This is a genomic window from Rhodanobacter thiooxydans, from assembly GCF_030291135.1.
Classification (GTDB): domain Bacteria; phylum Pseudomonadota; class Gammaproteobacteria; order Xanthomonadales; family Rhodanobacteraceae; genus Rhodanobacter; species Rhodanobacter thiooxydans_A.
On record NZ_CP127409.1, the window covers coordinates 456,806 to 513,245 of the forward strand.

Consider the following 56,440-nt stretch of genomic DNA (forward strand, 5'->3'; position numbering starts at 1 on the left):
ACGCGAAGGACGGCGGGCATGGGCTACCTCGTGGCGGCCCAGTGTAACTGCGGCGTCCGCGAGGCCTCAGGTTTCGATAGCTGCGATATCAGGTGAATCGGGCCAGAGGAGTTGCGCGAACTTGCTGCCCGGTTATCGAGGAGTTGCAGGTAAGTCGCTATCCCCGGGAGGTTTTTGCGCTTATCCACAACGGCTGTGGATAAGTCTGTGGATGCAGCGGGGAGGGGCGGGCTCAAAGCGCGTCGTGGCGCCTTTCACGACAGTCTGACGAGGTTTTGTTCACGAAAAAAAATCCTTTTTCTTCAATAGCCTGCAAATGGCACCCGGGCGCAGTTCACATAATTCACAAGCTGGCAGCGGTTGCCTTGACAGGTTCATGACGCTGTGCAAAACCCGTCCTGCCGCCGGCCGGAAAGCGGCCTCAGTGGGCCACCCCAAGCACCAAGGCGACCATCAAGGCGAACATCAGCAGCCAGAAGTAGCACCAGCCGACGAACCAGAATTTCAGCAGGGTCATCGGCCAGCCCTGGTGATAGACACGTTTCTGCATGATCAGGAGGTAGGTCGGGATCCACAGGATCAGCGCGGCCTGCAGCCAGCCCAGCGCATAGCCGGTCCATGCCGCGTGCGGTCGCAGCCAGGTCGACAGCATGCCGGCAAGGGTAATCAGCAGCAGGCTGAGGAACATGAACGCATGGCTGTGCAGGGCCACGATCAGATGCTCCATGTACAGCCGCCGGCGGAATACGTAGAACAGCTTCAGCAGGATCGCGAAGACCGGAATCATCACGAACATGGTCGGCGGCAGTGCGCTGAACACGCCGTTGATCATCCGCTGCTTCGCCTCGGCGCTGGCCGCGGGATCGCCATGCTTGAAGGTGTCCCAGTTCTTCTGGAACTGGCGGCCAAGGGCGGTCAGGCGCGCGTTGGCCACGTCCGGCAGCCAGGCGATCCGGACCGATCCCGATGTGTCCCCGGACACCTTGCGTTGGGTGTCGCGCGGCCTGGTGTCGCTGGCGGGTTTCACCGTCGCGGCTGCCGGCGGTGCGGCGAGTGAGGCGGCCGACATCGGTGCCGCGCCAAGTGCGGCAAGGCGCTGATTGGCTGCCTGACGCAGTTCCTGTTCGCCGACACGGGCCTGCTCCAGTACGTTCGGCGGCAACACGCCGGTGTTCCGGGCGCTCTGCAGGCCATCCAGCTCGTCCTGCAGCGCCTTGCGCACTTCGGCCGGGCTGGTGGCGGCCTCGATCGCACTGCTGTCCACACTTACCAGTGGATGGCCGTTCGCGGGGAGCTTGTCGGCGAACTGGTCGATGGCCAGGTGAAAGACGAAGAATGACAGCAGGCACAGCACGAACATCAGCCGGAACGGCGCGATGTAGCGCACCCGTCGGCCGGCGAAATATTCCAGGGTGAGGAAGCCGGGCTTCAGCAGCAGCGGCGGCAGCGTGTGCACGATGCGGCTGTCGATGTGCAGCACCGTCTCGACGGTTTCCTCGACCATGTGGTGCATCGGTTTCAGCACGCTGTGGATCGACTGCCCGCACTCATGGCAGAACTCGCCCTGCATCGCGGCGCCGCAGTTGGCGCAGTGCAATCCTTCGTGGCTGGTCAGCTGCTTCATCGCGGTTTCCGTCCGGTGCAGCGGGGGATCTTCGCACAAGGCAGCGGCCGGCCGGGCGTGACCTATGGCTCAGGTAGAATGGCCTGCCCTGGAGTCTGCTTGACCGATGAAACCTTTCCGTCCCGAGCGCGCCCATCTGCGGCACGAGGTGCGCGCCACCGTGCGCCTCGCGTTGCCGTTGATCGCCGCCCAGCTGGCGGCGGTCGGCAGCAACGTGATCGACGCGGTGCTGGCCGGCCACGTCAGTGCGCACGTGCTGGGCGCGGTGGCGGTGGGCGCCAGCATCTGGTCGCTGGCGATCGTCTGCGGCATCGGCATGATGATGGCGGTGCCGCCGTCGGTGGCGCAGCTCGACGGCGCCGGTCGCCGCGGTGAAGTGGGCGCGGTGTTCCACCAGGCGCTGTGGCTGGCGCTGGGCATGGGCGTGCTGCTGTGGTTCGCGGTGCGCCATGCCGGGCCGCTGATCGAGCTGATCGGGGTGACGGCGAGCCTGCGTCACGACGTGCAGCGTTTCCTGCTGGCGATCAGCTGGGGTGCGCCGGCGCTGACCTGCTACTTCGCGCTGCGCGGCCTGTCCGAGGGGCTGTCGCTGACCCGGCCATCGATGTATTTCAGCCTCGGCGGGCTGGTGCTGCTGGTGCCGCTGGGCTACGTGCTGATGTTCGGCAAGCTGGGCATCCCGCCGCAGGGCGCGCATGGCTGCGGCGTGGCCACCGCGATCGTGCTGTGGCTGGAGATGCTGGCATTCGGCGTCTACGTGATCTTCCGGCGCAACTACCGCGGGCTGGGCCTGTTCGAGCGCTTCGAGTGGCCGCATCTGCGCCGGATCGGCCAGCTGGTGCACATCGGCCTGCCGATGGCGGTGACCCTGCTGGCCGAGGCCGGGCTGTTCGTGGCCACCGCGCTGATCATCGCCACGCTGGGCGAGGACGTGATCGCCAGCCACCAGGTGGCGATCAACATCGCCTCGCTGTTCTTCATGATCCCGCTCGGCCTGGCGATGGCGATCACCGTGCGGGTGGGCAACGCGGTGGGCCGCGGCGACGAGCGCGGCGTGCGCTACGCCGGCTTCTGCGGGATCGGCCTGACCCTGCTTACCCAGCTGTTCTCGGCCGCCCTGATGCTGGGCCTGCCGCACTTCATCGCCTCGCTGTACACGCACGAGCCGAAGGTGATCGCGCTGGCCGCGCAGCTGATCATGCTGGCCGGGCTGTTCCAGTTTTCCGACGGCGTCCAGGTCGCGGCCAACGGCGCGTTGCGCGGCTTGAAGGACACCCGCGTGCCGATGGCGATCACCTTGTTCTCGTACTGGGTGGTGGGCATGCCGGTGGGCTGGTGGCTGGCCTTCCACCACGGCATGGGCGCACGCGGGATGTGGATCGGCCTGATCGCGGGCCTGTCCGTGGCGGCGGTCATGCTGTTTACCCGCTTCTGGCGCAGCGCGTGGAAACAGCGCTGGCGCCGCCACCTGCCGATGACCGCACCGGCCTGACCGGCTACGCTGGCCCCGACGCTTCCGGATACCTGCCTACATGACGCTGCCACCACTGCTACTACCCCGCCGCCACGGTTTCTGGGCCTTCCTGCGTACGCTCGGGCGCGGCATCAACCTGCTGCGGCTGGTGATCCTCAACCTGGTGTTCTTCGGCGTGCTGGCCGTGCTGCTGTTGCTGCTGACCGCCGGTATCGTCGGCAGCCGGATGGAGCGTGCGGTGCAGGACGACAGCGTGCTGGTGATCAAGCCGCAGGGCCAGCTGGTCGAGCAGTACAGCGTCGAACCGTTGCAGCGCGCGCTGGCCGGCCTGTCCGGCGAGCAGCCGAAGCAGGTGCAGTTGCGCGACCTGGTCGATGCGATCGACGCCGCGGCCAAGGACAAGCGGATCAGCCGCATCCTGCTGCTGCCGGACGAGCTGCAGGGCGGCGGCTTTGCCGCGCTGCGCGAGGTCGGCGCGGCGCTGGACCGCTTCCGCGCGGCGGGCAAGCCGGTGGTCGCGTGGGCGGTGAACCTGGACCAGGGCCAGTACTACCTGGCCGCGCATGCCGACCGTCTGCTGGTCGACCCGCAGGGCGGCGTGATGCTCACCGGGCTGGCCAACTACCGGCTGTTCTACAAGGACCTGCTGGACAAGCTCGGCGTCGACGTGCACCTGTTCCGCGTCGGCGAGTTCAAGAGCGCGGCCGAGCCGTACATCCTCGACCACGCCTCGGCCGAGGCAAAGCAGGCCGACAGCTACTGGATGGGCGGCCTGTGGGACGGCTACCTCAACGAGGTGGCGGCCATGCGCAAGCTGGATCCGGCCACGCTGCGCGACGACATCGACAACCTGCCGCAGCATATCGCCAGCACCCAGGGCAACCTAGCGCAGCTGGCGCTGGGCCAGCACCTGGTCGACGGCCTGGCCACCCGCGCCGAGCTGATCGCGATGATGCGCAGGGAAGGCGTGCCGGCCGACAAGAAAGGCCACAGTTTCCGCCAGGTCGACTTCGCCCGTTACGCGGCCGGCGTGCAGCATGCCGACAATGCGTTCGCGCCGGGCGTGGCGATCGTGGTGGCCGAGGGCGAGATTGCCGGCGGCAAGCGCGCGGCCGGTTCGGTCGGCGGCGAATCCACCGCGGCGCTGATCCGCGAGGCGCGCGAGGACCGCAAGACGAAGGCGCTGGTGCTGCGGGTGAACTCGCCCGGCGGCGAGGTGTACGCGGCCGAGCAGATCCGCCGCGAGATCGAACTGACCCGCAGCGCGGGCATCCCGGTGGTGGTGTCGATGGGCGACGTGGCGGCCAGCGGCGGCTACTGGATCGCGATGAACGCGAACCGGATCTATGCCGAGCCGAACACCATCACCGGCTCGATCGGCATCTTCGGCATGTACTACACGGTGCCGAACACGCTGGCCAAGCTCGGCATCCAGAGCGACGGCGTCGGCACCGGGCCGATGGCCGGCGCGTTCGACATCAGCCGCCCGCTCGATCCGAAGGTCGGCACGGTGATCCAGGCGATCATCGACAAGGGCTACCGCGACTTCGTCGGCAACGTGGCCAAGGCGCGCGGCAAGAGCTACGAGGCGATCGACGCGATCGCGCAGGGCCGGGTGTGGACCGGCCAGCAGGCGCTCGAGCGCGGCCTGGTCGACCAGCTCGGCGGGCTGCAGGCCGCCGTCGCCGATGCGGCCGCCCTGGCCAAGCTGGGCCAGGGCTACCCGGTGCGCTACGTGGAGGCGCCGCTGGGCGGCTTCGAGCGCTTCCTGATTGGCCTCAACCAGGGCGCCGGCGTGCACCTGCTGCAGTCGTGGGGCGTGCGCCTGCCGAGCTGGTTCGCCCAACTGCCGGCGCTGGCGCCGGAACTGCAGCTGTTGCGCAACGCGAAGGCCGGCACGCCGAACATCTACGCGGACTGCCTGTGCAGCCCGCGCTGAGCCGGTAGCGCCTACTGCGATTGCGCCTCGATCTGCTTGCGCTGTTCCTCGGCCTGCTTGTCGACCGTCTTCTGCACGTCCCGGGCGCGCTGCTCGTCGGCCTTAAGCGCGTCGAACGGCGTGGCGGTGTCGGCTGCCGCCGGCTTGGCCTGGGGCTCCGGCGGCTTGCTGGAGCAGGCGCCGAGGGCAAGGACGCAGAGCAGGAGCGGTAGCGGCTTCATGGTGGTTCTCGCACGGGATCGATCCGCCGAGTGTCCTGCCATGCCCCGCCGCAGGCAAGGCGCCGCCTAGGCGTGGCGTGATCGACGCTTTAAGCTGCGCCCATGAACAGCCGCCTCGATGCCTGGCAACTGCACGGCCACACCGCCCTGGTCACCGGCGCCAGCAAGGGCATCGGCTACGCCACCGCGCGCGAGCTGGCTGGCCTCGGCGCCAACCTGTTGCTGGTGGCGCGCGACGAGGATCATCTCGAACAGGTACGGGTGGAGCTGGCCGATGAATTCGCCGACGTCGAGGTGCTGGCGTTCGGCGCGGACCTGGTCGAGGCGGAGGATCGCCTGGCGGTGTTCGACTGGATCGCCGACCTCGGCGCACCGGTGTCGCTGCTGGTCAACAACGCCGGCGGCAACCAGCCGGGCGCCACGCTGGACTATCGCGAGGACGATTACCGCGCGATCTTCGAGCAGAACCTGTTCTCCGCCTTCGAGATGTGCCGGCTGGCGCATCCGCAGCTGGTACAGCACGCCAACGCGGCGATCGTCAACGTGGGTTCGGTTTCCGGCATCACCCACGTGCGCACCGGCGCGCCGTACGGCATGAGCAAGGCGGCGCTGCACCAGCTCAGCCGCAACCTGGCGGCCGAATGGGCGGTGGACGGCATCCGCGTCAACGCGGTGGCGCCGTGGTACATCCGCACCCAGCGTACCGACCCGGCGCTGGCCGACGCCGACTACCTGGACGAGGTGCTCGAGCGCACCCCGCTCAAGCGCATCGGCGAGCCGGAGGAGGTGGCTGCCGCGATCGCCTTCCTGTGCCTGCCGGCGGCCAGCTACATCACCGGCCAGGTGCTGGCGGTGGACGGCGGCTTCCTCAATTACGGATTCTGAACAGGCGTCAGAACTCGGCGACGTGTTCCTCGGCGGCAAGACCCAGCGTCACGGCACCTTCGCCCACGTTGACCATGCCGGTGATGCTCATAGGTGCTTCCATCAATTCGACGCCGCATTCCTCGCAGGCCTGGCGCAGCTCGATATAGCCGGGCAGGTGCGACAGCACGGCGAGGTCGCCGCCGTAGCTGACGCAGACCACCGGCACCAGCAGGCCGGCGCGTACCCGCTGCGCGGCGTAGTTGAACAGCACCTCGGCACCATGCTCGAAGCCGCGCACCTTGCCGACCGGGCCGGTTTCGCCGCGGAAGCAGCGCAGCAGCGGCTTGATGTCCAGCGCCGTGCCGACCATCGCACTGAGCAGGCTGACACTGCGATCACCCCGCTTCTTGATGCGGTTGCGCAGGTGGATCAGGTCGCGCGGCAGCATGTAGCCGTAACTGTTGTTGGCGATATGGGTGAGGCGTTCGCGGATCGTGGCGGGCGGCACATCGGCGGCGATCAGCCGTGCCGCTTCGTAAATGGCCGGCGCGGTTCCCGCGAAGACATTGCGGGTGTCGACGACACGCATCATGAACGGGCCGGGGATGGCCGCCTGTTCGCGCACCTGGCGATAGCTCTTGAGGATCGCGAAGCTGGCGCGGTTCACATGTTCGTTGATCGGGCTGCGGGTGGCGGTGATGGTCAGGCAGAACACGCAGTCCTGCTCCAGCACGAGTTTTTCGAGGAACAGCTTCTGCACCTCCTCCACCGGGCACGGTTCGGTTTCCGCCGAGTGGCTGCGGCTGCCGAGCCGGCGGTCGATGAAGCGCTGGAGCTCTTCCGGCCGGCGGTCATCCATGAAGGTTTCACTATCCACCTTCACGGTGATCGGCATGATCGAGACGTTGTTCTTCCGCAGGAACTCCTGCGACAAGTCGCAGGATGCATCAATGGCCAGGCCCATTCGCATCACGTTTCCCCCCCGTCATGAATGGCAAATCGAACATAACATGCAAACAGGGACTGTGGCGTCAACCGAAAGTTGCCTGGATCGAAGCGCCCGGGCAGCCAGTGGGCCGTCCCGCCCGCGACGAACAGCCACTAACATGCAGTGACTACAGACATGGCATCCAGCTGGCGTGGCGTCGCCGGTAACGCGCACGAGTACCATCCCCCATGAAAAGCAAACAGGAAATCGTCTCCAACTGGCTGCCGCGCTATACCGGCACGCCGCTCGAACAATTCGGCGAGCACATCCTGCTGACCAACTTCGGCCACTACGTGGAACTGTTCGCGCAGTGGCACGGCGTGGAAGTGCAGGGCCGCGACCGGCCGATGCCGAACGCCACCGCCGACGGCATCACCCTGATCAACTTCGGCATGGGCAGCCCCAATGCGGCCACCATGATGGACCTGCTCGGTGCGATCGAGCCGAAGGCGGCGCTGTTCCTGGGCAAGTGCGGCGGCGTGAAGAAGAAGAACCAGCTGGGTGACCTGGTGCTGCCGATCGCGGCGATCCGCGGCGAAGGCACCAGCAACGATTACCTGCCGCCGGAAGTGCCGGCGTTGCCGGCGTTCCAGCTGCAGCGCGCCGTCTCCACCATGATCCGCGACCTCGGCCACGATTACTGGACCGGCACGGTGTACACCACCAACCGGCGCGTGTGGGAACACGACGAGACCTTCAAGGCCTACCTGCGGCGCACCCGCTGCATGGCGGTGGACATGGAAACCGCCACGATCTTCGCCGCCGGCTTCGCCAACCGGATCCCCTGCGGCGCGCTGCTGCTGGTATCGGACCAGCCGATGATCCCGGAAGGCGTGAAGACCGAAGCCAGCGACCGCGCCATCACCTCGCGCTTCGTCGAGGCCCACATCAAGATCGGCATCGAGGCGCTCAAATTGGTGCGCCGCAACGGGCGCAGCGTGAAGCACCTGCGCTTCGAGGCGGACGGGGAGACAGAATAGCCGCGCTCCAGCGGCAAGATCGGCTGGCGGAGGCCGGTCTGCCCCTCCGGTAAGCCAGGCAGCGGCTTGCCAAAACAGCCTGAATCAACCCCGGGCGCAAGTTCATGCAGTATAAAATTTGTTGACAGTATGTAAATGAGGCGTGATAAATAGGCATCAGACCGGACCGGCTGCATCAAGTTCCATGACAGGATTGGCTCTGCCTCGCGCTACCGGGGCAGGGCACTGGCAGTCATGAAAAGGCAGAGATGTGCTGCGTGTCACACGACGTTGTTGCCTGTCGCGGTATCGACCCGGATCGGGAGTTCCGTGAGTCTGAGGTTCATGGGTTTGGGAAGGTTAAGGCCGAGGTTGAGGTTTTGGGCAGGGATTTTCCGGTCCGGGGCAGCAGCCCATCGGAATGTTTTTAATTATTCGGAGGGTGTTTTCATGAAACTTGGGGTCAAGAAACTTTCTTCGGCAGTCCGCCTGGGTCTTTCGCTGGGTGCTGTCATTGCCATGGGTGCGTCGACCACGGCCTTCGCGCAGGATACGGCTACGCAGGACACGGCCAGTCAGGCCAACCAGGACAAGGCAAAAACGCTGCAGACCGTCGTGGTCACCGGCTCGCACATCCGCCGCGTGGACCTGGAAACGTCCAACCCGGTCGTGACCATTGACGCCGCGCAGATCAAGGCCACCGGCAAGCTGACGCTGGGCGACATCGTGCAGCAGCTGCCGGCGGTGACCGGCGGCAACATCAACCCGCAGGTCAACAACAGCGGCGGCACCGGCGGCAGCAGCATCGGCTTGCGCGGCTTGGGCAGCCAGCGCACCCTGATCCTGATCGACGGCAAGCGCATCATCAACGGCGATCCGAACTCGATCCCGGCCGACATGATCGAGCGCATCGAAGTGCTGACCGATGGCGCCTCCTCGGTGTATGGCTCCGACGCCATCGGCGGCGTGGTCAACTTCATCCTGAAGAAGGACTACCAGGGCGCGCAGTTCACGGTGAACTACGGTCAGTCCGGCCATGCTGACGGTCGCACGAAGGGTTACACCTTCACGTTCGGCCAGACGTCCGACAAGGGCAGCATCATGGGCGGCGTCGACTACAACAAGACGGAAGCCGTGGAGGCCAAGAACCGCGACTTCTCCAAGAACGCGGTGTCGATCTACGGCAGCAGCCAGACCCCGATCTACAGCTATATCGGTGGCTCCAGCTTCCCGGCCTACGGGCGCATCCAGTTGCCGACCCAGTATCGGGGCACCGGCCCGGGACAGTACAACTGCAAGAACGTGGCGCTGAATCCGGGTGCCAGCGGCCAGAACATCGCCACTGACTACCACTGCTTCACCAATGCCGACAAGTACAACTACGCGACGGTCAACCTGATCCAGACCCCGCAGGAGCGCACCAGCCTGTGGCTGAAGGGCACCTACAACCTGGGCGACCACGTCCAGGCCTACATGGACGCGTACCACAACAAGACCAGCTCGGGCTTCCAGCTCGCCCCGGCGCTGCTGGGCTCGATCTACGGCGCGGTGATCTCGGCCAACAGCTACTACAACCCGTTCGGCCAGGAGTATTCGGGGTCCGGTCTGGACTACCGTGCGCGCCTGGTGTCCGCCGGCAATCGCGCGGCCAACTACGGCACCACCACCGACCAGATCCACACCGGTTTCAAGGGTGACTTCAACCTGCTGAACCACGACTGGAACTGGGACGTGGGCATGAGTTACGGCCACTTCTCGCAGCAGACCATCACCCGCGGTCTGCCCAACCAGGACAAGATCAACGCGGACCTGGGTCCGTCGCATCTGGATGCCACCACCGGCAAGGTGGTTTGCGATTCGGGCGCGGCCGGCTGCACGCCGTTCAACCCGTTCAACCTGTTCGACCCCAACTCGGTCGCCGCCCTGCAGGCGGCAGCCGTGCCGGCGATCAGCAACAACTTCGCGATCGAGCGGGTCTACTCGGCCGATGTCAACGGCGGCCTGTTCGACCTGCCGGCCGGCACCGTGCAGCTGGCCGCGGGCGCTTCCTACCGCAAGGAATACACCCGCTCGGAAATCGATCCGCTGCTGCTGATCGATCCGGCCACCGGCAACTGCACCCTGGGCAGCCAGTGCAGCTCGCCGCTGCGTGGCGGCTACAACGTGAAGGAGGCCTACGCCGAGGTGTTCGTGCCGATCCTGACCGATCTGCCCTTCGCACAGTCGCTGAACGTCACCATCGGTGACCGCTACTCGAAGTACAGCACCTTCGGCAGCACCAACAACACCAAGTTCGCTGTGGAATACCGCCCGATCACCGACCTGCTGCTGCGTGGCACGGTGTCCGAGGTGTTCCGTGCGCCGACCATCGGCAACGTCTTCGGCGCGCCGATCAGCGACGCACCGAAGCTCAGCAGCGACCCCTGCGACGGCATCACCACCGCCAATCCGGCCTGCGTGGGCGTGCCGACCGATGGCAGCTTCGTGAACCAGGACGTGGCGCTCGGCCAGCAGATCAAGGGCATTTCCTCCGGCTCGAAGTACGCCGGGTTCCCGCTGGGGCCGGAGAAGGGCAAGTCGTTTGACGTCGGCTTCGTCTACTCGCCGAGCTACGTGCCGGGTCTGTCGTTCAGTGCCGACGTATGGCACATGTACCTGAAGGACACGATCTCCTCGATCGGCGCGCAGACCGTGCTCGACCTCTGCTATGCCGGCATCAGCCAGTACTGCCCGCTGATCACCCGCTTCCCGGCCGGCAGCGCCAACCCCGGCCAGATCGCGCAGATCGTCGAGCCGACCGGCAACCTGGGTCGCACGGACGTGGGCGGTGTCGACTTCTCGGCTCGCTACAAGCTGCCGGAATTCTCGTTCGGCAAGTTCGTGGTGGGCTTGGATGGGACCTACATGTCGCGCTATGACCAGCAGACCGCGCCGGGCACCAGTGCCAACACGGTGTTCCACGACGCTGGCCACTTCATGCCGTTCGGCTCCAGCCAGGCGTCGACCTGCCCGAGCGGTGGCGGCGTGTGCCTGTTCCCGCGCTGGCGCGGCAGCGGCTTCGCGAACTGGAACCTGGGCGACTGGAGTGCTTCCTGGCGCATGCGCTACATCGGCGCGTTCCGCAACGGCTCGAAGAGCCTGTCGCAGGACACGAACCCGGTGCAGGGTCTGCCGGGCGTGGTGCTCAAGTACGGCGCGACGATCTACAACGACGTGTCGGTCGGCTACAACTTCGAGCCGCTCAACACCCGTATCGATCTGGGCGTGAACAACCTGTTCGACAAGCAGCCGCCGTTCCTGTACGCCAACAACACGCTCAATGCCAACACCGATCCGAGCGACTTCGACCTGCAGGGCCGCTACTACTGGGCTCGCGTGACGGTGTCGTTCTGATTGACTGGAAAGCACTGAGTAGCTGAAGCTGACGAGCCGCGCGGGTTACCCGCGCGGCTTTTTCTTTTGGATAGTTGCCCACTCGTGATCAACGACATTCTCAGCGCCCTGCAATCCGGCCGGCCGGCCGAGGCAGAGCGCCTTTCCCGAGCCGCCCTGGCCGAGCGCCCCGACGATCCGGACCTTGCCTTGTTTCTGGCGATCGGCCTGCAGCAGCAGGGCCGTTTGGCCGAGGCGCTGGAGGTTTACGCGGCCTTGGCGCAGAAGCACCCCGACGACTCGCTGCACTGGGGCAATTACGCGACCGCGCTGCGTGAGGCGGGGCGCGTGCAGGAAGCCGAGGACGCCTACCTGCGTTCGATCGCACTGGCGCCGGACAATGAGGAGCAGCTGACCAACCTGGGCCTGCTGCAGCTCGAACGAAAGGATTATCCGGTCGCCCGCGACACGCTGCTGCGCGCCCTTGCGCTGGATCCCGCGTCGCCGGCGGTGCGCATCCATGCCGCGCGCGCCTGTTCGGCCTGCCGCGACTCGCGCGCGGAGGAGCTGCTCCGTCCCTGGCGCGACTGGACTTCGCTGGACGATCCGCTGCAGCTGGAACTCGCCGACCTGCAACTCGTGCTCGGCGAGGCGAACATCGCGCGCGTGCTGCTGGAGGAACTGCTTGCGCGCACGCCAGGTCATCTCCCGGCACGCCTGCTGCTGGCGGCCGTCTACGAACGTGTCAACGACCTCGACGGCAGCGCGGCCCTGCTTGATCAGGTGGAGCGCAATCATCCGGTACTGGATGTCGAGGCGCAGCTGGAGATCGTCCACCAGCGCGCGAAGCTTGCGTTGCGACGCGGGCAAACCGAACAGGCGCGGCGGCTGCTTGAGCAAGCCGGACCGCGCACGTCCGACGATTATGCGCATTTCTTCTCCCTGGCCGAGGCCTGCGACAAGCTGCGCGATTACCCGGGCGCGACCGCCGCGCTGCACGAGGCGCATGCGCGACAGATCGAGGAGCTGAAGCACAACGCGCCGCGTCGCTTCGATCCCGGTGCACCGGTGCTTCCGGCGGCGGTGGAGCGCATCGGCGTTGAGGAATTCCGGCGCTGGCCCGCGCTGCAGGGTCCGGACAGCGCGAACTCGCCCGTGTTCATCGTGGGCTTCCCGCGCTCGGGCACCACGCTGCTGGAGTTGATGCTCGACGCCCATCCGGCGCTGCAGTCGATGGACGAGCGGCCGTTCTTCACCATCCTTTCCGACCAGCTTGCCGACCACGGCATCGTGGTGCCGCAGGATCTGCACAAACTCGACCAGCACGCCTGCGACGAGTTGCGCAAAGGTTACGTGAGCCTGGTCTGCTCGAAGATCCAGCGGCGCTGGAGTGCGCAACTGGTCGACAAGAATCCGCTGAACATGCTGTGGCTGCCGCTGATTTACCGGCTTTTTCCCGACGCGAAATTCATCCTCGCGCTGCGTCACCCGTGCGACGTGCTGGTCAGCAACTACATGCAGAATTTTCGTGCGGCCGTGCTGGCGGTGGCGTGCGCCTCGATGGAGAAGCTGGCGACCGCCTACGTGACGGCGATGGAGTGCTGGCTGCACGATGTGGCGCTGTTTCAGCCGAACGTGTTCGTTTCCCGCTACGAGGACCTGGTGGCCGACCCGGCGGCGCAGACGCGGCGCATCGCCGACTTCCTCGGCCTGGAAGACGCCACGCCGCTGCTGCATTTCGATCGCCACGCGCGCGACAAGGGTTTCATCGCCACGCCGAGCTACGCGCAGGTCACCCAGCCGGTGAACCGCAAGGGGCTCGATCGCTGGAAGCGCTATCGCGAGGCGCTGGCCCCGGCGCTGCCGATCCTCGACCCGATGCTCCGGCACTGGGGCTATTCGGTTGCGGATGCGGACGAGCCTGCCGGCGCCTGATCGTCAGTCGGCCGGAATCCGCGCGAGTTCAGGCAGCAGCGCGGCATAGGCGCGCCAGCGCTGCACCGATCGGGTGTGCACAGGTTGCCGTGCCTGCCACAGGCTGGCCGTGTTGATGGCGCGTTCCTGCCCGGGCGCTGCGGGCTTCGCGGCATCGGGCAGTCCGAGCCAGTCGGCCAGCGCGTCGACGCAGCTGTCCGGATCGCCGACGAGGTCTTCGTAACGCACTTCGCGCACGGCGGCCGGATACCGCCGCTGCCAGTGCGCCATCAGCCGCCGTGTGCCGTGGATGACGGCAGCAATGTCGGCGAAATCGCAGGCAAAGTCCTGCGTACCCGGATGGAACGATTGCATCCATAGCGAGAGCGCCGTGTCCCGGGCGTTGCGGCGACAGTGGATCACCCGAGCCTGCGGAAACAGCGCGAGGATCAGATCCACGTGCATGTAGTTGTGCGGCTGCTTGTCGATGTACCAGCGCGCGGGGGCATCGTCCTGCACCAGCTGGGCTGCGTAGGCCGCGGCCGCCGCCGGCATCTGCGCGGCGCGTTCGCGATCCGACGCCATGGCGTCCAGGCGCGCCGCCAGCGTCGGCAGCCAGGGCAGCTCCCCGCGATGCCGCACCGCCGGGTGCCGGGCCAGCTGTTCGGCCAGCAGTGTGCTGCCGGACCTCGGCATGCCCACGATGAAGATGGGCGTCCAGCTGCGGTCCCCATGCGGCTGGACGGGTGGTGCCGGCCGCGCCAGCCGCATCTCCACGCTGCGCCGCCAGGGCTTGCGGTTCCAGGGCTGCCGTTCGCGTGCGATGCGGTTGGTCTCGGCCCAGGCGGCGACGGCGCGGGCATGCTCGCCGAGGTCGTCGTACGCCTTGCCCAATGCGAACAGCAGGCCACTGCGGGCATGTGGGCTCAGATCGTGGCGAGCCAGCTGCTGTTCGAACAGCGCAATATCCGGATGTTGCCGGTCACGGTACCGCTGCAGGCCGGCCAGGCCCAGTGGAACATGCCATTCCAGCGCCAGCGGACTGCCGGCCAGTGCCGCCTGCTGATGGTGGCGGGCCTCGTCGAAGCGTCCCAGTTGTGAGGCGAGCGCGCCCGCGTGCGCGTGCAGGCGGGGATCGTCGAGGCCGTTGGCGAAGGCGTCCACGCACAGCTGCAGCGCCTCCGCCTGGCGACCACAGTCGTCGAGCAGCTCCACCGCGGTGATCCGCTGCTCCACGCTGGCAGCGCCTGCAGTGCATGCGCCGACCAGCACTTCGCCTGCGGCCACCATCCGGCCCTGATCGCGCAGCAGGCGTGCCAGCACGAAGGCGGCCGGCAGATGACCCGGCGCACGCTGCAGGATCCCCCGCAGGCGCAGTTCGGCGTCGAGCCGATCACCTTGCTGGATCGCGATGCCGGCGAGCGCCAGCGCCAGCTCACCGGATCCGGGATGAACGGCGATGGCCGCTTCGAGCGTGGCCGCCGCACCAGCCATGTCGCCGCGCAATACCTGCGCCTGTGCGGCTTGAAGCGACAGCTGCTCGTCCGGAAGTACGGGCATGATCGGCGGCGCAGTCATGGGGCGTTTCCGCGGGCGCGCTCAGGCCTGCCAGGGCGGCAGGCCCAGCGCGGCGCGCAGCGGATCGAGCAGGGCGCCATAGCGCGTGCTGTGCGCGGTGTCGCTGCGCAGTGGCTGGCGTACCTGGTCGGCGCTGGGCGAGCGCACCTCGCGGGCGGTTTCGTGGAAGCGCAGGCACGCGGCGTCGAACGGCAGGTCGCAGAAGGCCAGCAAGGCACGGATGCGGGCTTCCGGATCGGCCAGCAGCGCTTCGTAGTCATGCGTCATCACGGCGTGGGGATGGCGGCTGACGAGCCGCTGCAGACTGCGGTCGCAGTCGCGCCAGAAACTGGCCAGGTCGCCGAAGTCGCGGGTGTATTCGTTGTTGTCCAGGCGCTGGCGATAGCAGGAGAAGCAGGTTTCCAGCGCGTCGCGACGGCAGCCGACGATACGCGCGCCCGGCAGCATGGCGCGGATCGCTTCGGCATAGATCCAGTTGCTCGGCAGCTTGTCGGTGAAGCGTGGGCGACGCTTGCGCCAGTGCGCCGTGCGTTCGAGGTAGCGGCGACCGAGCCGCGACCAGTCGGCCGGTTGCATGTGCGGTACCCAGCGCGGGAACGGCTGCCCGCGCCGACGCGACTCCTCGGCCAGTACCTGCGGCAGGTCGGGCAGCTCGCCGGTGCCTTCCACTTCCGGGTGCGAGGCGAGGATCTGTTCGGTGAGCGTGGAGCCGGATCGCGGCAGGCCGACGATGAAGATCACCTCGCGCCCGAGGGTGGGGTCGTCCGCTCCAGCCGGCGGCGGGTCGAAGGCTGCCGCCAGCGCGTCGATCGCCGTTGAGTAGCCGGCGGCGTTCCACTGCTGGCGCTGCCGCGCGATGGTGTTCGCCGTGGCGATCGCCTGCAGCGATTCGGCATGTCGCCCCTGGTCGTCCAGTGCGCGCGCCAGCGCAAACCCGATCGCGATGCGGTCGTCGTCGGTGGCGCGCGGCACCCGCAGGGCGGTGCGCATGGCGGCGATGTCGGCCTCGCTCATGCGGGTGGTCTTGAGGTCGGCCAGTCCCCACCATGCCATGCCGGCCCACGGTCGTTCGGCCAGCACGCGGCGGTATTCGGTGGCGGCGTCGGCTGGCTGTCCGCGCATGCGCAGCATGTCCGCCCGCAGCGCACGTGCGTCGGTGGCGTGCGGATCCAGTTCCACCGCGGTGCGCAGGGCGGCTTCGGCTTCGTCGTTGCGCACGCTGCGGGTCAGCATGACGCCGAGGTTGTACCAGGCCAGCGCCATCTCCGGCTGCAGCCGGCAGGCGGCCTGCAGCGCATCGATGGCGCCGTCGTATTCGCCGGCCTGGCCGAGCAGGGTGGCCAGCGTGTTGAGGTAGACCGGATCGTCCGGCTGGCGGGCGAGTGCCGCCCGCATCAGGGCAATGGCCTCCTGGTGGCGCCCCTGCATGCCCAGGATGCCGGCGTGCAGGCGCTGCACTTCGGGGTGATCGGGCTGGCTGGCGAGCAGCGGCGCCATGCGTGCGGTCGCGACATCGAGACGGCCGTCGTCGAGCGCCCGCGCGACGGCGGAGACGGCCCGTGTCAGGTCAGGGGTGAGGCCATGCAGTCGTGCCGACATCCGGGCTCCGTTGATGTGTGGTGGGCGCGACAGCGCCGCGAACGACTATTATGCCTGCCTGACCACGGTCCGCTTCGTCGCGGGTGGTGGCGGCATGACACAACCCGCGGAGCACCATCGATGAGCGTTCCATCCCTGCCGGAGCCTGCATCATTGCGGGAGACCGTTCGCATGCAACTGCAGCGCGGGCAGATGGCGGCGGCGGAATCCTCTTATCGGCAACTGCTCGAGCACGAGCCCGATGACGCCGATGCGCTGATCTTCCTGGCCGACCGCGAGCTGGCCCAGCGCAACGCGCCGCAGGCCCAGTTGCTGCTGAGCCGGGCCGAGCGGGCGCACCCCGACCACCCCGGCGTGGCCCATCAACTGGGCAGCGTGTACCTCGCCACCGGCGATTTCGAAGCGGCCGCCAGCCACCTGCAGCGGGCCCTGTCGCTGGCGCCGCGCATGTTCCTGGCGCGTTTGCGGCTGGGTATCGCCCTCGAACAACTGGACCGATCGGACGAGGCGTTGACCGCCTACTTCATGGCGGTGCGCGGTGCGCAGGAGCAGGGTCGCTGGCTCAGTGACGCGACCACCGCGCCCGGTCTGCGCGATCTGGTGAAGTACGCCATGAGTTACGCCAATGCCGGGCGCAGGCGCCTGTTCGATGCGGCGCTGGAGCCGCTGCGCGAGCGCTATGGGCGCTCCGAGCTGGGCCGGGTGGATCGCGCGCTGGCCATCCATCTCGGGTTGGAGCCGATGCCGTCGATCGATCCGCGCCAGCGTCCGCTGTTCCTCTATTTTCCCGACATACCCAGCCAGCCGTTCTATCCGCGTGAGCGTTTTCCCTGGCACGAGACGCTGGAGGCGGCTGCCGCGGTGGTGCGCGCAGAGCTGCTGGCCGTGCTGGCGGGCGAACAGCCGCTGGAATCCTTCCTCGGCGTGGACGACCCCACACTGGCGCAATCGATGCTGCGAGGATCGGATGGGCACGCCGCCGCATGGGATGCCTACTTCTTCCATCGCCACGGCGATCGCTACGAGGATCATTGCGCCGCCTGCCCGCGCACCAGTGCCCTGCTGGATGCGGTGCCGCTGGTGCGCATCCGCGACCATGCGCCGGAAGCGCTGTTTTCGGTACTGCGCCCGGGCACCCATATCCTGCCGCACCGCGGCGTGACCAATACCCGCTTGGTCACCCACCTGCCGCTGATCGTGCCGTCCGACTGTGCGCTGCGCGTGGGCGGGCAGGTCCACTCCTGGCGTGAGGGGAGTTGCGTCACCTTCGACGACACCTTCGAGCACGAAGCCTGGAACCGCAGCCCGTTCACCCGCGTGGTGCTGATCCTGGACAGCTGGAACCCCGACCTGACCGAGGCGGAGCGGGCGGCGGTTACCGATCTGGTCGAGGCCATCGGCGATTTCAACGCGTCCTGCGAGCTGCCCGCCGATCCAGCGTAATCGGCGTCGCATCGGCTGCAGCGAAAACGGCGCCCCGGGGCGCCGTTTTCCTGTGTCAGCCGGGTAAGCTGCCGCTCAGTAGCGCGGCACGCTGGAGTCCACCTCGCTGGCCCACGCGTCCATGCCGCCTTCCACGTTGTGCAGGTTGCTGAAGCCGTGTGCGGCGAAGCGTTCGGCCATGGCGCGGCTGGACATGCCGTGGTGGCAGATGAAGGCCAGCGCGGTGTCCTTCGGCAGGCTGGCCAGGCTCTCGTAGCCTTCCTCTTCCAGCACCCGGGCCTGCGCCAGCGGCGCGGCCTGGGCGCGGCCGGCGGCGGGGCGCACGTCGATCAGGGTGATGTCGTTGGCGGCCAGCCGCTGCTGCAGCTGCTGCACGCTGAGCGACTTGATCTCGACGGCGCCGGGGAACTTCAGGCTCAGGCCCTCGCCCTGCACGGTGGAAACCCAGTCGATCACGACGCCCTTGGCGCGCTGGGCGCTGGCCGGGTCGAAGTGGATCTCCAGCCCGTTCGCCGTCGCCACGATGTCGTGTTCGCCGGCCGGCGCCAGCTGGAAGCCGGCGCTGTGGTCGGGGCCGATCTCCAGGTGAAGCGCCACGCCCTGCGCGTTCGCGGTGCCCTGGCGGATCGCCTCGGCGGCGGCGTCGGTGATGGTGATTTCCGGCGGCGTGCGGTCCGGCGCGGCGACGCCGAACAGCTGGTGCAACTCACCGCTACCGTACATCTGGCGGATGATGTCGGCGCCGCCGACCAGTTCGCCTTCCACGTACAGCTGCGGGATGGTCGGCCATTCGCCGTAGGCCTTGATGCCCTCACGGATCTCCGGATCGTCCAGCACGTTGACCGTGTGGTATTCGGGCAGCAATTCATTGAGCGTGTTGGTGGCTGCGGCGGAGAAACCGCACATCGGCTGCTGGCGGTTGCCCTTCATGAACAGCACCACGCGGTGGTCCTTGAGCAGGGTTTCGATACGTTCGCGGGTGGTGGCGTCGAGGGACATGGGGAACTCCGGGGAAGAAGGCCAATGATACGCCGTCCGATATGCGGGAGGCCCGCCGACCTTCAAGCCCGCCCGCTTCAGGCGGCGCGGTGCAGTTCCCCCAGGTCGTGCCGGCGCGTGCCCAGCGGCGCCAGCGCCCGTACCGCGGCGGGCGAGGGCCACACCAGTTCGCGGCTGGCGCGGCCCAGCGCGGTGGCCTGCTCGCTCCAGTGGATCAGTTCCATCGCGCCGGTGTGATCCTCGACCAGCGCGGTGCAATGTTCGACCCAGTCGCCGTCGTTGAGGTAGAGCACGCCGTCCAGCTCGCGCACGTGGCCGAAGTGGATGTGCCCGCAGATATGCCCGTCGAAGCCGCGTTCGCGCGCGTCGGCGGCCACGCGCTGCTCGTACGCGCGGATGTACGCCAGCGCCCCTCCGATGCGCGACTTGAGGATGATCGACAGCGGCAGATACGGCAGCTGCAGCCGTCGCCGCAGCGTATACAGACCGCGATTGCTCCAGCAGATGAGTCGATGCATCGCCTCGCCGAGCTGCAGCATCCAGCGGCGGCCGACCTGCTCGGGATCGAATTCGTCACCGTGGCTGACCCGGTAGCGGCGACCGTCGGCACCCACGTGCACCGCGTCCAGCGCGATGCGCACGCCGCCGAAGTTCTGTCCGTGCAGTCCGCGCATCGGCGCGTCGTGGTTGCCGGGAATGTAGACCACCTCGACGCCGCGGCGCGCCAGTGCCAGCACTTCGGCGATCACCGCACTGTGTTCGGCATGCCACCAGTGGCGTCGGGACAGCGCCTCCAGGTCGACGATGTCGCCGACCAGGTAGAGCTTCTCGCAGCGCAGCTGGCGCAGGAAGTCGAGCAGGTAGGCGGCCTTGCAGTCCGGCGTGCCCAGATGCACGTCGGAGATGAAGGCGCTGCGGCAATGGAAGCTGGTCATGGCACGGTCCCCGCTGGTGGCCCGGGGCGCCAGTGTGCGATCGCCACGTCACCGTGCGATGGCGGACAGGTTGCAGCGCGGTTGCGGTGAATTTCTAGGCGCGCAGCGCGGCGTGGACCGACGGTTCGATCGCCGCCGCCCACAAGGCGTACTGCGCCGCCGAGGGATGCAGGCCGTCGTCGGCGAGCAGCTCGGGATGCTGGCGCGAGATGCCGGTGATGTCGACGAAACGGACGTCCGCGCGGCTGCTCGCGTCGCTGGCGATCGCGTTGTAGCTGTCCAGCTCGGTGGCGATCAGCCTGCGGTCGCGGCCCTGCTCCCGGGCGAAGCGGGTGACGCCCCAGTCGGGGATCGACACCACCACCACGCGCGCGGCACGTGCGCCGGCCAGCGTGATCGCGCGCGCCAGCAGGCTGGTGAACTCGTTGCGGTAGTCGTCGGCCGGGCGGCCGCGGTACTGGTTGTTCACACCGATCTGCAGCGTCACCAGGTCGTACGGCGGCGCCAGCAGCGCGGCGTCCATGCCCTGCGCCAGTTCGTCGGTGGTCCAGCCGGTGATGGCGACGATCTGCGGCTCGTCGATCGGCGTGCCGGCCTGGCGCAGGCGCTGCGCCAGCACGGCCGGCCAGCGCTGGTGCGCGGCCACTGCCTCGCCGATGGTGTAGGAGTCGCCCAGGGCGAGCCAGCTCGGCACGGCGCGGCTCAGGCTACTGCAGTGGCGGACGGCGACTGCTCGCGTGCCATCCGCGCCAGTACCCGCTCGATCCGCACGAACACCTCGCGCAGTTGCGCCGGCGGCGGCAGCAGGGTCAGCCGGAAGTGACGGCTGCGCGGCACGTTGAAGCTGCTGCCGGGCACCACCAGCACCGATTCCTCCTCCAGCAGGCGCAGCGCGAAGGCCTCGTCGTCGAAGCTGGCGAGGCGGTCGGCCCGCACCTGCGGGAACGCGTACAGCGCGCCATCCGGGACCACCAGTTCCAGGTAGTCGCTGGCGGCGACGCCTTCCAGCACGACGCGGCGCGCCTCGTGCAGGCGTCCGCCGGGGGCGGTCAGCGCGCCGATCGTCGGCGCATCCTGCAGCGCCGGCAGCACCGCCCACTGCGCGGTGACGTTCGCGCACAGGCGCAACGCGGCCAGCAGCTGCAGCGCATCGCGATAGGCCGCGCTGCGCGCGGGGTCGCCGGACAGGCTCACCCAGCCGATCCGGTAACCGCAGGCGCGATGCACCTTGGACAGGCCGCCGAAGCTGAGACAGGGCACCTCGCCGGCCACCTCGGCCAGCGGCTGGAAGCTGGCGCCGTCGTACAGGATCTCGTCGTAGATCTCGTCGGACAGCAACAGCAGGCGGTGCCTTGCCGCGATCGTCACCAGCCGTTCCAGCAGCGCGCGCGGATAGACCGCGCCGGTGGGGTTGTTCGGGTTGATCAGCACCAGCGCGCGGGTGCGCGGGGTGATCAGCGCCTCGATCTCGTCGGGGTCGGGCAGGTGGCCGTGGCGGGCGAGGCAGCGGTAGTAGCGTGGCTGGCCGCCGTTGAGGATGGTGGCGGCGCTCCACAACGGGTAGTCGGGGCTGGGCAGCAGCACTTCGTCGCCGGCCTGCAGCAGCGCGCGCAGCGACAGGTCGATCAGCTCGCTGACGCCATTGCCGATGAAGATGCGCTCGGCATCGACGCCCTGGGCGCCGCGTGCGCGCTGCTGTGCGGCGATCACCTCGCGGGCGAGTTCCAGGCCCTGCTCGTGGCCGTAGGCCTCGCTCTCGTGCAGGTGGCCGGCGATCGCCTCGCGCAGGTGTGCCGGCGTGACGAAACCATAGCGGCCGGGATTGCCGATGTTGAGCTTGATGATGTCGAGGCCGGCAGCCTCCAGCTCGCGTGCGCGCCGGGTCAGCGCACCGCGGATTTCGTAGCGCACGTCCGCCAGGTGCGCACTGGGTGTGATCGAGGCCAACGCCGGTGTCCTTTGCATGTTGGAGGTGAGATCGACAGGCGGCCACGCCGCCGGTGGCTTGATCCTAGCAGCGTGGTGCAGTGCAGCGCGAGCACCATTTGGGCCGCTTCCCGGTTCATCGTCGGGCAATCTCCGGGCAGGGCATAATCGCCGCACCGTGCTGACCGATCTTCCCCATGAGTGATCCCGAAACGATCGAACGCCTGCGCCGCATCGGCTGGCGCGGCGATGCGCTGCCCGGCGCCGGCCTGCGCCTGGCACGAGTGGTGGCCCAGCATCGCGCCGGCTACGAGCTGCACGACGGCGCGAGCCTGTTCGGCGCGCAGCCGGACGGGCGTTTCCTCAAGCGTGGCATCGACCCGACCGCGCGGCCGGTGGTCGGCGACTTCGTCGAGGTCGAGGCGGGCAAGCCGCCGCATATCGTCAACGTGCTGCCACGGCGCACCGTGCTGTCGCGCGCGGCAGCCGGCGAGCGCTACGAGCGCCAGCTGATCGCCACCAACATCGACTACGTGCTGGTGCTGACCGGACTGGATGGCGACTTCAACCCGGCGCGGATCGAGCGCTATCTGTCGCTGACCGAGGATTCCGGCGCACGGCCGGTGGTGCTGCTGAGCAAGCTGGATACACGCGAGGACGCTGCGGCGCAGCTCGACGCCTTGCGCGCACGATTGCCCGCGGGCACGCCGATCCATGCGCTGAACGGCAAGGACCCGGCCAGCGTGGCGTCCCTGGCCGCCTACCTGCAGCCGGGCGACAGCGCGGTGCTGGTCGGCTCTTCCGGCGCCGGCAAATCCACGCTGACCAACACCCTGCTCGGCACGGCGCGCATGGCCACCGCCGAAGTGCGCAGTCATGACAGCCGCGGCCGCCACACCACCACCCATCGCGCCCTGCTGCAGCTGCCCTCGGGTGGCTGCCTGATCGACACCCCCGGCATGCGCGAGCTGAAGCTGACCGGGGAGGAGAACCTGGACCTGTTCGCCGACATCGAGGTGCTGGCCGAGCAATGCCGTTTCGCCGACTGCGGCCACGGCAGCGAGCCCGGTTGCGCGGTGCAGGTGGCGCTGGACAGCGGCGAGCTGGCGCCCGGGCGCTGGCGCAATTTCCTCAAGCTGCACGACGAGCGCGAGGAACAGGCGGCGACGCTGGAGGCGCGCCTGCGCCGCCAGCGGGGCGGCCGGCCGATCGAACGGCCGCACGGCCATCGCGGGCAGCGCGAGCGGGAGTGAGCCGGCTCGCGGACGACGCGCACCAAAGCATCTAGTATCGCGGCATTGTCGTAGCGGAGCGCAGGCATGCGTCGGTTGTCTTTCTCCTATCCAGGGCAGCGTGCTGGCACCGCTTCGTCACGCGGAGCCGGGAGATGAATGTGCCGGACGGCAGCATCGCGCCCGAACTGCGGCACTACGCCGCGCTCGACCAGCGCCTGCTGGCGGCGGTGCGCGGCATCCGCATCCTGCCCACGGTGGCGTGGCCGGCGTCGCTGGAAAGCCGCATGATCGAGGCCTACGACAAGGGCCGCTTCGCCTTGCCGGAGGTGAGCTACACGCGGCCGGACCTGTCCGCGGCGCGCGCCGAGCTGGCGGCGATCGAGGCGGCCGTGGGCGAGGGTGCGCAGGTCGACCCGCTGGGCGACTATCTGCGCCGCACCGCCGAATCCTGGCGTATCGCCGCCGAGATGCTGGAGTCGGTCGGCAGCGCCGGCGTCACCGCGCCGTCGATCGCGCTGTATGGACGGCCGGACGACACCATCCCCGGCAGCCAGCGCAGCAACCTCGACGCGGCGCGCTACTTCGTCGAACTGTCCGACGAACTGGGCGCGGACCTGCTGGCCGACGACAGCTGCGTGGACGTGCCGGCCGACGTGCTGCGCGGCGACCTGGCCGCCACCCTGGACGACTTCTTCGGCGCCGGTACCATCAATGTCGAGGTCGATCCCGAGCTGACCGCGAAGGCGGCCGCCGGCGCCACCCGCATCCGCCTGCGCGGCGGCGCCAGCTTCAGCGAATACGACCGTCACCAGCTGCTGGCGCACGAGGCGTTCGTGCATTCGCTGACCGCACTGAACGGCCGCCGGCAGCCGCTGCTGGCCTCGCTGGCGCGCACTTCTCCGCGGGTCACCGCCACCCAGGAAGGTCTGGCGGTGTTCGCCGAGCTGATGTCCGGCGCGATCGACATCACCCGGCTCAAGCGCATCAGCCTGCGCATCCTGGCGATCGACATGGCGCTGGGCGGCGCCGACTTCGTCGAGGTGTTCAAGTACTTCAGCGCCTGCGGCCAGAGCACGGCGGACAGTTTCCACTCGGCCCAGCGCGTGTTCCGCGGCGTGCCGCTGGGTGGCGGTGCGGCATTCGCCAAGGACAATGTGTACCTCTCCGGCCTGCTCACCGTGCACACGTTTTTCCGCTGGGCGCTGAAGAAACGCCGGATGGACCTGCTGCGCCACCTGTTCGCCGGCAAGCTGACCCTGCATGACGTGATCGCGCTGCAGCCACACTTCGCCTCCGGCGCGATCCTGCCGCCGCACTGGCTGCCGCCGTGGATGCAGCATGTGCACGGACTGGCCGGCAAGCTGGCGTTCTCGGTCTTCATCAACGGCATCCACATGAACCGGGTGCAGGGCGACGAACTGCTGGCGAGTGTCTAGGGCCGCCGTTCCGGGCCGGCGCAGGCCGCCCCGGTGCTAACATCACAGGATGTCGTCCGCTGCGGCCGACGACTTCCCTTCATCGACCAAATGCACCTCATGAGCCTCCCCGAAGAACTGCGCCTTGCTGCCCTCGAGTACCACCGCCTGCCGCGCCCCGGCAAGATCAAGGTCACCCCGACCACCTCGCTGCTGACCCAACGCGACCTGTCGCTGGCCTATTCGCCCGGCGTCGCCGCGGCCTGCGACGCGATCGTCGAGGATCCGACCACGGCGGCCGAATACACCGCGCGTTCCAACCTGGTCGCGGTGATCACCAACGGCACCGCGGTGCTGGGCCTGGGCAACATCGGGCCGCTGGCGGCCAAGCCGGTGATGGAAGGCAAGGGCGTGCTGTTCCAGAAGTTCGCCGGCATCGACGTGTTCGACATCGAGATCGCCGAGAACGACCCGGACAAGCTGGTCGACATCATCGCCAGCCTGGAGCCGACCTTCGGCGGCATCAACCTGGAGGACATCAAGGCACCGGAATGCTTCATCGTCGAGCGCAAGCTGCGCGAGCGGATGAAGATCCCGGTATTCCACGACGACCAGCACGGCACCTCGATCATCGTCGGTGCGGCGCTGCTCAACGCGCTGATCGTGGTCGGCAAGAAGATCGGGGACATCCGCGTGGCCACCACCGGCGCCGGCGCGGCGGGCATCTCCTGCCTGGACATGCTGGTGGCGCTGGGCGTGAAGCCCGAGCACATCCTGGCGTTCGACCGCCACGGCGTGATCCACACCGAACGCACCGACCTGGACCCCGACAAGCAGCGCTACGCGCGCGACACCAAGGCACGCACGCTGGCCGAGATCGTCGAGGGCGCGGACGTGTTCCTCGGCCTGTCCGCCGGCGGCATCCTGAAGCCGGAGATGGTCGCCACCATGGCCGCGCGGCCGATCATCTTCGCGCTGGCCAACCCGAACCCGGAGATCACCCCGGAAGAGGCCAAGGCGGTGCGGCCGGACTGCATCATGGCCACCGGCCGTTCGGACTACCCGAACCAGGTCAACAACGCGCTGTGCTTCCCCTACCTGTTCCGCGGCGCGCTGGACGTGGGCGCCACGGTGATCAACGAGCCGATGAAGATCGCCTGCGTCAAGGCGATCGCCGCGCTGGCGCGGCGCGAGTCGTCCGATGTCAGCGCGCGCGCCTATGGCGGCAAGCCGCCCAGCTTCGGCGCGGACTACCTGATCCCGCAACCGTTCGACCCGCGCCTGCTGATCCAGCTGCCGCCGGCGGTGGCACGGGCGGCGATGGAGTCGGGCGTGGCGACGCGGCCGATCGCGGATTTCGCCGCGTACAACGACCAGCTGACCAGCTTCGTGTTCCGCACCGGGCTGCTGATGAAGCCGGTGTTCGAGCGTGCCAAGTCCGCACCGTGCCGGCTGGTCTACGCCGAGGGCGAGGAAGAGACCGTGCTGCGCGCGGTGCAGGTGGTGGTCGACGAAGGCCTGGTGCGGCCCATCCTGATCGGCCGTCCGGAGGTGATCGAGAAGCGCATCAAGCGCGCTGGCCTGCGCATCCGTCCGGGCGTGGACATCGAGATCTGCAACATCAACTCCGACCCGCGCTTCGACGACTACTGGCGGCACTACCACCGCCTGATGGAGCGCCGCGGGGTGACCCCGTCGATGGCCAAGGCGGTGGTGCGTTCGCGGCCGACCGCGATCGCCGCGCTGATGGTCGAGCGCGGCGAGGCGGACGCGATGATCTGCGGCCTGGTCGGGCAGTACCAGGGCAAGCTGCGCTACATCCGCGACATCATCGGGCTGGATGCCGGCGTGGTCGAACCGTCGGCGATGGCCGCGGTGTCCACCGACAAGGGCACCTTCTTCTACCTCGACACCCACGTGCAGGACGATCCCTGCCCGGAACAGATCGCCGAGGCGACCCTGCAGGCGGCGATCCGGCTGAAGCTGTTCGGCATCGTGCCGAAGATCGCGCTGCTGTCCGGCGGCAACTTCGGCAGCCGCGACACCTGCGGTGCCAAGAAGATGCGCAAGGCGCTGGAACTGATTCGCGCCCGCGCGCCGCGGCTGGAGGTAGAGGGCGAGATGCAGGCCGACGTGGCGCTGGTGCCTACGCTGCGCGAGAAGCTGTTCCCCAACTCGCGGCTGGAGGGCAAGGCGAACGTGTTCGTGTTCCCCAACCTGGACGCGGCCAACATCGCTTACAACATGACCCGCATGCTCTCCGACGGCGTGGTGATCGGGCCGATCCTGATGGGCGTGGCCAAGCCGGCGCACATCCTGATGCCGCAGTCGACCGTGCGCCGGGTGGTGAACATGAGCGCGGTGGCCTGCGTCGAGGCGCAGATCCGCGCGCAGAACCGCCAGTCCGGCTGAGCGTTCCGGCCACCCGCGCCGGGCTGGCCGATCCGGCGCCGGCAACCCGCTTGCCGTGCGCCGCCGCATGGAGCCTGCATTGGCGGCCCTCCGGGCCAGCGGCTAGACTTGGACAATGATCCCGCCGTCATCCCCCGGCGACGGGGTATCCCCCTCAAAGCATGGGCGCTGCAACGGCGCTGCGGAGAATCTTCATGGATCAGCTCGACGACATCCTCAACCAGGACATCGACCCTACTGAAACCCGGGAGTGGATCGACTCGCTCGACGCGGTGATCCATCACGACGGCACCGAGCGCGCGCATTTCCTGCTGGAGCAGATGGTCGACACCACCCGTCGCTCGGGTGGCCACCTGCCGTTCGACCCCACCACCGCCTACGTCAACACCATCGCGCCGGCGAACGAGGCGAAGAGCCCGGGCGACGCGGCGATGGAGTGGCGCATCCGCTCGCTGATCCGCTGGAACGCGATGGCGATGGTGGTGCGCACCAACCGCAAGCCGGGTTCGCTGGGCGGCCACATCGCCAGCTTCGCCTCCAGCGCCACGCTCTACGACGTGGGCTTCAACCACTTCTGGCGCGCGCCCAGCGCGGAGCATCCCGGCGACCTGATCGGCTACCAGGGCCACATCAGCCCCGGCATCTACGCGCGCTCCTTCATCGAGGGCCGCATCAGCGAAGACCGGCTCGACCTGTTCCGCGCCGACGTGATCGGCGGCGAGCGCTCGCTCACCTCCTACCCGCACCCGTGGCTGATGCCCGACTACTGGCAGATGCCCACGGTGTCGATGGGCCTGGGCCCGATCCAGGCGATCTACCAGGCGCAGTTCTTCCGCTACCTGGAAAACCGCGGCCTGATTCCCAAGTCCGACCGCAAGGTGTGGTGCTTCCTCGGCGACGGCGAGGTGGACGAGCCCGAGTCGCTGGGCGCCATCGCGCTGGCCGGCCGCGAGGGGCTGGACAACCTGATCTTCGTGATCAACTGCAACCTGCAGCGCCTGGACGGCCCGGTGCGCGGCAACGGCAAGATCATCCAGGAACTCGAAGGCGTGTTCCGCGGCGCCGGCTGGAACGCGATCAAGGTGATCTGGGGCAGCTACTGGGATCCGCTGCTGGCGCGCGACAAGGACGGCATCCTGCGCAAGCTGATGATGGAAACCGTCGATGGCGAGTACCAGGCGTGCAAGGCGTTCGGCGGCGCGTACACGCGCGAGCACTTCTTCGGCAAGTACCCGCAGACGCGCGAGATGGTCGCCAACCTCAGCGACGACGACATCTGGCGCCTCAACCGCGGCGGTCACGACCCGCACAAGGTCTACGCGGCCTACCACGCCGCGGTGAACACCAAGGGCATGCCCACGGTGATCCTGGCCAAGACGGTGAAGGGTTACGGCATGGGCATCGGTTCGGGCGAGGCGGAGAACCCCACCCACCAGCAGAAGAAGATGACCGGCGATGCGGTGCGCCATTTCCGCGACCGCTTCCAGATCCCGATCAGCGACGACAAGCTCGACAGCGTGCCCTACTACCACCCCGGTGCGAACTCGCCCGAGGTGGAATACATGCAGGAGCGCCGCCGCGCGCTGGGCGGCTTCCTGCCGCAGCGTCGCCGCCGCACCGACGTGCCGTGCAAGGCGCCGGAACTGTCCGCCTTCGCGCAGATCACCGCCGGCACCGGCGAGCGCGAGATCTCCAACACCATGGCGCTGGTGCGCGGCATGAACCTCTTGCTGCGCGACAAGCAGCTCGGCCCGCGCGTGGTGCCGATCGTGGCCGACGAGGCGCGCACCTTCGGCATGGAAGGCATGTTCCGCCAGATCGGCATCTACGCGCCGTTCGGCCAGAAGTACCGTCCGCAGGACGCCGACCAACTGCTGTACTACCGCGAGGCGCAGGACGGTCAGGTGCTGCAGGAAGGCATCTCCGAGGCCGGCGGCGTGTCGGCGTGGATCGCCGCGGCCACCAGCTACTCGGTGTCCAACCAGCCGATGCTGCCGTTCTTCATCTACTACTCGTTCTTCGGCTTCCGCCGCGTGGGCGACCTGATCTGGGCCGCCGGCGACCAGCGCGCGCGCGGCTTCCTGATCGGCGCCACCGCCGGCGCCAGCTTCCCCGGCGAGGGCCTGCAGCACTCCGACTGCGCCTCGCAGCTGATGGCCGGCACCGTGCCCAACTGCCGCGCCTACGACCCCACCTTCTCCTACGAGGTGGCGGTGCTGCTGCATCGTGGCGTGCAGGAGATGTACGAGGAGCAGCAGGACGTCTTCTACTACATCACCACCACCAACGAGAACTACACCCACCCGGACATGCCCGAGGGCTGCTACGACGGCATCGTCAAGGGCATGTACCTGTTCCGCGATTCGGGAGCCGGCGCCGCCAAGGGCAAGGGCAAGAACGGCGCGCCGCGCGTGCAGCTGATGGCCGCGGGCGGTTCCGTGCTCGAGGCGGTCGCGGCCGCCGAGCTGCTGGATGCCGACTTCGGCGTGAAGGCCGACGTGTGGTCCTGCCCCAGCTTCAGCGAACTGTCGCGCGACGGCTTCGACTGCGAACGCTGGAACCGCCTGCACCCGGAAGCCAAGGCACCGCGCGTGCCGCACGTGGCGCAGTGCCTGGCCGACCATGACGGCCCGGTGATCGCCGCCAGCGAGTACGTGCGCGGCGTGGTGGACCAGGTGCGCGCCTTCGTACCCGACGGGCGCTCCTTCACCGCGCTGGGCGCCGACGGCTACGGCCGCTCGGATACCCGCGAGCACCTGCGCGAGTTCTTCGAGATCAGCCGCTACTGGATTGCCCATGCCGCGCTGGCTGCGCTGGCGAAGGAAGGCAAGGTCAACGCCAAGGATGTGGCGCGCGCGATCCGCGAGTACAAGCTCGACCCGGACAAGCCGAACCCGCTGACGGTGTGAACGATCGGGCGCCCGGCGTCGACGACAGGGAAAGCCGCCGCGAGGCGGCTTTCCTTTGCGGCTATTCCGACAGCGCGTGCTGGATTGCTTCCAGCCCGTGGCCGCGCGTCTCGATGCCGCTGCGCGCCAGCAGCCAGGCGGCGGCGATCATCGGCAGCGCGATCAGCAGCGCGGACAGCATGAAGTGTTCGAACAGGCCGGCCACGCCGATCAGCGCGCCGAGGATGCCACCGAACTTCGAGCCCCCGGCGATCAGCCCCGCGCCGGTGCTGCGCAGGTGCACCGGGTAGATCTCCGCCGCGTACGGGATCAACGTGGCGATCACCCCGCTGATGCTCAGCAGCAGGGCCACCGTGCCGGCGATGGTCAGTGTCGTCGAGCGCAGGTTGGCCAGCGCGATCGCGAAGAAGAACAGCAGCGATAGCGCGGTCAGTCCGATGAACAGCACCAGGGTGCGGATGCTGCTCCAGCGCTGGTAGAACCACACCACCAGGACGATGCCGGGCAGCGCCAGGATCGCCGAGCGCGCCAGCAGCGCGGCGCTGGCCTGCGCGTCGATGCCCAGGCTGACCAGGTTGGCCGGCAGCCACAGCAGGAAGCCGAAATTGGCCAGCCCCCAGGCCACCGCGCATACCATCAGCCCCCAGCTGATCGCCGCATGCCTTCCGCGCAGCAACTGGCGCATGCCGACGCGGGCGGAGCCATGCGGATCGGGCCGGGCCGCTTCGCTGTCGAGCTGGACCGGCGGAACCGCCGGTGTCGCCGTGCCCGAAAACCGCTGCAGCACCGCGCGCGCCTGATCCTCCAGGCCGGCCAGCGCGAGGAAGCGCGGCGATTCGGGAATGTAATGGTTGAGCAGGATGATCAGCGCGCCGGTGGGCAGGTTGAGCAGCCACAGCGCGCGCCAGCCGAAGTCGGGTTCGACCAGGGTCGCGGCGCCGGAGGCGAGCAGGTAGCCGGCCGAGGTGCCGACGCCGCCCAGCGCCACCAGCAGCCAGCCGCGGTGCCGGGTCGGGATGGTCTCCGCCATCAGGGTGAAGGTGATCGGCAGCATACCGCCGGCGGCGGCGCCCATCATGAAGCACATCACCAGGTTCCAGCCGAACGCCGGCATCGCGCCGCAGATCGAGGTGCCCATGAACATCAGCGCCGACAGCAGGATCGTCGCGCGGCGGCCGAACAGGTCGCCGAGGCGACCCCACACCACCGAGCCGATCACGGTGCCGGTCAGCGCCGACAGCGCCAGCAGGCCGGCGGTGGAGGCGCCGATGCCGTACTCCGTCGAGACGCCCGGCATCACGAAGCCGATCGTGGCCGGTTTCATCACGTCCACCGCCAGCGCGATGGTCAGCACGGTCACCAGCTTCCAGTGTTCGCGGTTGAGCGGCACGTGGTCGGCGGCGTGGAACGGCAGCGGGTCGCGGTCGGGATGCAGCGTGCGGCGCATCTGTTCCAGCCGCGGCATCAGGCCGTAACCGGCGAGCAGTACGCCCAGCGGCACCAATGCCATGCCGACGAGCATGGCGTTGTCCATCGGCATGCCGGCGAGCCGGTAATGCATCGGCGCGGCCATCGCCAGCATCGGCAGGTGCGCCAGCACGCCGGCGACCACCGCAGCGCAGCCGAGCCAGAACGCCGCGGGGTGGTGGAAGGTGAGGTCTTTCGAGCGCATGGATCGGCCGGATGGGCGTGCAGGTATCCAGCTTAGCAGCGGCGATCATGGCGTGCGCCGGCGGGGCGGCATGGAGCGTGACCGTACCGTTCCCGTTTGGACGGCCAAACAAAACCCGCCGATGGCGGGTCTCGTGGGTGTGTTGGTGCGGCTTGTTGCCGGTGCCGGGTCAGTCGTCGTCGCGGCGGAACGCCTGGCGCAGCAGCAGGAACGCGCCGATGGTGCCGGCGACGATCGCCACGGTCGCCGCCGGATGGCGGTTCACCTGGCGCCGCAACCGGCGATAGTGGTAGTTCGCCTCGTCGGCGAAGTCCTCGGCCGCCCGGCTCAGCTGCCGGCCGTAGGAGCCGCGCCCGCCGAAGCGTTCGTGGATGCGGCGGCGGCCGCGTTCGAGCAGGTCCTGCGCACTGCTGCTGGCGCCGTCGGCGTAGTAGCGGGCACGCCCGGTGACATGCTCGGCGGTATCGTGGAGCCGGTGCTCGATATCGTGTTTGCGCATGGGAGTTCTCCTTCGCGTCTGGCCTTGCAGGCTGCCAGCGATGTCGTGAGCGGGGCGTAAACAGCGGCAGCCTGCGCGCGCTTGCGTTCAGCCAAGCCGGTACTCGCCGCCACGCTGCAGCGCGCGCTGGTACGCCGGCCGGGCATGCATGCGCTGCAGGAAGGCGGACAGCTGCGGATAGCCGGCGTCCAGCCCGCCGCGGGCGGCGAACGCTTCCAGCGGGAAGCTGAGCTGGATGTCGGCGACGCTGAACACATCGCCGCCGAACCATTCGCTGTCGCCCAGTTCGCCTTCCAGATAATCCAGGTGCAGCTTCAGCTGCGGTTCGACGAAGTTGCGCAGCACCTTGCGCGCGATGCCGCGTGCCACCGGCTTCACGAAGAACGGCGCCGGGGCGTGCTCGACCCGGTTGAATACCAGCTTCAGCAGCAGCGGCGGCATCGCCGAGCCTTCGGCGTAGTGCAGCCAGTAGTTGCAGCGCAGCCGTTGCGGCGTGCCGTGCGCGGGAATCAGCGTGCCGGCTGCGTAGCGGTCGGCCAGGTATTCGATGATCGCGCCGGATTCGGCCAGGGTCAGCTCGCCGTCGGTGATCACCGGCGACTTGCCCAGCGGATGCACCGCGCGCAGTTCGGCGGGTGCCAGCATGGTTTTCGGGTCGCGCTGGTAGCGTTTGATCTCGTACGGCAGGCCGAGTTCTTCGAGCAGCCACAGGATGCGCTGCGAGCGTGAGTTGTTCAGATGATGGACGATGATCATGGGCTGTTCCATGGCGCTTGGTTTGCGGAAGGACGTGGCGGGCGATGTGCTGTCCCGAATCCTGCGGGCTCCCGCCAGGAGGAGGATTCAGTAGATCTCGCCGACGCAGCAGCGCAGGCTGCCGCCGGCCTTCTCGATCTCGTCCAGTTCCACCGTGCCGATCGCGAAGCCGTAGCCAGCCAGTGCTTCGCGCTGCCCGTCGGTGAGCGCGGCGGCGGCGCAGGCGCTCATCCACACGCAGCCGTCGGACAAGGTGATCGCGTTGCCGGCGAAGGCCTGCTTCTGCGCCGGGGTCAGCCAGATCGCACGATCGCCGCAGGCATGGGCGATCGCCTGGGCCGCGGCCGGGTCGCGGAAGCCGTCGGCGGCGATGATCGCCGCGCGGCTGGCCAGCAGCGCCAGCACCACGTTGGTGTGGTACTCGGTCTCGGCCAGCTCGAAACAGAACGTCAGGCGCAGGCCGAACGCCTTGTGCATCGCCTCGGCGCCGGCCAGGTCGCAGCGCTCGCTGAGGCCGCAGTAACCGACGCCACGGGCGCGGTCGATGACCAGCGAGCCGGTCAGCTCCGCGACGAGGCCGTCGCAGCCGGACAGGTCGATCTCGTCGTAGCCCAGCACCTCGCCGAAGAACGCCCGGATGTCGGCGCGTTCGGCCTCGCGCCGGCGTACCGGGTGGCGCATGCGGCCGACGATCAGCCGCCCCGGCGCGGTGGCGAACACGTTGTTCGGGAACACCGCGTCGGGCGTCGCCGGGTCGCCGGGGAAGGTGATCACCGGCACGTCCGCGCGCAGTGCCTGCGCCAGCGCGCCGTGCTGGGCCAGCGCCCTGAGCGGGTCGACCGCCAGGCTCGTGTCCATGTAGCGGTTGTCGCGCGCCGATTCCTCCGCCAGGGCGAATTCGGCCGGCGCCACCAGGAATGCCGCCCGTGCAGTCGCCGCGGCTTCCGGTAGCGGCGCCAGCGTGGCAAATGCTTCGAGGAATTCGGTCGGCGAAGTGGCGATCATGGCGCGGCTTCCTGCGTTGGTGGACATCGGAAAGGCCCTCGCAGCATATCCGCTGCCGGTTCGGCCCGCGCAGCGGCTTCTGGTGAGCTTGCCGACGATGGCAGGTGGCGAACTTCGGGGCGGCCCGGTGCCTCCGTTCAGCTGGCGGACGGGTAAATTGACGCGCGCTTGCCATCTTGCCGACCAGGCTGGCAGCCGATCCCATCTTGCGAGGCAAGTCCCATGGGCAGAGCGGCGGAACGTGTCTACACCGACCCGGCCAGCATCCGGCAGCTCGAATCGCTGGTCCGGGAATTGCCGGCCAATGGCCATGTCGTGCTGCTGCTCAAGGACGGCAGCAGCTGCGACGGCGTGGTCGTCACGCGACCGAACGTGCAGCTGTTTCGCGATGCCGACGAGCGCGAAGGAATCAATGCCACGGTGAAACTGGAACGCCCCGACGTGCCGGCGTGGAGTCGGCAGGTCTGGCTCGACCAGATCGCGCGGGTCGAACACGTCGATTCGATCATGGCGAGCGAAAACTGAGCGGGCGAAGCGTTCGACGTGCGCGAGCCCGGCATGTGCCGGACGCGCGACCGCGGACTTCGGGTTCAGGCCAGGTCGTCGGCCAGTCGCGGCGGAAGTGACCGTTGGCCGGGCCGCTGTGACGAATCGCGGCGGGCAGGGGCGAGCTGCGGGACGAGTTGCGTAGAATCCGCCGCATGACCACGACCCGTGGCTACACCTTCTACCAGCGCTGGCGGCGGCCGCTCGAAGTGACCGCCTGGCTGCTGTTCATCGCGTTGAACGCGGTCTTCAACAGCATCGACTCGCGCATCGACCATGCCGGTCGCGTGGAGGCGTGGGAGCCGTGGGTGTGGGAATGGAGCAGCGCGCTGGTGATACTGGCGCTGTTGCCGGCGGTGATCGCCGTGGAGCGGCGCTGGCCGATCCGTCTCGACAACTGGCGGCGCAACCTGCCGCTGCACGTGCTGGCCAGCGTGCCGTTCAGCCTGATCCACGTCGGCGGCATGATCGCGTTGCGCACGCTGGCCTATGCCGTCAGCGGCGGGCACTACCGGTTCGGGCCGTGGTGGTTCAATTTCGGCTACGAATACCTCAAGGACATCCGCACCTATTTCGTGATCGTCGGCACGCTGGTGCTGTACCGGCTGTGGTGGCTGCGCCAGCAGGGCGAGGCGAAACTGCTGGCCGCGCCGGACGAGGGGGCGCCGGTGGAACCGGTGGAGCGCCCCGAGCGCTTCCTGGTGCGCAAGCTGGGCAAGGAGTTCCTGCTCAACGCCAGCGAGATCGAGTGGCTGCAGGCCTCGGGCAACTACGTGAACCTGCACGTGCGCGGGCGCGACTATCCGCTGCGCGCGACCATGGCCGGGATCGAGGAGCGGCTCGACCCGGCGCGCTTCGTGCGGGTGCACCGCAGCCATTTCGTCAACCTCGATTACCTGGTCGAGATCGAACCGCTGGAAAGCGGCGACGCACGCCTGCAGATGCGCGACGGCGCGAAGATTCCCTGCAGCCGGCGCTACCGCGCCGCGCTGCGCGAGCGTTTCGGCCAGGCGGACTGAACCGGTGCGGTTGCGTGGTGACCGCGGATCGTTCCAAGCTAGCGGCTTGTTCCCGTCAGGCAGGTCGCCGATGAATCGCATTTTTTTCCGCTACGCCGTGATGGCCTTTTGCGCCACCTGGCTGCTCGCCGGCTGCTCGCCGCAGGGCAGCGCGCCGGCGCCGACCGCAGAGCAGCAGCAGGCCCAGGCGCAGGCGGCCGACGCGGCGCGTAACCTCGATACCTACCGCCAGCTGCTGCGCATCGGCAACGACGAGATGGCGGTGTCGATGGGCAAGGACATCGTCAAGCGTTTCCCCGGCAGCGACGCCGCGATGGAGGTGCAGAAGACCCTGCCGGCGATCGAGCAGCGTTACACCGCGGCCAGCGAGAAGAGCCGACTGGCCGGGCTGTGGCTGTACCAGGTGGCGCCGATGGCCGGCGGCACGCAGTCCACCGCCACCATCGAGAACAGCCTGCCGGCCGGCGGCGAGCGCGTGCGGCTGGTGCTGCGCCGGCACACCGCGTGGGGCCAGAGCGTGTTCCTGTACGGCAGCAAGCCCGGCTTCGTCTGCCGCGGCAATTGCACCCTCGCCGCCACGGTCGACGTCAAGCCGGTGCGGATCAAGGCCTTCGCGCCGTCCACCGGCGAGCCGGCGCTGATGATCCGCGACGACAACGGCTTCATCGCGATGCTGCGCAAGGCGAAGAAGATCAGCATGGACGTCACCCTGGTCGACGGCGAGAAGAAGCAGACGCTGGTCTACGAGGTGGGCGGTTTCGACCCGGCGAAGTGGGTTCCCGTGGGCAAGGGCGGCAAGAAGTAGCCGGTCCGCGCTGGACAGCGTCAACCGAAACGGCGCCCATGCGTCTGGACAGGTAGAGTCTCCATCGAGGACCGCATCATGTCCAAGCCACTCCTGATCGCTGCCGGTGTGCTGATGCTGGGCCTGTTGTGCGTCGGCTGCTCCAGCGTGCCGTACGCCCAGCGCATGAGCGAGCGCCAGGCCGTCTACGCCGCCGCGGCCGGCGCACCGGTGCGCAGCTTCCGCTTCTTCAGCCTGTACTCGTGGGAGCCGCTCGGCGACACCGAGCTGGCCGTCTACACGCAGCCGAACAAGGCCTGGCTGCTGGACCTCGGCGGCTGCCAGGAGCTGCGCTTCGTCAACAGCATCGGGCTTACCTCCAACCTCGACCAGGTGATGGTGGGCTTCGACAAGGTACTCACCGGGCGGCACAACTTTCCCTGCACCATCACGCAGATCCGCCCGATCGACGTGAAAAGCCTGAAGCTCGCGCAGCAGCAGCAGCGGCAGATCGAGAGCGCGGCGCGCAACGCGGGCAAGCCTGCCGCAGCGCAATGAGGGTCAGTGCAGGAACAGCTTCTCGGTGATCTTCGCCAGCGGCTTTTCCAGCGCACCCTGCAGACGCGGCGGCAGGTCCAGCGGCTTGAGCAGCATCTTCACCGTCATCCCGGCCGGGATGTGCCGGCGCAGCAGGCCCTGCGCGCGGTTGCTGATGCGGCGGAACTCGGCCTCGTTGCCCTGGTGCTGCGGGTAGCACTGGTTGAACACGTGGCGCAGCGCGATGTCGCTGTCCTCGCTCTTGATCTCGTTGACCCGGCGCAGGATCGCGCGGAACACCTTGTAGCGGCCGAAGCCCTCGCGCTCGCGGTACAGCCGGTAGTGCTGGTAGAAATACTTGAAGTGGCGGACCTCGTCGCTCTTGATGTGGTTGGTCAGCAGCTTCAACACCGGTTCGTCGGTGATCTCGTTGAGCGCGCGGTACAGGCTGGCGGTGCCGGTCTCCACCACGCAGCGCGCGGCCAGCTCCAGTCCGCGGTCGGGTTCGAGCTGCTCGGCCGTGCACACCGCGCCGTACTCGCTCCAGAACGCCTGGAAACCCTTGTCCCAGTCGAATTCCGGCCAGACCTTGCGGACGTAGGCGGCCAGCGCGCGGCCGTGCTGCAGTTCCTCGTGCTCCCAGTGCTGGCTGAGCCAGGTCTGCAACTCCTGGTCGCCGGCGAAATGCTCGATCAGGTTCTGCGAGTACAGGTCCGAGCCGCTCTCCACGAACGACGAACTGCACAGCAGGAAGAACAGGTCCTCGTCGTGGCGCACGCGGGCGACCTCGATGCGGTCGAGGTCGATGCTCTCCAGGGTCCAGGGCAGGGCGGTGGATGGATTCAAGGCGAATGTCCCCGTGCGGCGATGGCGGCGGCCGGTGGCCGTCCGTAGGTGACGGCAAGATGACACAGGATACGGCCTGGTCGCTGCGGCGGATTAACGCCGGCCGACTTAGCGCACCACCGTCACCGGCACGTGAGCGCGCGCCAGCACGTTGCCGGACACCGAACCGAGCAGCCAGCGCGCCAGCGCGCCACGTTCGGTATGGCCGATCACGAGGTGATCCACCTGGTGCTGGTCGATCTGGCTCAGCAGCACATCACCGGGACTGCCGTAGACCAGCTCGACGTCGACCAGGGTTGCCGCATCCGGCACGATCGCCGTCAACTCATCCAGCAGTTCCTGCACGCGCCGGGTGCCGGAGTCGGCCATCATCAGCGCCGCGGCATCGGCACCGCCTTCCGTCACCTGCAGCACCGACACTACGCGCACCCGCCCGGCGCAGGCGCGAGCCAGGTCGATCGCGAACAGGAACGCGCGACGGGACGCGTCAGAGCCGTCGTAACCGACCAGTGAATACTTGACCATGGTGCTCCTTCGCTTTGCCGGCATCGTCGTGCCGAGTCTATGCAGGGTGCCCGCCGTGCCACAACCTCCGGGCGATGCCGTGCCTGCCGGCGGCAGTCTGCACGGTGCTTCGTCAGCAGGACATCAAGGCAGAAACCTGAACGGGCAGTCATGCTTCTGCACGCGAATGTCACGCTGTCCTGCACAACCTCCTCTCACCCGCTGCGGCTGCCATCCTGCATCCGCGGCGCATGACGAACCACCCGCGGAAAGCGGAAGGAGACGACGATGATCAAGCGTACATTTGGAATGGCTGCCCTGGTAGTTGCCTGCGCTGGCGCCATGACCGTGCTGCCGTCTGGCAACGCGCAGGCTGCCGAAGCATCGGTGAAATGCGACCTCGTCTACAGCCTGTCCGGCTGGTCGCTGATCTACAAGCATGCCGAGGGCAGCGGCACGGTCACCTGCGACAACGGCCAGCGCGCCAACGTGAAGATCGCCGTGGTTGGCGGCGGTCTCACTGCCGGCAAGTACCACATCGACAATGGCAAGGGCGAGATCAGCAAGGTGCATGGCATCGCCGACGTCTACGGCGACTATGCGCAGGCCGGCGCCGAGGCCGGCGTGGTGAAGAGCGGCACCGTGCAGGTGCTGACCAAGGGCACTACCTCGCTGGCGCTGGCCGGTTCCGGCGAAGGCGTCAACCTGGGCATCTCGGTGGGCAAGTTCACCATCAGCGAGCGCTGATGCCGAGGCACGCATGAGGAAGGAGGGCGCCGGAGGCGCCCTCCTTCTTGGGGACGCGTAAACTGTGGCGGCTGCTTCCAGTTGCTCCCTTCCCCGAACCGGAGTCCGTCATGCGCCGTCTTTCCCGCTTGCTCGTGCTGACCCTGCTGTGTGCCCTGGCCATCCCGGCATTTGCCGCCACCCCGCAAGTCGGCGACAGCGCTCCGGCGTTCCGCCTGCAGGACCAGAACGGCCACTGGCGCACGCCGGCCGATTTCCACGGCCACTGGCTGGTGATGTATTTCTACCCGAAGGATTTCACCCCCGGCTGCACCACCGAGGTATGCACCTTCCGCGATGACATCGCGAAGCTGCGCCAGGCCGGTGCCGAGGTGATCGGGGTGAGCCTGGACGACGTGAAGTCGCACGCCGAATTCGCTGCGAAGTACCACGTGCCGTTCCCGCTGCTGGCCGACGCCGACCGCAGCGTGGCCACTGCCTACGGTGTGCTTGCCTCGCACATCGGCATGCACTACGCCAAACGCACCACCTTCCTGATTGATCCGCAGGGCAGGGTGGCCAAGGTCTACGTGGATGTCGACCCGGAAAAGAACTCGGCCCAGGTGCTGGGCGATCTCGCCGCGTTGAAGGCGGCGCCCTGATGCCGCTGGCGGTGCGCATCGACCCCGCGCCGGCGCGGGGTTTCACGGCCTGGGCGATCGGCGTGTGGATCCTGCTGCTGTTTGCCGCGCTGGGTGCCGTGCAGTATCTGCAGCATGCCGAATACTCCTATCTGGCGGCATCGCTGGTGGTCTTCGCGACCTGCGCCGGCGGCATCCTGCGCCAGGCGTGGGCACGGCCGGTGCTGCAGGTGCTGGCCGTGCTGCTGGCCGTGTGGGCGCTGGTCTCGGGTGCGCTGATGCTGCAGCAATGGGGCGATTTCGACACCGCCAGGCAGCATGCGCAGGCGCAGCCGCAACTGGGCGAGGTGGCGCTGTGGATGATCGCGCGGGCCGAGCGCACCTGGCAGGTCGGCCTGGCGCTCAAGGCTGCCGCGATCCCGCTGCTGCTGGGGCTGGCCTGGCAACTGGGCCGGCCGGCGGTGCGCGCGCAGTTCCGTCCGCGCCCACGTTGAGCGAGCAGTTCAGCGGCGGTTGCGGCAACGTCGGCTATCGCTGAGCGGGTCCATTTCCAGGGAATTTTCATGCGCCTGTCGCGATTGCCGTTCCTGTTCACCCTGCTGCTCGCTGCGCCGTGGCTGCACGCGCAGGACCTGGCGACGACCTGCCACGCCAGCAGCAGCTACGACGTCACCCTGAAACCCGGCAGCCTGCTGTTCGATCGGCCGGCGCCCGCGCCGTTCCACGTCGAGCTGCGGCAGGGGACGCTGCGCACCGACGGTGCCATCGTGAAGCTGAATGCGGAGGACGAGGACCGGCTGGCCCTGTTCGAACGCGACCTGCGCGCACTGGCGCCGCGGGTGCGCACGGTGGCGCGCAACGGCGTGGACATCGCCGCGCAGGCGCTGCGGGCAGAAGCCGACGGCATGGGCCTGGGCGCCGATACGCGGGCCGAATTCAACCGCCGGCTGGATGCGCATGCGGCCGAGTTGAAACGGCGCATCTCGGTCAGCCAGAGCACGCACGACTGGCAGGGTGATGCCGCCAACCAGGCCATGAACCAGATCGCCGGCGACCTGCTGCCGCTGCTGGCGGCCGACCTTGGCCAGCAGGCGATCAACGCGGCGCTGGCCGGCGACCTGCAGGCGGCCGCCAGCCTGCGCGATCGCGCCACCGACCTCGCCACCGCGTTGCGCCCGCGCCTGCAGTCGCGCCTGCAGGTGCTGCGTCCGCAGATCGAGGCGCTGTGCCCGTCGATCCAGCGGCTCGCGGCCTTGCAGCAGGGCGTGCGCGGCAGCAACGGGCAGCCGCTGGATCTGCTGCAGGTCCAGCAGTGAGCAGGGCCTGTCGTCAGCTGACTGCCGCACGGTTGGTCGCGTGGTTAATCTCCGGCTAAGTGGGCCGGGGCCAGGATGGCGCACCGATCGACCCCGATCCGCCCGGAGGCGGCCATGCCGCGGCAGTTGCCCGTATCCACCTGCAATACCCTGATCCGGCGCAGCATCGATCTGCGCCAGCTCTATCGCCATGCCGCGGCGGCGTGCGAACCGGGCCTGCGCATGGTGCTGAACGACAACGTGCACACGCTGGACCTGTTGATCGCCGACCTGCAGGCGCAACTGCGCGACCGCGGCGACAGGCCGTGCGAGCACGGCAGCTGGCACGGCACCGTCCACCGGCATCTCGCCGGCTGGCTGGTGCGCACCGCCGCGCGCCACGACAGCGCCTGGATCCGCGTGCTGGCGCATGGCGAGAGTGCCTTGCTGCATGGCTTCGAGCAGGCCATCGCCGCCGCCCCCGCCGAGTCGGTGCTGGTGCTGCGCCGGCAATTGCCGCGTTTGCGCGGCATCCACCTGGACATGCACAGCCTGGCCGGTACCGCGCGCTATTGAACGAAAGTGGCCATGCCCGCGACCGCACAGGACGTCCTCGATTTCTGGTTTGCCGAAGCGGGCGCCGACCACTGGTTCGCCGCCGATGCCGTGTTCGATGCGCAGATCCGCGAGCGCTTCGGCGAAGCCGTCGAGGCTGCCGCTGACGGCCGGCTGGACGACTGGGCGGGTACGCCATCGGGCTGGCTCGCGCTGTTGATCCTGCTCGACCAGTTCCCGCGGAACCTGTACCGCCACGACCCGCGCGCCTGGGCGACGGACGCCGGCGCGCAGCGCGTGGCGCTGTCGGGGCTGGCTCGTGGTGATGACCGGCAACTGCCCGCCGTGCAGCGCGTGTTCGCCTACCTGCCGCTGGAACATGCCGAGAATCTGGCGTTGCAGCGGCGTTCGGTGGCGTTGTTCGAGGCGTTGTGCGCGGAAGTGCCGACGGCACAGCGCCAACCGTTCGAGGAATTCCTGGACTATGCTCGCCGCCACTGCGAGGTGATCGCGCGCTTCGGCCGCTTTCCCCATCGCAACGCCGCACTCGGTCGGACCGATACGCCGCAAGAAGCGCTCTACCTGGCCCAGCCGGGCACCGGTTTCTGAGACGCGACGCGATCGGCGGTTCCGGGGTTGCAGTCAGTCCATTCCAGTCAGACCAGGGAGCAGGTCATGCGCATTCGTCTCGTCATCGCCTTGTTCGCGTTCAGTGCCGCCGTGCAGGCGTCCAGCACCCTGCGCGTGGGCAACCAGGTACTCACCGCCGGCGACAGCCGCGAGCGGGTGGTCGAGCTGCTGGGCAAGCCCACCTCGAAATCACACGCACGCAAGCCGCGCAGCCACGGCGGCCGTCGCGGCGGCGTGCGCGTGGTGGACAACCACCAGGGCGGCGAGCAGTGGCGCTACCGCCGCGGCGACCACGTCACCGTGGTGACCATCGTCGATGGCCGGGTCAGCGAGATCGAGGATCGCCGGCTCTGAAGCGCCCGGGTTGGCGATGATTTCATCGCCGCCTGTTAGGCTGGCCTCCGGTTTTTCTACGGAAGGCGAAGCGATGTTCGATATCTCCGTCGCGTCGGCCGCGCGTGCTGCTGCAACGCCCGATGTTTCCAGCTATACCGACCAGGCGGTGCAGCTAGGGTTGCGCCTGGCGGGCGCGCTGCTGGTATTGCTGGTCGGCATGTGGGTGGCACGCCGGCTGGCCAATTTCGCGCAGCGCGCGCTGGGCCGGGCCAGTGTCGATTCCACGCTTGGCGGCTTCCTGCGCAACCTGATCTACGGCGTGCTGGTGGTTTTGCTGGTGGTGACCGCGCTGGGCGTGCTGGGCGTGCCGTCGGCGCCGATGGTCGCCGCGCTCGGCACCGCCGGGCTGGCGATCGGGCTGGCCCTGCAGGGCTCGCTCAGCAACCTGGCGTGGGGCGTGCTGCTGGTGGTGTTCCGGCCGTTCCGGGTCGGCGACTACGTCAGCGCCGGCGGCACCGAGGGCACCGTGCAGAGCATCAACCTGATGCATACCCAGCTGCTGCTGCCGGACAACCGCGAGGCGATCCTGCCGAACGCGAAGGTCGGCGGCGACGCCATCATCAACTACAACCGCCGGGGCACGCGGCGCTTCGAGCTGAAGTTCGGCATCGCCTATCGCGACGATGCGGAGCAGGTGATGGCCACGATCATGCAACTGATGGCGGCGGACCCGCGCATCCTGAAGGATCCGGCTCCCGGCGTATGGATCGAGGGCCTGAGCGGGCAGACGGTGAACCTGGTGCTGCGCGGCTGGACCCTCGGCAGCGACAACTGGGGCGCGCAGACCGACCTGCTGCACGCGATCAAGCGGCGGATCGACGCGCAACAGATCAGCGTCCCCGTGGTGCCGCGCGAAGTCACCCTGGTGCAGGGCGTGCCAAAGGCCGATTGAAGCTACTGCACCTCCACCGCGTGGCGGTTGTCGCCGGAGACCTTGTCGATCAGTTCGTTGTAGGGATCGATACCGGCCAGCGCGGGCTTGCCGTCGACGGTCACGGTGAGCGTGCTGTCACCGTCGGGCAGCAGGCGTTTTCCCAGGTACAGCGGCTTGCCGTCCTTGCCGTTGCCTGGCGGAGCGGCGAACACGCCGATCTCGATCGGGATGTCCGGCTTCGCCGCGGTTTCCTTGCCGCTGCCGTCGACGTAGACCTTGCCGGCGTGCACCTGCAGGGTCACTTCGTACTTGCCGTTCGGCAGCTTCTTCGCGGTGGCGCCGGTGAGGCGGTTGTCGAACAGGGTGATCTTCCAGAACAACTCGTCCAGCAGCGGCTGCCACTTCGGGTCGAGCGCCTTGCCCAGCGCGTCCATGAATTCCTGCGAAGTGGTGTACGGCGGTTGCTGGAAACCCTTGTCGATGAGGAACTGCTTCAGCACCGCGTTCAGCATGCCTTCGCCGACGTAGTCCTGCAGGGCGTAGAACACCAGCGAACCTTTCTTGTAATGGATGTACTGCTGGTTCTCGACCTTCGCCAGCGGCTCCTCGGCCAGCTTCTCGGTGGCACGTCCCGCCAGATAGCCGTCCAGTTCGTACTTCAGGAACTTGTGCATCTGGCCGGCGCCGTACTTCTGTTTCATCACCATCAGCGCGGAGTACTGCGCCAGCGATTCGCTGAGCATCGTCGAGCCCTGCATGTTCGCGCCGACCACCCGGTGCGCCCACCATTGGTGCGCCACTTCGTGCGCGGTGACGTAGTAGGGATAGTCGATCCGGCTCTTGTCGCGCAGGTCGGCGATGAAGCCCAGTGCCTCGGAAAACGCGATGGTGCCGGGGAAGGACTGCGCGAAGCCGTAGTAGTTGGGCACTTCGGCGATGCGCAGCTGGCGGAACTGATAGGGCGTGTAATGCGTGTCGTAGTACGCCAGCGCGTCCCGCGCGCCCTCGATCATGCGGTCCACGTTCCAGGAGTGGGCGGGGTTGTAGTACACGGCGATGGTGGTGCCGTGGTCGTCCACGCGCTTCACCGCCCAGCGCGCCGACATCCACGCAGCGAAGTTCAGCATCGGGTGCTGCCCGCCGTCATGAAGCGTGGTGTAGTGGAAATGATGCCGGCCGCCGGCGATCCACTCCTTCTGCAGCTCGCCGGGCGCCAGCGCGATCTGGTCGGCGGCGGTGGAGACTGTGGTATCGAAGTCGATCCAGTCGGCGTCGTTGCTGATGTAGGTGTTGGCGCGCGCCTTCTGGTCGCCCAGTGGAGGCATGCGCGGCACGTCCAGCGGCAGGCCGTACTTGCGGCGGTCGTTGCGGTCGACGAGCTGGTTCTGCGGCTGGTAGCCGAACTGCGGCAGCACGCCGCTGTTGAAGAACGTGCCGTTGTGGGCGAGGAACTTGCCGTCGGGTTCGTTGGTGAAACCCTGCGGCGCATAGGTGATGTCGAAGTCGAACGGCATCGACGCGCCCGGCGCCAGCGGCGTGCGCAATGTGTAGATGGCGAAGCCGATGCGCTTGTCGTCGCTCACCGTGTCGTGCGGCGCGAAGTCCAGCGAATTCACCGTGAAGTCGGGGTCGAAGTTCACGTACAGCGTGTCGATCGGCGCCGTGGTCCTGTTGAGCAGCGTGTAGTGGCCACGGATCTCCAGCCGGCGCCGGTAGGGGTGGATGTCCACCTCGGTGCGTACCGAAGTGATGCGCGGCTGCGGTGCGTCGAGGTATTTCGCGTACCGCTTCTCGTAGTCGGCGCGCCCGCGTTTTTCCGCGGCGCCGCTGCGATAGTGGTTGAGCACGTTGGTGTTGTAGTAGATCCAGAGACCGCTGCCCGCGAAGGCCAGCAGTGCCAGCCCCAGCGTGATACGCGACGGTCCGTGGAAGCGCGCGCCTGCCTCGCGCCACCGCTCGCGCCACGACTGCCCGGTGCCGCGCACCCAGAACAGCGCCGCCAGCACCAGCAAGGCGACGGCGCAGCTAGCCCAGTAGAAGTCGAACCACAGCGTGGCCTTGAGGAAATGGCCGAAGCCATTGAGGTCCGAATACGGCGTGGAGGGCGCGGCGGCGTAGTTGTAGAGGTTGTGCTCCCAGTGCAGCAGAGGGAAGGCGATCTGGCAGACGAACCACAGTACGGTCAGCAGATAGCCGAGGAAGCGGTTGTTGGACATCACCTGCAGGAACAGCGCCAGCACCGCCAGCAGTGCGAGCGGAATCGCCTGCAACGCCAACGTGCCCAGGTACAGGCCTGGCTCGATGTCTGTGTAGCCGTGGGCCAGCTGCCAGCCGATGCCGAACACCGCACCGCAGGCGAGGAAAACCACGATCACCGCCAGCAAGGCGCCCAGCTTTGCCGCCAGCGGCACCCAGTCCCGCAGCGGGAACGCGTCACTGACCTCGGCGCTGCGCTGCATGCGTTCGCGCCAGACCAGCTCGCCGGCGTAGAACATCACGATGACGTACAGCAGCCATTGCAGGGCACCCTGCGATATCTCCAGCACGCTGTGCGTCACCGGCCAGGTGGCGGTGCCGTAGATGCGCCCGGACAGCGCCAGGCTGAAAGCGAGGTTGACCAGGCCGAACACCAGCATCACCAGGAACGGCACGCCGCGCAGCACGCTCCAGGTATCGAACACCAGCAGGTGGCGCAGCTGGACCCATTGCGCACGTCCGTCGCTTGCCAGCTGCGCCGCCGGCGGCGCCGGCGCGGTGGTGCCGGCGGCGTGGCGCAGGATCGGCGGCTCTGCGCGCCGCGTGCGCCGGCGCCACCGCAGGCCCTCGCGGTCGGTGCGGAACAGCGCGAACGCGGCGCCGGCAAGCACTACCGCGATGCCGGTCCACAGCAGTCGGTTGAACAGCAGCAGGCCGTCCAGCGCCGGCAACTGTCGGTTGAGCTGGTCCGCCGACCAGTAGCGGGTGACGATCTGCAGGGTGCGGTTGCCGAATGGGTCGAGGATCGCGGCCAGTGCGTGGTGGTTGACGTCCTGGGTCAGCAGCCTGGCCACCGAGAGCAACACGATGAAGGCGATCACGCCGATCAGCGTGGCCAGCAGCGAGCGGGTGGCGGTGGCGAGCAGGAACAGCCATGCCGCGATGAACAGCAGGTTCGGCAGCAGCATCACGCCGAACGCCCAGGCGTAGCCGCGCCAGTCCGGCGGCCCCAGCCGCGCCGCCTCGATCCACGGCATGCTGCCACCCGCCGCCAGCCCCAGCGCGCACAGCAGCATGATCGCCACCGTCACCAGGTAGCCCGCTGCGAAGCGCCCGCCGAGATAGGCGCGCTTGCGCACCGGCGTGGTGAACATCAGTTCGGCGGTGCCATGGTCGAAGTCGCGCAGGGCCGCGCCGGCGACGAAGACGGCCACCAGCAGCAGGCACAGCGGCGCGAGGTTGTCGAGCAGCCGCACGATCACCAGCGGCGCATTGCGCAGCACGTTGCCGCTGGCGCCGCCGACGATCACCGCGTCGGTGCTGGCGAAAGCGAAGGCCAGCGCGGCGAACACCGCCGCGATGATCCAGAACAGCGGTGCCTTCAGTTGCTGGCGCAGCTCGAAGCGGAGAATTTCGGAAAACATCGGTCGTCCTCGCCGCGCGGTCAGGCGGCTTGCACCGTGGCCTGCGCGCGCAGGCGGCCGAAGTAGACGTCCTCCAGGTCGGGCGCGACGGCTTCGAAGCCTTCTTCCGGCAACGCGTCGGCCAGCACGTGCAGCAGGGTGCGGCCGCCGGCGAGGCGGGTGGACAGGATGTTCATGCGGGCGCGGTAGCCGTCCAGTTCGGCCTTGTCGATCGTGCGTCGCCATACCCGGCCATCCAGCGAGCGGATCGCCTCGGCCGGCTCGCCGCTGAGCAGCACCTGGCCCTGGCCGATGATCGCCATGCGCGAGCACAGGTCGGTGACGTCCTCCACGATGTGGGTGGACAGGATCACCACCACCCGCTCGCCGATCTCGGCCAGCAGGTTGAGGAAGCGGTTGCGTTCCTCCGGGTCGAGCCCGGCGGTGGGTTCGTCCACGATCACCAGCCGCGGGTCGCCGATCAGCGCCTGGGCGATGCCGAAGCGCTGGCGCATGCCGCCGGAGTAGGTGCCCAGCTTGCGCTTGCGCACGTCCCACAGGTTCACCTGGCGCAGCAGCGATTCCACCAGCTCGCGCCGCTCGCCCTTGGCGACGACGCCCTTGAGCACGGCAAAGTGTTCCAGCAGGGCCTCGGCCGACACCTTCGGGTAGACGCCGAATTCCTGCGGCAAGTAGCCGAGCAGGCGGCGGGTGGCCTGCTTGTCGGCCAGCAGGTCCATCCCGCCCAGCCGGATCGTGCCTTCGTCCGGGCCCTGCAGCGTGGCGATGGTACGCATCAGCGAGGACTTGCCGGCGCCGTTCGGGCCGAGCAGGCCGAACATGCCGTTGGGGATGTCCAGCGACACGCCGCGCAGCGCCCGCACGCCGTTGGCGTAGGTCTTCGACAGGTCGCGAATGGTCAGCATGGGGTGTTTTCCTGCGCCGCCATGCGGCTTGGTCATGCGGGTCAGGTTACGGGAAGGGGGCGGCCCGGTGCGTGCGCTCAAGGTCATGCATACGTATGCGCATGGTAAATGGCGCGGCGACCCCACGATCCGGGCGTACGGATCGGCCCTGCCTTCGTTATGATTGAACTCTTGTATGCGGCCGCCATCCCCGAGCGGCACGCCATCGCCGCAGGAGTCACCATGGCCGACCTCAAAGAAGCCCGCGTTCCCGATATCGGCCACGCGGACGTTCCCGTCATCGAAGTGCTGGTCAAGGCCGGCGACCGGGTGGAGAAGGAACAGAGCCTGATCACGCTGGAATCGGACAAGGCGACGATGGAAGTGCCTTCGCCGTTCGCCGGCACGGTGAAGGAAATGAAGCTGAAGGTGGGCGACGAGGTGTCCGAGGGCGCGGTGATCGCGGTCATCGAGGCCGATGGCGCAGCCGCCGAAGCGGTCGCCACCAGGCCCGCCGCAGCTCCGGCCCCAGCTCCGGTCCCAGCAGCTTCCGCACCGGCACCGGCATCCGCCGCAGCCAAGCCCGCGCCGAGCGCCGGCCAAGGCGCGCAGCCGGGCCACGCGCCCGAGGGCGACGTGTCGCCGCAGGCGCGCCCGCCGATGGATGCCAGCATCGTGATGCCCGGCGACGCGCCGTACGCCAGCCCGGCGATCCGCGCCTTCGCGCGCGAGCTCGGCGTGGACATCCAGCAGGTGAAGGGCAGCGGCCGCGGCGGCCGCATCCAGCGCGAGGACGTCAGCGCCTACGTCAAGCACGCGCTCGCTTCCGGCGCGCGTCCGGTGGCTGGCGCCAGCGCCTCGGTGGGCGGCCTGAACCTGCTGCCGTGGCCGAAGGTCGACTTCGCCAAGTTCGGCGAGATCGAGGAGAAACCGCTGTCGCGCATCCAGAAGATCTCCGGCGCGAACCTGGCGCGCAACTGGGCGATGATCCCGCACGTCACCCAGCACGAGGACGCCGACATCACCGAGATGGAGGCGTTCCGCAAGAAGCTCGGCGAGGAAAACAAGGACCTGAAAGTTTCGCCGCTGGTGTTCCAGATCAAGGCCGTGGTCGCCGCGCTGAAGCAGTTCCCGCAGTTCAACGCCTCGCTGGACGAGTCGGGCGAGAAGCTGATTCTGAAGAAGTACTTCCACATCGGCATCGCGGTGGATACGCCCGACGGCCTGGTGGTGCCGGTGATCCGCGATTGCGACAAGAAGGGCCTGCTCGACCTGGCCCGCGACCTGGCCGAGATCTCCAAGAAGGCGCGCGACAAGAAGCTCGGCCCGGCGGAGATGTCCGGCGGCTGCTTCTCGATCAGCTCGCTCGGCGGCATCGGCGGCACCTACTTCACGCCGATCGTCAACGCACCGGAAGTGGCCATCCTGGGCGTCTCCAAGTCGGTGATCAAGCCGGTGTGGAACGGCAAGGAATTCGCGCCGCGGCTGATCCTGCCGCTGTCGCTGTCGTACGACCACCGGGTGATCGACGGCGCGCTCGCCGCGCGCTTCGCCAGCTTCCTCGCCAACCAGCTCGGCGACATCCGCCGGCTGCTGCTCTGACCGGAGGCGATGACGATGGCGAACACGATCGAGATCAAGGTTCCCGACATCGGCGGCCACGACAACGTGCCGGTGATCGAGGTGCTGGTGAAAGTCGGCGATACGGTGGCGAAGGAACAGGGCCTGGTCACGCTGGAGTCGGACAAGGCAACCATGGAGATTCCCTCCAGCGCCGCCGGCGTGATCAGGGAGTTGAAGCTGAAGGTCGGCGACGAAGTTTCCGAGGGGGCGGTGATTGCGGTGCTGGAGGTTACTGGTGAGGCTGCTGCGGCACCGGCGGAAGCCGCGGAGCCGGAAGCGCCCAAGGCCGCTGTACCGACGACGGCCGCCGTTCCGGCGGCCACCCCTCCCCAACCCTCCCCTGCCAGCAGGGGAGGGAGTGACGTGGCACCGCAGGCGGCGGCCGGCACCGGCCGCAAGGCCGACATCGAATGCAAGCTGGTCGTGCTCGGCTCCGGCCCCGGCGGCTACAGCGCCGCGTTCCGCGCCGCCGACCTCGGCGTCGACACCGTGCTGGTGGAGCGCTATGCCAGCCTCGGCGGCGTCTGCCTCAACGTGGGCTGCATCCCATCCAAGGCGCTGCTGCATGCCGCCGCAGTGATCGACGAGGCTGCGGCGATGGGCGCGCACGGCGTCACGTTCGGCGCACCGAAAATCGACATCGACAAGCTGCGCAGCTTCAAGAGCAAGGTGGTCGGCCAGCTCACCGGCGGCCTTGCCGGCATGGCCAAGGCGCGCAAGGTGCGCACGGTCGAAGGCAGTGGTGCGTTCGTGTCGCCGCACGAAATGGAAGTCCAGACGGCCGAAGGTACGAAGCTGATCCGCTTCGAGCACGCGATCATCGCCGCCGGTTCGCAGTCGGTGAAGCTGCCGGCGTTCCCGTGGGACGACGAGCGCGTGGTGGACTCCACCGGCGCGCTGGAACTGAAGGATGTGCCGAAGAACCTGCTGGTCGTCGGCGGCGGCATCATCGGCCTGGAGATGGCCACGGTGTATTCGGCGCTGGGCAGCGCGGTGACCGTGGTGGAATTCATGGACCAGCTGATTCCGGGCGCGGACGCCGACCTGATCAAGCCGCTGGCCAAGCGCCTGGGCGGCAAGCTCAAGGGCGTGCACCTGAAGACCAAGGTGGTCAGCGCCAAGGCCACCAAGAAGGGTATCGAGGTCGGCTATGAAGGCGACAGCATCCCCGAGACCACGCTGTTCGACCGCGTGCTGGTTGCGGTGGGCCGCTCGCCGAACGGCGGCAAGATCGGCGCGGACAAGGCCGGCGTGGCGGTGACCGAGCGCGGCTTCATCAACGTCGACACGCAGATGCGCACCAACGTGCCGCACATCTACGCCATCGGCGACCTGGTCGGCCAGCCCATGCTGGCGCACAAGGCCACCCACGAGGCGCATGTCGCGGCGCAGGCAGTGGCCGGACAGAAGAGCCACTTCGACGCGCGTGTGATCCCGTCTGTCGCCTACACCGATCCGGAAATCGCCTGGGTCGGCGTGACCGAGCGCGAGGCGAAGGAGAAGGGCCTGAAGGTCGGCGTGGGCAAGTTCCCGTGGGCGGCGTCGGGTCGCGCGATCGGTATCGACCGCACCGAGGGTTTCACCAAGCTGATCTTCGACGAGGACACCCACCGCATCGTCGGCGCCGGCATCGTCGGCGTGCACGCCGGCGACCTGATCTCCGAACTGGCGTTGGCGATCGAGATGGGCGGCGAGGCGGCCGACATCGCGCTCACCATTCATCCGCATCCGACCCTGGGCGAGTCGGTCGGCATGGCGGCGGAAGTCTACGAAGGCACCATCACCGACCTGTACCTGCCGAAGAAGAAGTGATCCGAGTTACAGGGAAAAAGCCCGGAGCGATCCGGGCTTTTTTGTGGGCGGGTTTCGGGAAGGACCCGCCCGCGTCCGTGTTCGATCCGAGGCGGCTATTGTCCGGCTCCTCCTGAACGTCGATCATGGCGACATCGCTCGCAGGTTGGCGGGCGCATTGACCAGACAGCGAGGCATCTCATGTCGAAACTTCGCGTCGCGAGCTTTGCCCTTTCCATCGATGGCTATGGCGCCGGACCGGACCAGGATCTCCAGCATCCGCTCGGCCTCGGCGGCCCCGCGCTGATGGAGTGGATCTTCCACACCCGCGCATGGTCGAAGATGCACGGCGGCGACGAGGGTGAGAAGGGCGTCGACAACGGCATGGTGGAGCAGGGCTTCGCCGGCATCGGCGCCTGGATTCTCGGGCGCAACATGTTCGGACCGGTCCGCGGTCCGTGGCCGGACGACGGCTGGAAGGGCTGGTGGGGCGACGAGCCGCCGTACCACACCCCCGTCTTCGTGCTGACGCACCATCCGCGCGCACCGCTCAGGATGGCGGGAGGCACCGAGTTCCGCTTCGTCACCGAAGGTATCCACGCCGTGCTGGAGCAGGCGACCGCTGCCGCGGGTGGCCGCGATGTCCGCCTGGGCGGCGGCGTATCCACCATCCGGCAGTATCTGCGCGCGGGCCTGGTCGACGAACTGCATCTCGCCATGCGGCCGGTCCTGCTCGGCTCCGGGGAACATCTGCTGAACGGCCTCGATCTGCCTGCTCTCGGCTACGAATGCACGGGACACGTCGCGGGCGAACGTGCCACCCATGTGTTCCTGAGCAGGCGGGCGTGACCTGTCGGCCCTGCTGGCCGTGCGCCGTCGTGGGGATCGAGCGTCTGGCCGTGGCGAACGATCGGAACTGGCGATAGTGTCGACTCATTGCCGGCGCTGGAACATCCCCATCAGGACGAGGTCGATATGCCATTGAAAGTATGTCTCGCCGGTGCCACCGGTTGGGCCGGGTCCGAACTGGCGCGAGGGATTGCCGCGGCCGACGACCTCGCGCTGGTCGCCGCGGTCTCGCGCCGGCAGGCAGGGCGGTCACTGGGCGAAGTGCTGGGCGAACCGGAGCTTGCCGCGCCGGTCTTTGCCAGCGCCGCCGAGGCGCTGGCACGGCCCTGCGACGTGTTCGTCGAGTACACCCATCCGGGCAGCGCCAAGGCGAACGTCCTCGCTGCGCTGGGACACGGCGCGCATGTGGTGATCGGCACCTCGGGCCTCACCGATGCGGATTACGCCGAGATCGATGCGCGGGCACGCGAGCGGCAGCGTGGCGTGCTGGCTTGCGGCAACTTCGCGCTCACCGCGGTGCTGCTGATCAAGTTCGCCGAGATGGCGGCCAAGCTGATCCCGCAGTGGGAGCTGATCGACTACGCCAGCGCGGGCAAGCCGGATGCGCCCAGCGGCACCGTGCGCGAACTGGCCACGCGCATGGGCAAGGTGCGCCAGCCGCAGCTGGAGGTGCCGCTGGAGGAAACCCGCGGCCTGCGCGAGACGCGCGGCGGCACGCTGGCCGGCAGCCAGGTGCACGCGCTGCGCCTGCCGGGTTTCGTGATCGGCGCCGAGGCGATCTTCGGCATGCCCGACCAGACGCTGACGATCCGCCACAATGCCGGCAGCAGTGCGAAGCCCTATGTGGATGGTGCGTTGCTGGCGATCCGCAAGGTGTCGGGCCTGGTCGGCCTGCACCGCGGGCTGGATGCGGTGCTGGAGCTGTAGGGCACCCTGCCACACGACTGCAGGAGTGCTCGTGGCCGTGGCAGCGCCCACGTCTTGTGCGCAGGCGACTGCTGACTCAGTTCGCCCGTTCTTGAGCGTGCCGTTGCCATTGCCCCAGCAGCCACGACGCGCCGAGGCAGCCGGCCAGCGCCAGCAGCCAGCGAGTGGTCGGTGCATGCGGGGTCGGCAGGATCGTGACGAACGACGGCAGCCAGGCACTGCCGTACATCGCCACCACGACGCCCGCGGCGACGGCCAGGGCGGCAGCCAGCGCCAAGGTCAGCGCGAATTCGAACGCGGTGCCGGAGGCCGCCCGCCGGGTCGGAACAGCGGCGACGCACCTGGCCAGCTGCTGCGCGAAGTCCGCCGGCAAGGCATCCGGCAACGGTTCACGCAAGGCGCGTGCGAGCAGCCGGTAGCGCCGGCCGCGCGCGTCGTCGCCGGCGGGGTCGAGCTGCAGGCGTTCGCGCCGCATCGCGCGTTCCTGCACCAGCCATTCGCGCTCGTGGGCCGGGTCGTCGAAAGGGGGGATGGGATCGTCGATATGCTGGTTCATGCTGCAACTCCGGTCCGCGCTTCGAGCGCGCCGCGCAGGCGCAGGCGTGAGCGGAACAAGTGGCTCTTGATGGTGCCGCTGGCCAGTCCGGTGATTCGCGCGATCTCCGGGATGCCGGTTTCTTCGAGGTAGTACAGGGTCAGCAGCGTGCGTTGCAACGGTGGCAGCTGCTCGATCGCCGCGTGCAGGTGCCGCGCGGTTTCCTCGTCGGCGCAGGCGGCTTCCAGGTCGAAGTCGTCGCCGACGTTTTCCACCAGGGCGTAGTCATCGTCACTACCGTTGTCGATGAGCGGGATGCGCTTGTGCTGCAGGTGGCGCAAGGCGATGGTGTAGGCCACGCGGCCGATCCACGATTTCAGCGCGCTCTCGTAACGGTACTGGTGCAGGCATTGGTGCACGCGCAGGAAGGTGTCCTGGCACAGCTCGCGTGCGTCCTCGGGGTTGCGCACCATGCGCTGGATGATGTGCCAGCAGAGTCCCTGGTACTCGCGCACGAGCCGTTCGAACGCGCCCGGCCGGTTGGCCAGCACGGCGTCGACCAGTTCGCGGTCGGGGCTGCTGCGGATGTCATCCATGAGCAAGGGATACGCGCAGACGGTGGACGGTTGCAAGTGGACGGCTGCAACCGGCGCGGCGGTGGCTGTATCTAACTTTCCGACAGCCACCATCACCAGATCCACTCACCAGGAGAGAACCATGAATTTCGGCGAATTGATCCCGATCAGCCTGTTTGTCTGCATCGCCTATTCGATCAAGGTCTGCGTCGACGCCATGGTGCGCCGGCACATGGTCAACGCGGGCGGCTCGGAGGAGCTGGTGAACTCGCTGCTGCGCGACGAGGAGCAGCGCCGGCGCCATTCCTCGCTGCGCTGGGGCATCGTGCTGGTGGCGCTGGCGGCCGGTTTCGGGCTGATCCAGTGGTACGGCTGGCAGGAAGTCACCCCGGGCATGATCGCCGTGCTGGCCGGCGCGACGGGCCTGGGCAACCTGGCGTTCTTCGCGATCTCGCGGCGGATCGGCTAGATTCACCGGCGGGATACCGCCGCCATGTCGGCACGCCATGAAGTGAGCCGACCGCATGAACGAACAACTGCTGTTCAACCTGGTGGACCTGGCTGGCACGTTCGCGTTCGCGATCAGCGGCGCGACCGCGGCACGGCGCTGCAATCTCGACCTGTTCGGTATCCTGGCGGTCGCCTACATCACCGCCTGCGGCGGCGGCATCGCGCGCGACCTGTGCATCGGCGCGGTCCCGCCGGCGGGCCTCTCCGACTGGCGTTACCTGTTCACCGCGATGGTCGCCGCTTTGCTCACGATCGTGGCGTACCGGTGGGTGGAGCGGCTGACCTACCCGGTGCGTCTGTTCGACGCGATGGGGCTGGGCCTGTTTGCGGTGTACGGTGCGCACAAGGCGCTGCTGTTCGGCCACAACGCTGAAGTGGCGATCCTGCTCGGCATGATCACCGCGATCGGCGGCGGCGTGGCGCGCGACGTGTTGCTGGCGCGCGTGTCGGTGGTGCTGCAGAAGGAGATCTACGCCCTGGCCGCACTGGCCGGTGCCGCGCTGGCGGTGGTCGGCGAACACCTGCACTGGCCCGTGCTGTGGGCGACCTGGTTGCCGATCCTGCTGTGCTTCGCGTTGCGCGTCCTGTCGCTGTACCTCCACTGGAACCTGCCGCGCTTCGGCCTCGGCCGCGCCGACAGCTGACGCCTGCCCGATGGCGTGAGCTTGCGCACGTTCGCACGACGCCTGCACAAACGAAGGGGCCGGATCGCACGATCCGGCCCCTTCATGACACGGGACGCTCAGTGGTGATGATGGTGCTTGGTGTGGCCCTTGGCTGTGTGCTTGCCCTTGTTCTTGTCGTTGGCGACCGGGCTGACGGCCTTGCCGACGTTGGTGTCGTCCGCCTTCGCCTCGTTTGCGGCGGTGGACACGGCGTCGCCGTGCGAGTCGTGGTTCATCGACGCCGACGGCGGGCTCGGCGGGGTGTGGCCACCGCCATGCTGCGGTGCCGCCAGGGCGTACGACAGCGGCAGGGCGAAGGCAGCGGCGATCAGGGCGGCGGTGATGGTCTTGGTCATGGCGTAACCTCGGTTGGGTTGGACCATGCGGCGCATGGTGAAATCACGATAGGGCTGTGCAAGGACGGCAGAATGAACGGCAGATATGCGCAGGAAATTGCGTGAGAACCGCGTCACGCGGGCGGCGTGCCGGCGTCGCGCCACTCGTCCGCAGATGGCGTCAGCCCGCGCCGAACAGGTCTGCCTGCGCCTGGTAGCTGTCGCGGTCGACGAATCCGGCCAGGCCCACGCCGACCAGGCGGTAGCGGCTGTCGGCGGGGCGTTCGATTCGTTCGCGCAACGCGCAGGCGATGTCGGCCAGCTCGCTGGCGGATTGCGGGCGCAGTACCGGCGTGAGGCTGCGGGTGAGGGTATGGAAGTCCGCGGTCTTCAGTTTCAGCACCACGGTGCGCGCGACGCGGGCATGTTCGTGCTGATAGCCGGCCCACGCCTTGTCGGCGAGCCGGCGGATGTGTGGTTCGAGCTCCTCCAGCAGCAGGTCGTGCTCGAAGGTGTCTTCGGCGGAGATCTGCAGGGTGGGGCGCTCCGGCTGCACCGGGTGCTCGTCGATGCCGTGTGCCAGTTCGTGCAGGCGCCGGCCCCAACGACCGAAACGCTGCTCCAGTTCCGCCTGTGCGAATGCGCGCAGTTCGCCCACGGTGCCGATGCCGAGCACCGCCAGTTTCGCTTCCATCACCTTGCCCACGCCGGGCAGGCGGCCGACCGGCAGCGGGGTGAGGAACGCCTCGACCTGCAGCGGGCGCACCACGAACAGGCCGTCGGGCTTGCGGAAATCCGAGGCGATCTTGGCCAGGAACTTGTTCGGCGCCACGCCGGCCGATGCGGTCAGCTGCGTTTCCTCGCGGATCGCCGCGCGGATCGCCTCGGCGACAGCGGTGGCCGAGGGCAGGCCGCTCAGCGTGTGGGTGACGTCGAGGTAGGCCTCGTCCAGCGACAGCGGCTCGATCAGCTCGGTGTGCCGCGCGAAGATTTCGCGGATCTGCCGTGACACCGCCTTGTAGCGCAGGAAAT

Annotated in this window: 51 protein-coding genes (2 of these 51 cut by a window edge); 29 read left to right on the top strand and 22 right to left on the bottom strand. The window is 68.2% G+C overall.

The annotated features are described in order from the left end of the window. Both QQA13_RS01940 and QQA13_RS01945 read right to left on the bottom strand, forming a co-directional pair. Positions 1–20, bottom strand: the 5' end (the start) of a protein-coding gene (locus QQA13_RS01940; protein ID WP_108470578.1) for a primosomal protein N'. Its footprint begins 2,155 nt before the window's first position; only the first 20 of its 2,175 coding nucleotides appear in the window; its start codon is at positions 18–20; its stop codon lies beyond the left edge, outside the window. A 401-nt stretch (positions 21–421) separates the two neighbouring features. Next, positions 422–1,624, bottom strand: a complete 1,203-nt coding sequence (locus QQA13_RS01945) for a DUF3667 domain-containing protein (RefSeq protein WP_108470579.1) — start codon at positions 1,622–1,624, stop codon at positions 422–424. A 106-nt stretch (positions 1,625–1,730) separates the two neighbouring features. Between QQA13_RS01945 and QQA13_RS01950 the strand changes: the two genes are divergently transcribed. Further along, on the top strand, positions 1,731–3,116 hold the full coding sequence (locus QQA13_RS01950) for an MATE family efflux transporter (protein ID WP_108470580.1): 1,386 nt from the start codon (positions 1,731–1,733) through the stop codon (positions 3,114–3,116). A gap of 40 nt (positions 3,117–3,156) precedes the next feature. Further along, positions 3,157–5,037 carry a signal peptide peptidase SppA gene (sppA, locus tag QQA13_RS01955; RefSeq protein ID WP_108470581.1) on the top strand — a complete coding sequence of 627 codons (1,881 nt, stop codon included), beginning with the start codon at positions 3,157–3,159 and terminating at the stop codon, positions 5,035–5,037. An 11-nt stretch (positions 5,038–5,048) separates the two neighbouring features. On the opposite strand, the gene QQA13_RS01960 is transcribed toward sppA, so the two are convergent. Next, complete coding sequence (locus QQA13_RS01960) at positions 5,049–5,258, bottom strand: hypothetical protein (protein ID WP_108470582.1); 210 nt, start codon at positions 5,256–5,258, stop codon at positions 5,049–5,051. Between the two features lie 102 nt (positions 5,259–5,360). Between QQA13_RS01960 and QQA13_RS01965 the strand changes: the two genes are divergently transcribed. Beyond that, positions 5,361–6,143 (top strand): SDR family oxidoreductase, encoded by a 783-nt coding sequence (locus QQA13_RS01965; protein WP_108470583.1) that lies wholly within the window; start codon positions 5,361–5,363, stop codon positions 6,141–6,143. Between the two features lie 7 nt (positions 6,144–6,150). Here the strand turns inward: QQA13_RS01965 and QQA13_RS01970 are convergent, their stop codons facing one another. Next, the gene (locus tag QQA13_RS01970) at positions 6,151–7,089 is read right to left on the bottom strand and encodes a DegV family protein (protein WP_108470584.1); all 939 of its coding nucleotides are present in this window, start codon (positions 7,087–7,089) and stop codon (positions 6,151–6,153) included. A 212-nt stretch (positions 7,090–7,301) separates the two neighbouring features. Between QQA13_RS01970 and QQA13_RS01975 the strand changes: the two genes are divergently transcribed. The 3 genes from QQA13_RS01975 to QQA13_RS01985 all read left to right on the top strand — a co-directional run bounded on the left by QQA13_RS01975 (position 7,302) and on the right by QQA13_RS01985 (position 13,379). Then, complete coding sequence (locus tag QQA13_RS01975; protein WP_108470585.1) at positions 7,302–8,093, top strand: AMP nucleosidase; 792 nt, start codon at positions 7,302–7,304, stop codon at positions 8,091–8,093. 498 nt (positions 8,094–8,591) lie between these two features. Continuing rightward, the gene (locus QQA13_RS01980; RefSeq protein ID WP_234411252.1) at positions 8,592–11,465 is read left to right on the top strand and encodes a TonB-dependent receptor plug domain-containing protein; all 2,874 of its coding nucleotides are present in this window, start codon (positions 8,592–8,594) and stop codon (positions 11,463–11,465) included. An 84-nt stretch (positions 11,466–11,549) separates the two neighbouring features. Then, positions 11,550–13,379, top strand: coding sequence for a tetratricopeptide repeat-containing sulfotransferase family protein (locus QQA13_RS01985; RefSeq protein WP_108470587.1), 1,830 nt, complete (start codon positions 11,550–11,552; stop codon positions 13,377–13,379). 3 nt (positions 13,380–13,382) lie between these two features. Here QQA13_RS01985 and QQA13_RS01990 read toward each other — a convergent pair whose 3' ends face one another. After that, positions 13,383–14,936, bottom strand: a complete 1,554-nt coding sequence (locus tag QQA13_RS01990; RefSeq protein ID WP_108470588.1) for a tetratricopeptide repeat-containing sulfotransferase family protein — start codon at positions 14,934–14,936, stop codon at positions 13,383–13,385. Positions 14,937–14,957: 21 nt separating this feature from the next. Then, positions 14,958–16,535, bottom strand: a complete 1,578-nt coding sequence (locus tag QQA13_RS01995) for a tetratricopeptide repeat-containing sulfotransferase family protein (RefSeq protein ID WP_108470589.1) — start codon at positions 16,533–16,535, stop codon at positions 14,958–14,960. A gap of 171 nt (positions 16,536–16,706) precedes the next feature. On the opposite strand from QQA13_RS01995, the gene QQA13_RS02000 reads away from it, so the two are divergent. After that, the gene (locus tag QQA13_RS02000; RefSeq protein ID WP_159082155.1) at positions 16,707–17,978 is read left to right on the top strand and encodes an aspartyl/asparaginyl beta-hydroxylase domain-containing protein; all 1,272 of its coding nucleotides are present in this window, start codon (positions 16,707–16,709) and stop codon (positions 17,976–17,978) included. A gap of 75 nt (positions 17,979–18,053) precedes the next feature. Here the strand turns inward: QQA13_RS02000 and grxD are convergent, their stop codons facing one another. The 4 genes from grxD to QQA13_RS02020 all read right to left on the bottom strand — a co-directional run bounded on the left by grxD (position 18,054) and on the right by QQA13_RS02020 (position 21,859). Continuing rightward, positions 18,054–18,977, bottom strand: a complete 924-nt coding sequence (gene grxD, locus QQA13_RS02005) for a Grx4 family monothiol glutaredoxin (RefSeq protein ID WP_108470590.1) — start codon at positions 18,975–18,977, stop codon at positions 18,054–18,056. A gap of 77 nt (positions 18,978–19,054) precedes the next feature. Further along, positions 19,055–19,912 (bottom strand): UDP-2,3-diacylglucosamine diphosphatase, encoded by an 858-nt coding sequence (locus QQA13_RS02010; protein WP_108470591.1) that lies wholly within the window; start codon positions 19,910–19,912, stop codon positions 19,055–19,057. Positions 19,913–20,006: 94 nt separating this feature from the next. After that, on the bottom strand, positions 20,007–20,606 hold the full coding sequence (locus QQA13_RS02015; RefSeq protein ID WP_108470592.1) for an SGNH/GDSL hydrolase family protein: 600 nt from the start codon (positions 20,604–20,606) through the stop codon (positions 20,007–20,009). 8 nt (positions 20,607–20,614) lie between these two features. Then, a complete protein-coding gene (locus tag QQA13_RS02020; protein WP_108470593.1) occupies positions 20,615–21,859 on the bottom strand; it encodes an aminotransferase class I/II-fold pyridoxal phosphate-dependent enzyme in 1,245 nt (414 codons plus the stop codon). A 176-nt stretch (positions 21,860–22,035) separates the two neighbouring features. On the opposite strand from QQA13_RS02020, the gene rsgA reads away from it, so the two are divergent. From rsgA to aceE, 4 genes are all read left to right on the top strand, one after another. After that, positions 22,036–23,091, top strand: a complete 1,056-nt coding sequence (rsgA, locus tag QQA13_RS02025; protein ID WP_108470594.1) for a ribosome small subunit-dependent GTPase A — start codon at positions 22,036–22,038, stop codon at positions 23,089–23,091. Positions 23,092–23,225: 134 nt separating this feature from the next. Next, positions 23,226–24,509 carry a flavohemoglobin expression-modulating QEGLA motif protein gene (locus tag QQA13_RS02030; RefSeq protein WP_108470595.1) on the top strand — a complete coding sequence of 428 codons (1,284 nt, stop codon included), beginning with the start codon at positions 23,226–23,228 and terminating at the stop codon, positions 24,507–24,509. A 99-nt stretch (positions 24,510–24,608) separates the two neighbouring features. Then, positions 24,609–26,900: an NADP-dependent malic enzyme gene (locus QQA13_RS02035; protein ID WP_108470596.1), complete on the top strand. Its 2,292-nt coding sequence runs from the start codon at positions 24,609–24,611 to the stop codon at positions 26,898–26,900. A 194-nt stretch (positions 26,901–27,094) separates the two neighbouring features. Beyond that, entirely contained in the window at positions 27,095–29,809 is a 2,715-nt protein-coding gene (gene aceE, locus QQA13_RS02040; protein ID WP_108470597.1) for a pyruvate dehydrogenase (acetyl-transferring), homodimeric type, read from the top strand. Positions 29,810–29,870: 61 nt separating this feature from the next. Here aceE and QQA13_RS02045 read toward each other — a convergent pair whose 3' ends face one another. From QQA13_RS02045 to QQA13_RS02060, 4 genes are all read right to left on the bottom strand, one after another. After that, on the bottom strand, positions 29,871–31,481 hold the full coding sequence (locus QQA13_RS02045; protein WP_108470598.1) for an MFS transporter: 1,611 nt from the start codon (positions 31,479–31,481) through the stop codon (positions 29,871–29,873). Positions 31,482–31,650: 169 nt separating this feature from the next. Continuing rightward, entirely contained in the window at positions 31,651–31,980 is a 330-nt protein-coding gene (locus QQA13_RS02050) for a hypothetical protein (RefSeq protein WP_108470599.1), read from the bottom strand. Between the two features lie 87 nt (positions 31,981–32,067). After that, positions 32,068–32,736: a glutathione S-transferase family protein gene (locus tag QQA13_RS02055; protein WP_108470667.1), complete on the bottom strand. Its 669-nt coding sequence runs from the start codon at positions 32,734–32,736 to the stop codon at positions 32,068–32,070. A gap of 87 nt (positions 32,737–32,823) precedes the next feature. Beyond that, a complete protein-coding gene (locus QQA13_RS02060; protein WP_108470600.1) occupies positions 32,824–33,741 on the bottom strand; it encodes an arginine deiminase-related protein in 918 nt (305 codons plus the stop codon). A gap of 222 nt (positions 33,742–33,963) precedes the next feature. Here QQA13_RS02060 and QQA13_RS02065 point away from each other — a divergent pair, with 222 nt between their 5' ends. The 4 genes from QQA13_RS02065 (at position 33,964) to QQA13_RS02080 (ending at position 36,648) form a co-directional block, all read left to right on the top strand. Continuing rightward, the gene (locus tag QQA13_RS02065; protein ID WP_108470601.1) at positions 33,964–34,266 is read left to right on the top strand and encodes a DUF3247 family protein; all 303 of its coding nucleotides are present in this window, start codon (positions 33,964–33,966) and stop codon (positions 34,264–34,266) included. 176 nt (positions 34,267–34,442) lie between these two features. Continuing rightward, positions 34,443–35,306: a LytTR family DNA-binding domain-containing protein gene (locus tag QQA13_RS02070; RefSeq protein ID WP_108470602.1), complete on the top strand. Its 864-nt coding sequence runs from the start codon at positions 34,443–34,445 to the stop codon at positions 35,304–35,306. A gap of 70 nt (positions 35,307–35,376) precedes the next feature. Next, complete coding sequence (locus tag QQA13_RS02075; protein ID WP_108470603.1) at positions 35,377–36,111, top strand: hypothetical protein; 735 nt, start codon at positions 35,377–35,379, stop codon at positions 36,109–36,111. A gap of 78 nt (positions 36,112–36,189) precedes the next feature. Then, positions 36,190–36,648: a DUF6491 family protein gene (locus QQA13_RS02080; RefSeq protein ID WP_108470604.1), complete on the top strand. Its 459-nt coding sequence runs from the start codon at positions 36,190–36,192 to the stop codon at positions 36,646–36,648. Between the two features lie 3 nt (positions 36,649–36,651). Here the strand turns inward: QQA13_RS02080 and QQA13_RS02085 are convergent, their stop codons facing one another. Together QQA13_RS02085 and QQA13_RS02090 are read right to left on the bottom strand one after the other, a co-directional pair. Further along, positions 36,652–37,473, bottom strand: a complete 822-nt coding sequence (locus tag QQA13_RS02085) for a ferritin-like domain-containing protein (protein WP_108470605.1) — start codon at positions 37,471–37,473, stop codon at positions 36,652–36,654. A gap of 108 nt (positions 37,474–37,581) precedes the next feature. Further along, positions 37,582–37,998: a universal stress protein gene (locus QQA13_RS02090; RefSeq protein ID WP_108470606.1), complete on the bottom strand. Its 417-nt coding sequence runs from the start codon at positions 37,996–37,998 to the stop codon at positions 37,582–37,584. Positions 37,999–38,265: 267 nt separating this feature from the next. On the opposite strand from QQA13_RS02090, the gene QQA13_RS02095 reads away from it, so the two are divergent. The 8 genes from QQA13_RS02095 to QQA13_RS02130 all read left to right on the top strand — a co-directional run bounded on the left by QQA13_RS02095 (position 38,266) and on the right by QQA13_RS02130 (position 43,112). Beyond that, entirely contained in the window at positions 38,266–38,724 is a 459-nt protein-coding gene (locus tag QQA13_RS02095) for a hypothetical protein (RefSeq protein ID WP_108470607.1), read from the top strand. Between the two features lie 110 nt (positions 38,725–38,834). Beyond that, positions 38,835–39,365: a peroxiredoxin gene (locus QQA13_RS02100; protein ID WP_108470608.1), complete on the top strand. Its 531-nt coding sequence runs from the start codon at positions 38,835–38,837 to the stop codon at positions 39,363–39,365. After that, positions 39,365–39,838, top strand: a complete 474-nt coding sequence (locus QQA13_RS02105) for a hypothetical protein (protein ID WP_108470609.1) — start codon at positions 39,365–39,367, stop codon at positions 39,836–39,838. Before QQA13_RS02100 ends, QQA13_RS02105 begins: the two co-directional genes overlap by 1 nt. A 69-nt stretch (positions 39,839–39,907) precedes the next feature. Next, positions 39,908–40,660, top strand: coding sequence for a DUF2884 family protein (locus QQA13_RS02110; protein WP_108470610.1), 753 nt, complete (start codon positions 39,908–39,910; stop codon positions 40,658–40,660). Between the two features lie 114 nt (positions 40,661–40,774). Beyond that, complete coding sequence (locus QQA13_RS02115; RefSeq protein ID WP_108470611.1) at positions 40,775–41,215, top strand: DUF2383 domain-containing protein; 441 nt, start codon at positions 40,775–40,777, stop codon at positions 41,213–41,215. 12 nt (positions 41,216–41,227) lie between these two features. Continuing rightward, a complete protein-coding gene (locus QQA13_RS02120) occupies positions 41,228–41,803 on the top strand; it encodes a DUF924 family protein (protein WP_108470668.1) in 576 nt (191 codons plus the stop codon). Positions 41,804–41,869: 66 nt separating this feature from the next. Then, complete coding sequence (locus QQA13_RS02125) at positions 41,870–42,178, top strand: DUF2845 domain-containing protein (RefSeq protein ID WP_108470612.1); 309 nt, start codon at positions 41,870–41,872, stop codon at positions 42,176–42,178. Positions 42,179–42,251: 73 nt separating this feature from the next. Next, positions 42,252–43,112, top strand: coding sequence for a mechanosensitive ion channel family protein (locus QQA13_RS02130; RefSeq protein ID WP_108470613.1), 861 nt, complete (start codon positions 42,252–42,254; stop codon positions 43,110–43,112). 2 nt (positions 43,113–43,114) lie between these two features. On the opposite strand, the gene QQA13_RS02135 is transcribed toward QQA13_RS02130, so the two are convergent. Continuing rightward, positions 43,115–46,714 (bottom strand): M1 family aminopeptidase, encoded by a 3,600-nt coding sequence (locus tag QQA13_RS02135; protein ID WP_108470614.1) that lies wholly within the window; start codon positions 46,712–46,714, stop codon positions 43,115–43,117. Between the two features lie 20 nt (positions 46,715–46,734). Next, entirely contained in the window at positions 46,735–47,619 is an 885-nt protein-coding gene (locus QQA13_RS02140) for an ABC transporter ATP-binding protein (protein WP_108470615.1), read from the bottom strand. A 222-nt stretch (positions 47,620–47,841) separates the two neighbouring features. Here QQA13_RS02140 and aceF point away from each other — a divergent pair, with 222 nt between their 5' ends. The 4 genes from aceF to dapB all read left to right on the top strand — a co-directional run bounded on the left by aceF (position 47,842) and on the right by dapB (position 52,788). Beyond that, positions 47,842–49,200 carry a dihydrolipoyllysine-residue acetyltransferase gene (aceF, locus tag QQA13_RS02145; RefSeq protein ID WP_108470669.1) on the top strand — a complete coding sequence of 453 codons (1,359 nt, stop codon included), beginning with the start codon at positions 47,842–47,844 and terminating at the stop codon, positions 49,198–49,200. A gap of 15 nt (positions 49,201–49,215) precedes the next feature. Beyond that, positions 49,216–51,033 carry a dihydrolipoyl dehydrogenase gene (gene lpdA, locus QQA13_RS02150; RefSeq protein ID WP_108470670.1) on the top strand — a complete coding sequence of 606 codons (1,818 nt, stop codon included), beginning with the start codon at positions 49,216–49,218 and terminating at the stop codon, positions 51,031–51,033. A gap of 180 nt (positions 51,034–51,213) precedes the next feature. Continuing rightward, positions 51,214–51,861: a dihydrofolate reductase family protein gene (locus QQA13_RS02155; RefSeq protein ID WP_108470616.1), complete on the top strand. Its 648-nt coding sequence runs from the start codon at positions 51,214–51,216 to the stop codon at positions 51,859–51,861. A 126-nt stretch (positions 51,862–51,987) separates the two neighbouring features. Beyond that, on the top strand, positions 51,988–52,788 hold the full coding sequence (gene dapB, locus QQA13_RS02160) for a 4-hydroxy-tetrahydrodipicolinate reductase (RefSeq protein WP_108470617.1): 801 nt from the start codon (positions 51,988–51,990) through the stop codon (positions 52,786–52,788). Positions 52,789–52,864: 76 nt separating this feature from the next. Here dapB and QQA13_RS02165 read toward each other — a convergent pair whose 3' ends face one another. After that, on the bottom strand, positions 52,865–53,344 hold the full coding sequence (locus QQA13_RS02165) for a hypothetical protein (RefSeq protein WP_108470618.1): 480 nt from the start codon (positions 53,342–53,344) through the stop codon (positions 52,865–52,867). Further along, positions 53,341–53,919, bottom strand: a complete 579-nt coding sequence (locus tag QQA13_RS02170) for an RNA polymerase sigma factor (protein WP_108470619.1) — start codon at positions 53,917–53,919, stop codon at positions 53,341–53,343. Before QQA13_RS02170 ends, QQA13_RS02165 begins: the two co-directional genes overlap by 4 nt. Before the next feature lie 121 nt (positions 53,920–54,040). Here QQA13_RS02170 and QQA13_RS02175 point away from each other — a divergent pair, with 121 nt between their 5' ends. Both QQA13_RS02175 and QQA13_RS02180 read left to right on the top strand, forming a co-directional pair. Beyond that, entirely contained in the window at positions 54,041–54,367 is a 327-nt protein-coding gene (locus tag QQA13_RS02175; protein ID WP_108470620.1) for a DUF6249 domain-containing protein, read from the top strand. A gap of 55 nt (positions 54,368–54,422) precedes the next feature. Continuing rightward, positions 54,423–55,052 carry a trimeric intracellular cation channel family protein gene (locus QQA13_RS02180; RefSeq protein WP_108470621.1) on the top strand — a complete coding sequence of 210 codons (630 nt, stop codon included), beginning with the start codon at positions 54,423–54,425 and terminating at the stop codon, positions 55,050–55,052. Between the two features lie 98 nt (positions 55,053–55,150). On the opposite strand, the gene QQA13_RS02185 is transcribed toward QQA13_RS02180, so the two are convergent. Together QQA13_RS02185 and dinB are read right to left on the bottom strand one after the other, a co-directional pair. After that, entirely contained in the window at positions 55,151–55,429 is a 279-nt protein-coding gene (locus QQA13_RS02185) for a hypothetical protein (protein ID WP_108470622.1), read from the bottom strand. Between the two features lie 160 nt (positions 55,430–55,589). Continuing rightward, positions 55,590–56,440, bottom strand: the 3' portion of a protein-coding gene (gene dinB, locus QQA13_RS02190) for a DNA polymerase IV (RefSeq protein WP_234411259.1). 196 nt of this gene lie beyond the right edge of the window; only the last 851 of its 1,047 coding nucleotides appear in the window; its start codon lies beyond the right edge, outside the window; its stop codon occupies positions 55,590–55,592.

Coding starts and splice junctions, on each gene's coding strand:
- QQA13_RS02185 (WP_108470622.1), bottom strand. CDS start 55,429: ATGACCAAGACCATCACCGCCGCCCTGATCGCCGCTGCCTTCGCCCTG.
- QQA13_RS02140 (WP_108470615.1), bottom strand. CDS start 47,619: ATGCTGACCATTCGCGACCTGTCGAAGACCTACGCCAACGGCGTGCGG.
- QQA13_RS01960 (WP_108470582.1), bottom strand. CDS start 5,258: ATGAAGCCGCTACCGCTCCTGCTCTGCGTCCTTGCCCTCGGCGCCTGC.
- QQA13_RS01970 (WP_108470584.1), bottom strand. CDS start 7,089: ATGGGCCTGGCCATTGATGCATCCTGCGACTTGTCGCAGGAGTTCCTG.
- QQA13_RS02120 (WP_108470668.1), top strand. CDS start 41,228: ATGCCCGCGACCGCACAGGACGTCCTCGATTTCTGGTTTGCCGAAGCG.
- QQA13_RS02080 (WP_108470604.1), top strand. CDS start 36,190: ATGTCCAAGCCACTCCTGATCGCTGCCGGTGTGCTGATGCTGGGCCTG.
- QQA13_RS02055 (WP_108470667.1), bottom strand. CDS start 32,736: ATGATCATCGTCCATCATCTGAACAACTCACGCTCGCAGCGCATCCTG.
- QQA13_RS02100 (WP_108470608.1), top strand. CDS start 38,835: ATGCGCCGTCTTTCCCGCTTGCTCGTGCTGACCCTGCTGTGTGCCCTG.
- QQA13_RS02060 (WP_108470600.1), bottom strand. CDS start 33,741: ATGATCGCCACTTCGCCGACCGAATTCCTCGAAGCATTTGCCACGCTG.
- QQA13_RS01950 (WP_108470580.1), top strand. CDS start 1,731: ATGAAACCTTTCCGTCCCGAGCGCGCCCATCTGCGGCACGAGGTGCGC.
- QQA13_RS02115 (WP_108470611.1), top strand. CDS start 40,775: ATGCCGCGGCAGTTGCCCGTATCCACCTGCAATACCCTGATCCGGCGC.
- sppA (WP_108470581.1), top strand. CDS start 3,157: ATGACGCTGCCACCACTGCTACTACCCCGCCGCCACGGTTTCTGGGCC.
- QQA13_RS02095 (WP_108470607.1), top strand. CDS start 38,266: ATGATCAAGCGTACATTTGGAATGGCTGCCCTGGTAGTTGCCTGCGCT.
- grxD (WP_108470590.1), bottom strand. CDS start 18,977: ATGTCCCTCGACGCCACCACCCGCGAACGTATCGAAACCCTGCTCAAG.
- QQA13_RS02070 (WP_108470602.1), top strand. CDS start 34,443: ATGACCACGACCCGTGGCTACACCTTCTACCAGCGCTGGCGGCGGCCG.
- QQA13_RS01980 (WP_234411252.1), top strand. CDS start 8,592: ATGGGTGCGTCGACCACGGCCTTCGCGCAGGATACGGCTACGCAGGAC.
- QQA13_RS01945 (WP_108470579.1), bottom strand. CDS start 1,624: ATGAAGCAGCTGACCAGCCACGAAGGATTGCACTGCGCCAACTGCGGC.
- dapB (WP_108470617.1), top strand. CDS start 51,988: ATGCCATTGAAAGTATGTCTCGCCGGTGCCACCGGTTGGGCCGGGTCC.
- QQA13_RS02035 (WP_108470596.1), top strand. CDS start 24,609: ATGAGCCTCCCCGAAGAACTGCGCCTTGCTGCCCTCGAGTACCACCGC.
- QQA13_RS01990 (WP_108470588.1), bottom strand. CDS start 14,936: ATGACTGCGCCGCCGATCATGCCCGTACTTCCGGACGAGCAGCTGTCG.
- QQA13_RS02000 (WP_159082155.1), top strand. CDS start 16,707: ATGCAACTGCAGCGCGGGCAGATGGCGGCGGCGGAATCCTCTTATCGG.
- QQA13_RS02165 (WP_108470618.1), bottom strand. CDS start 53,344: ATGAACCAGCATATCGACGATCCCATCCCCCCTTTCGACGACCCGGCC.
- QQA13_RS02105 (WP_108470609.1), top strand. CDS start 39,365: ATGCCGCTGGCGGTGCGCATCGACCCCGCGCCGGCGCGGGGTTTCACG.
- QQA13_RS02170 (WP_108470619.1), bottom strand. CDS start 53,919: ATGGATGACATCCGCAGCAGCCCCGACCGCGAACTGGTCGACGCCGTG.
- QQA13_RS01965 (WP_108470583.1), top strand. CDS start 5,361: ATGAACAGCCGCCTCGATGCCTGGCAACTGCACGGCCACACCGCCCTG.
- QQA13_RS01975 (WP_108470585.1), top strand. CDS start 7,302: ATGAAAAGCAAACAGGAAATCGTCTCCAACTGGCTGCCGCGCTATACC.
- QQA13_RS02125 (WP_108470612.1), top strand. CDS start 41,870: ATGCGCATTCGTCTCGTCATCGCCTTGTTCGCGTTCAGTGCCGCCGTG.
- QQA13_RS02090 (WP_108470606.1), bottom strand. CDS start 37,998: ATGGTCAAGTATTCACTGGTCGGTTACGACGGCTCTGACGCGTCCCGT.
- QQA13_RS02135 (WP_108470614.1), bottom strand. CDS start 46,714: ATGTTTTCCGAAATTCTCCGCTTCGAGCTGCGCCAGCAACTGAAGGCA.
- QQA13_RS02155 (WP_108470616.1), top strand. CDS start 51,214: ATGTCGAAACTTCGCGTCGCGAGCTTTGCCCTTTCCATCGATGGCTAT.
- lpdA (WP_108470670.1), top strand. CDS start 49,216: ATGGCGAACACGATCGAGATCAAGGTTCCCGACATCGGCGGCCACGAC.
- QQA13_RS02180 (WP_108470621.1), top strand. CDS start 54,423: ATGAACGAACAACTGCTGTTCAACCTGGTGGACCTGGCTGGCACGTTC.
- QQA13_RS02130 (WP_108470613.1), top strand. CDS start 42,252: ATGTTCGATATCTCCGTCGCGTCGGCCGCGCGTGCTGCTGCAACGCCC.
- QQA13_RS02065 (WP_108470601.1), top strand. CDS start 33,964: ATGGGCAGAGCGGCGGAACGTGTCTACACCGACCCGGCCAGCATCCGG.
- QQA13_RS02010 (WP_108470591.1), bottom strand. CDS start 19,912: ATGACCAGCTTCCATTGCCGCAGCGCCTTCATCTCCGACGTGCATCTG.
- QQA13_RS02110 (WP_108470610.1), top strand. CDS start 39,908: ATGCGCCTGTCGCGATTGCCGTTCCTGTTCACCCTGCTGCTCGCTGCG.
- QQA13_RS01995 (WP_108470589.1), bottom strand. CDS start 16,535: ATGTCGGCACGACTGCATGGCCTCACCCCTGACCTGACACGGGCCGTC.
- QQA13_RS02175 (WP_108470620.1), top strand. CDS start 54,041: ATGAATTTCGGCGAATTGATCCCGATCAGCCTGTTTGTCTGCATCGCC.
- aceE (WP_108470597.1), top strand. CDS start 27,095: ATGGATCAGCTCGACGACATCCTCAACCAGGACATCGACCCTACTGAA.
- QQA13_RS02075 (WP_108470603.1), top strand. CDS start 35,377: ATGAATCGCATTTTTTTCCGCTACGCCGTGATGGCCTTTTGCGCCACC.
- aceF (WP_108470669.1), top strand. CDS start 47,842: ATGGCCGACCTCAAAGAAGCCCGCGTTCCCGATATCGGCCACGCGGAC.
- QQA13_RS02030 (WP_108470595.1), top strand. CDS start 23,226: ATGAATGTGCCGGACGGCAGCATCGCGCCCGAACTGCGGCACTACGCC.
- QQA13_RS02050 (WP_108470599.1), bottom strand. CDS start 31,980: ATGCGCAAACACGATATCGAGCACCGGCTCCACGATACCGCCGAGCAT.
- rsgA (WP_108470594.1), top strand. CDS start 22,036: ATGAGTGATCCCGAAACGATCGAACGCCTGCGCCGCATCGGCTGGCGC.
- QQA13_RS02045 (WP_108470598.1), bottom strand. CDS start 31,481: ATGCGCTCGAAAGACCTCACCTTCCACCACCCCGCGGCGTTCTGGCTC.